Consider the following 54,689-nt stretch of genomic DNA (forward strand, 5'->3'; position numbering starts at 1 on the left):
CGAGCCGGTCGGTGATGTCGGCGAGGCGGCGCTCGAGCTCGGTGACCGTGCGTGCCGCGGTGGCCTTGGTCTCGACGATCGCGAGCTTGCAGAACTCGATGCCGGTGCACGCCATGGTGTTGCGGCGGAACGGGCTCGGCGCCGTGGCGAGACCCAGTGCCTCGAGCCGGCTCACCGCACCACGGACTCGCCGCCCGGGGACGTCGAGGACGACGACCTTCTGGTGCGGGGTGAAGCGGAGCCGGTCCGAGCCGACCGACTCGAGCAGGTCGGCGAGCCCGGCGAGGACATCGCCGCTGATCCGACCGGCGACCGGTGAGGCGCCGATGTAGCGGGTGCCGTCCTTCTGCAGGTGCACGCCGACGTGGTCGCCGGGGCCCGTCGCGGGGGCCGGCGGGACGCCGTCGGGCAGCGGGTGCCCGAGGTACTCGTCCTCGAGGACCTGGCGGAACTTCGCCGGACCCCACTCGGCGAGGAGGAACTTGAGGCGCGCCTTGTTGCGGAGCCGCCGATAGCCGTAGTCACGGAAGACCTGGATGACGCCGTGCCACACGTCGGCGGCCTGGTCGGGCCGGACGAACACCCCGACCCGCTCGGCGAGGCGGGGGGCGGTGGACAGGCCGCCCCCGACCCAGAGGTCGTAACCGACGCCGAGGTCGGGGTGGACGACGCCGACGAGCGAGACGTCGTTGATCTCGTGGACGACGTCGAGGCTGGGGTGGCCGGTGACGGCCGTCTTGAACTTGCGCGGGAGGTTCGCCAGGGACGGGTCACCGATGAAGCGGCTCCGGATCTCGTCGATCACCGGCGTCGGGTCGAGGATCTCGTCGGCCGCGATGCCGGCGAGGGGGCTGCCGAGGATGACGCGCGGCGTGTCCCCGCAGGCCTCGGTCGTCTGCAGCCCGACGGCCTCGAGGCGGCGCCAGATCTCCGGGACGTCCTCGACGCGGATCCAGTGGTACTGGATGTTCTGCCGGTCGCTGATGTCGGCGGTGCCGCGGGCGAACTCGGTGGAGATCTCGGCGAGCGTGCGCAGCTGGGCGAGGTTGACGGCGCCGCCGTCGAGCCGGACCCGGAGCATGAAGTACCGGTCGGACAGCTCGGTGTCGTCGAGCTGGGCGGTGCGGCCGCCGTCGATGCCGGGCTTGCGCTGGGTGTAGAGCCCCCACCAGCGGAAACGTCCGCTGAGATCCTGTGGTGGGATGGAGTCGAAGCCCTGCTGTGCGTAGATCGTCTCGATGCGCTCGCGAACGCCGAGGCCGCCCTCCTCCTGCTTCCACGTCTCGTTCGCGTTGAGCGGTGTGGTGCCGTCGACCTTCCACTGGCCGTTCGAGCGGTCGGCGCGCGGCGGCCTGGCTGCCGGCCGCGCGCCGGGAGTCCCGGACGGCACTGACGGCGAGGAGGTCTCGGTGACGGTCATGTAATCGAATGTATAACCGTCGCTTATCCACGATCACCTCGGGTCCGCCATCCGGCCCTTTCCCACCGATCTGGTGGGAGAAGGATGTGCCTCAGGACCAGACCAGTCGCACCTCGTCCCCAGGTCTGAGCTGTGCGGCTCGGTCGATGGCCTTCGACGTCAGCACCGCAACGACGGGGTACCCACCGGTCACCGGGTGGTCGGCGAGGAACACGACGGGCTCGCCGCCCGACGGCACCTGGATGGCCCCGGGCACGAGTCCCTCGCTCGGCAGCTCTTGCCCCTCCATGCCGCGTCGTCGCGCGACCTGCATGCCCTGAAGGCGGATTCCGACGCGGCTGCTTCGGGGTGACACCGTCCACGTCGTCCTCGTCAGGGCCGTGAGGTCGCACCAGTCGGCACGCGGTCCGAGCGTCATCCCGAGCACGACGGCTGTCCCCGGGTCCGACCGGGCCAGGGGCGCCAGGTCCGTGACCGGGAACCGCGGCGGCGGCTCGCCGATCGGCAGCACGTCACCCACCGCGACCGCCGGCGGGCCGAGCCCGGAGAGCGTGTCGCTCGATCGCGAGCCCAGCACGGGTGGCACGGCCAGCCCGCCTCGAGCGGCGACGTACGTCCGCAGCCCTGACGTGGCGCGGTCGAGCCTGAGCACCTGGCCGTCCCGGAGAGCGAACGGGGCCCCAAGAGGCACCGGCCGACCGTCCACCGATGCTGGACATGGCGCGCCGGTGATCGCGAGGAGGAGATCTCCGCGCGCCCGGGCGACGAGGCCGCCGAGCACCACCTCGAGGGCTGCCGGCGCCGCCGCGTCGGGGCCGGCAGCCCTCGAGGTGGTGCCGAGCAGGTGACCGACCAGGCGGAGTCCCAGCAGGTATGCCGCCTGGTCGGCTGCCCCGGATCGCGGCACTCCCGCGTCGGCGAGCCCGCGCCGCCCCAGGTCCTCGACGAGCACGAGGGGCCCGGTTGCGAGCACCTCGAGCGCGAGGCCGGGGACCAGGGGTGCCCGCTGTTCGTCGGACGGCCAGGGCGTCGGGTCGACGGAGGGCACCGTCATCGCGCTGATCGCCCGGAAGCGCACCGTCGTGCCCGGCTCGAGGAGGGCCGGCGGGTTCCGCGCGGCGTCCCAGAGCACCAGGTCGGTCGACCCGAGGATCTGCCAGCCGCCGGGCGAGTCCTGGGGGTAGATGCCGCTGAACTCGCCTGCGAGAGCGACGGACCCGGCCGGCACGCGCTCACGCGGGTCGTCACGGCGCGGGACCCACAAACGCGTGTCGCCACCGACGAGATAGGCGAAGCCAGGCGCGAACCCGCCGAAGCCCACCTTCCACTCGGTGCCGGTGTGGGCCTGCACGACCTCCTCTCGTGAAAGTCCGGTCAGCCGGGCGACCTCGTCGAGGTCGGGTCCGTCGTAGACCACTGGGACCTCGACCTGTCGCACAGACGCTGCGGCTGGAAGAGTCGAAGAGGTCGCCCCTGCGATCCCCAGCGCCGCCTCGACGACGGCCGCCAGGCGGGCAGGATCCGACACCCTGACGAGCACACTGCGGGCCCCGACCACCAGCTCGTCCACCGCCTCCAGTGCGCTCTCGCTCGCCGCCCGGATCGCTGAGCGCAGCGCGGCTCGCAGGGCCAGCGCGGCGTCGGTGTCGTCGACCTCGACGAGCGCTGCCGTTGCGCCCATCGGATGCAGGCGCGCCTCCACCGGACCTCCTCAGCGCACGAACGGGCGGACGGTGACGCCCTCGGCCTCGAGGGCGGACCGGACGGCTCGGGCCATCCGGACGGCTCCGGGGGTGTCACCGTGGATGCACACCGACTCGGCCTGGACCGCAACGTCTCGCCCGTCGACGGAGGTGACCACCCGATCCCGGACCAGGCGCACCACGCGCGCCGCGACCTCGTCGACGTCGCGCAGGACGGCACCAGGCTCGGTGCGCGGGACGAGGTGGCCGTCACTGGTGTAGGCGCGGTCTGCGAAGGCTTCGGTCACAGTCCGAAGCCCGGCCGCCGCCGCGAGCTCGAGCACGGCGCTGCCCGGAAGTCCCATGACCGGGAGCGACGCGTCCACCGCGACGACCGCCTCGACGACGGCCCGGGCCTGCGCCTCGTGCGTCACGATCGCGTTGTAGAGGGCGCCGTGCGGCTTGACGTACGCCACCCGGGTGCCGGCCACGCGCGCCATCGCCGCGAGCGCCCCGATCTGGTAGATCACATCTGCGGCGAGCTCGTCGGGCGGCACGTCGACGAACCGCCGCCCGAAGCCGGCGAGGTCGTGGTAGCCCACCTGTGCGCCGACCACGACACCGCGCTCGGCGGCATACCGGCACGTCGTGCGCAGGGTCAGCGGGTCTCCCGCGTGGAAGCCGCACGCGACGTTCGCGCTCGTGACGACACCCAGCATCGCGTCGTCGTCACCGAGGGTCCATGCCCCGAACGACTCTCCCACGTCGGCGTTGAGGTCGATGCGCATGCCACGATCCTGCCGCACGGACTGGAGGCGAAGCCCGGGAGCGGCTATCCCCGTTGACATTGGATACTCACACTATCCACTATTGGAAAGTGCCACTATCCAACGGGGCACACAACAACCTAGGAGCCTGACATGGAAGCAGTGACCATCTCCGACGCATCCCGGGTGCTGGCGGGGATCCTGTTCCTCTCCCTCGTCACCGTCGAGACCGGCGGCCTCTACATGGTCAACATCGTCAGGGGCCGGGCCGCCGTGACCCCGTTCCAGGAGAAGTTCGCCCGGGCGGGCCACGCCCACGCTGGGGTGCTGCTCGTCCTCGCTCTGCTGTGTCAGCTCTTCGTCGACCACACCGCCCTGACCGGCTTGTGGGAGTGGCTCGCCCGCGCGGGCGTCGCCGTAGCGGCGCTGCTCATGCCGGGCGGCTTCTTCTTCTCGTCGATGGGTGCCGGTCGCGACCGGCCGAACCGCCTCATCGTCATGGTCTTCGCCGGTGCCGCGCTGCTCGCGGTCAGCCTCGCCACGCTGGGGGTTGGCCTCATCGTGGCGTGAGGCGGGCGACGCGGCCCGGCCGACTAGCGAAACCGGTCGTAGAAGTCGGGCAGGCTGCGACGGTATCCGGCCATGAGGTCACGGGCGACGGTGACGCTGTCGACGAGCGGGTGGAGCGCAAAGGCTTGCACCGCAAGGGATTCCGAACCTTCGCGGACCGCCTCGAGGACCAGCTCGTCGACCGCCTTGGCCTGCTGGGCGAGGCCCAGCGGGTGTCCGGCCAGCGGCGTGACCAGCAGCGGCGCCGGGCCGTCCGCCGACACCCGGCAGGGCACCTCCACGACGGCGTCGTCTGGCAGGCCCGGGAGCGTGCCGCCGTTGCGGACGTTGAGGATGAGCCGTGCGGGCTCGTCGCGGGCGATCGCCGCCATCAGTGACAGCGCCACCCCTTCGTAGCCGCCACCCTCGACGTCGGCCTCGGAGCGGTCCTGGCCGTCCGCGTCGCGGGTCTCCTGCATGTACGTCGCGTTGCGCTCGCGCCGCACCGCATCCCACCGGTCCCACGCGCTCGCCGGTGAGTCCGCCACAGCCGCATAGAAGCTCGCCTGCTGGGTGACGAGGTACTCGCCCCGCGTCCGGGGCGCAGAGGTGATCTGCGCGACCGCCTCACGGGTGAAGTAGTAGTAGAAGAGGTACTCGTTGGGGATGCAGCGGATCGACCGGAGCCAGTCGATACCGAACAGCGCCCCCTCCTCCAGGCTGGCGAGAGCGGGCGCGTCGTCGAGCAGCGTGGGCAGCAGGTCGACGCCGTCGCGCCGGAGGCCGGCGAGCCAGCCCAGGTGGTTGAGGCCCGCGTAGTCGATGTCGAGGTCGTCGAGCGACTCGCCCAGCGCGCCAGCGGCCCGCTTCGCGAGCCCGAGCGGCGAGTCACAGATGCCGACGACGTGGTCCCCGAGGGTCGCCTGCATCGCCTGGGTGACCATGCCCGCGGGGTTGGTGAAGTTGATGACCCACGCGCCGGGGGCCCACCGGGCGACCCGTTCGGCGACATCCACAGCGACCGGGACGGTCCGCAGGCCGTAGCCCACGCCCCCCGCGCCCGTCGTCTCCTGCCCGAGGAGGCCGAGGTCCAGCGCCAACCGCTCGTCCACCGTGCGGCCGGGCAGGCCGGCGACCCGGATCGCGGAGAAGACGAAGTCCGCACCGTCGAGCGCGCGGTCGAGGTCCGTGGTCGTCACCACGCTGGGAGGAGGGTATGCCGTGGGGTCGGCGCCGGCATACCGCGTGGCCTGGGCGCCGAGCACCCTGGCGATCACCGCCAGCCGGGACGCGTCGGTGTCGTGGAGCACGACCTGCGTGACGCGCGGCTGCGCGTGGTCGCCCAGGAGGGCGCCGTAGACGAGCGGCACGCGGAAACCACCACCACCGAGGACGACCAGCTTCATGGATGCACCACGTCCTGGACGCTACCAAGCGGGCGCTACCGGCCCCGGCCAGACAACACCGATGCGGAAAGTATGAGACCAGCGTCGGTGGCGTGGGGGACCATGGAGCCGTGCCCAGCAACCACACGTTCGACCCGCTCGCGGCTCGGCGCTCTGCCGCCGACCCCGACCTCGACGTGTTCGTGTGGGGCACCGTCTTCCTCGACATGATCTTCGCCGGGCTGCCGTCCGCGCCCCAGCCGGGCACCGAGGTCTGGGCCGAGGGCCTCGCGTCCTGCCCCGGCGGCATCGCCAACCTCGCCGTGGCGGCGCGCCGGCTCGGGCTGCACACCTCGCTCGCCGCGGCCTTCAGCGACGACGACTACGGCGACTTCTGCTGGCGCACGCTCGAGGAGCAGGAGGGGATCGACCTGTCGCGCAGCCGCCGGTTCGCCGACTGGCACAGCCCGGTCACCGTGTCGATGTCCGTCGAGCGCGACCGCAGCATGGTCTCCCACGGCCATCCGTCGCCGCTTCCAGCGAGCGAGCTCATCGGCACCCCACCGCGCTCGCGGGCCGTCATGGTCGACCTGGCTGAGGACGAGGCGTTCGGGTCCGCGGCCACGAGCGGCGCGACCTGGGTCGACGAGGCCCGGGCCAACGGCGCTCTGGTCTTCGCCGACGTGGGCTGGGATCCCAAGGAGCAGTGGTCGCCTCACGTGCTCGAGCGCCTCGACCGGTGTGACGTGTTCATGCCCAACGCCGTCGAGGCGATGGCCTACACCGGCACCCGGTCGCCGGTCGAGGCGGTCTACGCTCTCGCCGACCGCGTGCCCGTCGCCATCGTGACCGACGGCGCTGACGGCGCGCTCGGGATCGACCAGCGCACGGGCGAGGAGGTCCGCGTGCCGTCGCTGCGCGTCCACGAGGTCGACCCGACGGGCGCGGGCGACGTGTTCGGAGCAGCCCTGCTCGTCGGCACCCTCGCCGAGTGGCCCTTGGAGCAACGGTTGGCGTTCGCCAGCCTGTGCGCCGGGCTCGCGATGCAGCAGTACGGCGGGTCGCTCGCCGCGCCGGGGTGGGGTGACCTCGCCGACTGGTGGACGGCGCTGACCGCCGACACGTGCGAGGACGCCTATCACCGCTCGCTTCGTCGCCGCTACGCCTTCCTCGGCGAGATCGTGCCCACGGTGCCGGTCATGGCCTGCCGGCGCGCGACGGCGACGATCGCCCGCCGCGCCGACGTCGAGCCGTTCTGAGCCCGGGCCCTCAGCCCTGCGTCGACGGGGTCTCGCGGGCAACCAGTCGGGCAACCCGCCGCCGACCGGTGCCCGACTGCCTGCGCTCGGCGCGCCACTGTGCACGCTTGCGGCTCAGCTCGGCGTTGCGGATCCGGTCCTGCGCCGTCGCCAGGTACATCTCGGGATACGTGTGGTTCAGGTCGTACATGATCTCGTCCTCTCTCGTGGTTCGTCCGTGAGAGACGACGGAGCCGACGGGCCGATCTCGACAACGGGGCTCAGACCAGGTGCACGTCGACGCCCGCGTCGCGCAGCGCGTCGACCTCGGACTGGGCCGCGCCCGCCGTGGTGACGAGATGGTCGAGGCGCGTGGCGGGGCAGATCGAGGCGAACGTGCGCACCCCGAGCTTGTCGCCGGTGGCCACGCAGATGATCTGTTTGGAGCGCTCGATCATCGTCCGGATGATCGCCGCCTCCTCCTCGTGCCGGCAGGTTGCGCCCTCGCGGGCGGTCAGGCCGTTGACGCCGACGATGGCGACGTCGAGCCAGAGCTGCTGGAGCACGAGTGTGGCGAGCGGGCCGGTCACCTCGTAGGACTCGGGTCGGGCGACGCCGCCGAGTGACACGCACTGCACGTGCGGGCGCAGCACCGCCTCGGTGGCGATGTTGAGCGCGTTGGTGACGATCGTGATCTCGCCGCCGTCGGCCGCGAGGTCCTCCCGTCCGGTGATCGCTCGGGCCGTCGCCGTCGTCGTCGTGCCACCGTTGAGCCCGATCACCTGGCCCACCTCGACGAGTGCCGCTGCAGCCTCGGCGACGCGCGACAGGTCGTCGTCGGTGCGGCTGCTCCGGTAGCGGTACGGCAGCTCGTAGGCGACCGAGGTCGCGACGACGCCGCCATGGTTGCGGGCCACGAGCTGCCGACGCGCGAGCTCGGAGAAGTCGCGCCGGATCGTCGCCTCGCTCACCCCGAGCAGCTCGGCCGCCTCGCCGACGCCGAGTCGGCCGGACGTGGCCAGTCGGTCCAGCATGACGGACCAGCGACTGGCCCGGTTCCGCGCAAGGTCGCTGTCGTCCGTCACGCGCCGACCATACCGCGCAGATTCAGCATTAGACATGACCATCTATGCGCGTTTAGGCTGTGATTCGCGCAGACACAAGCAAGGAAGTTCCCGCCCGCCCCCCACGTCCCGGAGCCGCCTCATGTCGCAGACCACGCACCTTGCCAGCGAGATCGCCACGCAGCCCGACGACTGGGCGCGCACCATCGGGCGCCTCGACGAGCTCGCGGGCGTGCTCCCGCAGCCCGGTGAGAGGGTGGCGACGATCGGCTGCGGCACCTCATGGTTCATGGGCCAGGCGTATGCCGCGCGCCGCGAGTCCCTGGGGCAGGGCGCCACCGATGCGTTCGCCGCGTCCGAGCACCGCCTGGCCCGCGGATACGACCGGGTCGTGGTCATCAGCCGGTCCGGCACGACCACCGAGGTGGTCGCCGTCATCGACGAGCTGCGTGCCTCGGGCGTGCCGCACGTCTCGATCGTCGCGACCCCGGGAACCCCGGTGGCGCAAGAGTCCTGGTCGACCATCCTGCTCGACGACGTCGACGAGAAGTCGGTCGTGCAGACGCGGTTCGCCACGACGACGCTCGCCCTGTTGCGCGCGTCGCTCGGCGAGGACCTCAGGCCCGTCGTCGAGCAGGCGCGCGCCGTGCTCGCGGAGGACCCGACGTCAGCGCTCGGCTCGCTGCTCTCCGTCGAGCAGGTGACCTTCCTCGGGCGCGACTGGAGCAACGGCATCGCCAACGAGGCGGCCCTCAAGCTCCGCGAGTCCTCCCAGTTCTGGGCCGAGGCGTATCCCGCCATGGAGTACCGGCACGGCCCCATCAGCATCGCCGCTCCCGGGCGGGCGGTGTGGGCCTTCGGCGAGGTGCCGGAGGGCCTGGCCGACGAGGTCCGCTCGACCGGCGCCCACTTCGAGCACCGAGACGTCGACCCGCTCGCCGACCTCGTGCGGCTGCACCGTCTGTGCCTCGCGCGGGCCGACGCCGCGGGTCTGGACCCGGACGCTCCGCGCAACCTGACCCGCAGCATCGTCCTGACCTGAGGTGCCGCGGCCACTCGACCGGCCCAACCCCGTCGAGTGGCCCCCCAACCACACCCGCGGGCTGAGACGCCGAGGCCACTCGACCGCCCAACCCCTCGAGTGGCCCCCCAGCCACATTGGGGTCGCTCTCGGCCCAGCGTGGAGGTCAGGGTCGGGCCAGGAGGCGTAACAGCCGGGCGGCCTCGTCGGCGACCGCGTCGCGGGCCGCTCCGAGGTACTTCCGGGTGTCGACCGTCGGTGACTCGTCGAGCCGCCTCAGCATCGCCCTGGTGAAGACCTGGTTGAGGTGCGTGGCGATGTTCACCTTCGTCATCCCGGCTCGCACCGCGGCCACAAGGCCGTCGTCGGGCACTCCGGACGAGCCGTGCAGCACGAGTGGCACCGGGACCGAGTCCCTCAGTGCAGCAATGAGATCCGTGTCGAGCGACGCAGTGCGGTCGGTCATCGCATGGGAGCTGCCGACGGCGACAGCCAGCGCGTCCACCCCGGTCTCGTCGACGAACCGCACCGCGTCGGCCGGGTCGGTGCGCACGCCGGGTGCATGCACACCATCCTTGCCGCCCACCTCGCCGAGCTCCGCCTCGACGCTCACTCCCTCGGCGTGACACAGCTCGACGACCCGCCGGGTCTGCGCGCGGTTGTCGTCGTCGGGCAGGGTGGAGCCGTCGTACATGACGGACGTGAGGCCGAGCCGCACCGCCTCTTCCACCAGGGCGACGTCCTCGGCGTGGTCGAGGTGGACGACGACCGGCTGTGCGCAGGCGCGCGCGACGGCGAGCGTGGCCGCGGCGACCGGGGCCAGCGAACCGTGGTAGCGCACGCAGTTCTCGGAGATCTGCATGACGACGGGCAGCCCGGCCCGCTCGGCAGCAGCGGCATACGCCTCGGCGTGCTCGAGCTGGATGACGTTGAAGGCGGCCAGGCCGCGACCGGCCGTCCGCGCGTCGGCGAGCACACTCGCGAGGTTGACGAGGGTCATCGGACACTCTCCTCGATCTCGACCGACGGCAGGAGCCGCTCCACGTCGGCAGGGTCGATGACCCCCGCGACCGGCTGGAGCACCGCCGCTGCCGACCACGCGACTCCTCGACGAAGCACGCCGGCCCAGGCGTCGCGTCCGTCGGGCAGGCCGCCGAGTGCGTCGACATCAGCGGCGAGCGACGCCGTGAGGGCATCCCCAGCCCCGGTTGCGTTGCCGCGCAACGGTTCCCGCAACCAGGCGCGCAGCCCGATCCCATCGTGGACGAGGTGTATGCCGTCTGCGCCGTCGGTGACTATCGCGGCCTCTGCGCCCCCGTCGACGAGCGCGACGGCGAGCTCCGCGGGTGTCGAGGACGGGCCGCCCTCGGCGCCCACGGCAGACTGCGCCTCCGCCCGGTTCGGCTTCACGAGTGTCGGGTGCGCCGCGAGGGCCCGGGCGAGAGCCGGCCCGCCGACGTCGAGGACGACGCGCAACCCGGCGCGAACGGCCTCGCGGGTGAGGGACTGGACCAGGTCGTCGGGTGCGCCGGACGGCAGGCTGCCGGAGATGGTCAGCACCGAGGCCCGGTCGGCGAGCGCGGCCAGGGCGCCCGACACGTGGGCCCACACGGCCGGCGGCTGGTCGGGCCCGGCCTCGTTGAAGAGCGTCGCCGTGCCGTCGTCGTCGACGACCGCCACGGATCGCCTGGTGCGGCAAGGTGACTCGACGAGCCGGAGGCTGACGCCTCGATCGGTCAGGTCGGTGGCGAAGGCTGCGAGCTCGTCCGCGCCGACCGGCGCCACGGCGATGACATGTGCACCCATCGCGGTCAGCACCGAGGCGACGTTGAGGCCCTTTCCGCCGGCGCGCTCGCGCACGTCATCGACGCGGTGGGACTCTCCGAGCGCCACGGTCGGGACGGCATAGGTGATGTCGACCGCAGGGTTGGGCGTGAGCGTGACGATCATCGGCCGACGAGGTCGAGCGCGATCGTCGCGGCGCCGAGCGACCCGGCCCGGTCGCCCAGGGCAGCCGCCTCGACGGCGACGTCCTCGCGCCCGCCCAACCGCATCGTCAGGGCAGCCCGCAGCGGGTCGAGCAGCGTGTCACCCGCGTGCACGAGACCGCCGCCGATGAGGACGAGCTCCGTGCCGGCAGCGGCGACCACGGGCGCGACCATGATCGCGAGCGCTTCGATGGCCTCCCGCCAGACGCGTCCGGCGATCTCCTCACCGGCGTCTGCGCGGCGTGCGACCTCCTGTGCGTCGCCGACGAGGCCGGTGGCCTCGGACCAGCGACGGCCGATGGCTCCGGCGCTCGACAGTGCCTCGAGGCAGCCACGCTGGCCGCAGCCGCACTGCGGGCCGTCGGGAACCACGATGATGTGGCCGATCTCGCCGGTCCAGAGCCCGCCGGTCACGAGCCGGCCGCGGCAGAGGATCGCGCTGGCCAGGCCGGTGCCGAGCGGCACGAACAGGACATTGTCGGCGGCGCGGGCGGCGCCGAGACGGTGCTCGGCCAGCAGGCCCGAGCGGACGTCGTGGCCGATGGCGACGGGCACGTCGACGTGGGCGGCCACGCTGCCGCGCAGGTCGAGGTCGCGCCAGCCGAGGTTGGCCGACCAGACGCCGATGCCGGCGGCCTCGTCGACCAGGCCCGGCACGGCCACGCCCATCGCGAGGAGGTCCACGGCCTCGCCCGAGGCTGCGACGAGCTCCACTGCGACTTTGGCCGCCACTTCGCCGAGCTGGCTGCCGACGTCCTCGGGCGTCGGGGCGACGGTCTCGGCGAGCACGGTGCCACCGGGGGTCACCAGGGCGGCCTTGACCCGGGTGCCGCCGACGTCGATCCCGACCACTGCCTCACGCATCACGATGCGCAGTCTATGAGCATTAGTGCACGGATGGACAGCCAGCCGATCACATTTGGACAATCGGCGCCACTCAGTGGCGATAGAGGGCCCTGGCCGGGCAGAGGCGGATGGCCGTGGCGGCCTCGTCGGCCGAGGCCGAGGCATCGTGCACCACGGGGTAGCCCCACTCGTCGAGCGTGACACCGCGCAGCAGCTGCGCACAGACACCGTGACCGGTGCAGGCGACCCGGTCGACCGCGATGCCACGGGGCTCGACCAGACCCAGCCGGGCGGCCGTCTCACGCGTGCCACCTGCCGGCTCAGTGAGCGAAGACATGGTGATTCCTCCGGTCCGAGGACAGGTGTCGGGCAGCACACCGGCCATCGTGGTGCTGCTCGACATGGGCGGCGAAGACGTTCAGGGCCGACCAGGCGAAGCCCGCCACCCCGTCCGGGAAGTGGCACGCCCCACGCCCCGGCAGCAGCGCGACCCGCGAGGACACCCGGCCGTATGCCGTGGGGTCAGCCCCCGTGGCGAGCGCTCGCCAGTCGGCGGCCAGGGCGGGCAGGCCGAACATGCACGGACCGCACTGACCGGCCGACTCGCCGGAGGCCCAGGTCAGCCAGCGGTCCACGACATCGAGTGGGCACTCGCGCGGGTCGAGGACCTCGACGACGCCCGGCCCGAGGGACGCACCGAACGGCGCGAGGTCGGCACCGGTCCAGCGCAGGCGCATCGCCGCCTCGAGCGGCACGAACCGGCCCCCGAGGCCGCCGACGAGCAGCGCCTCCGCGCCCTGCGGAGCACCGCCCGCCGCCGCCAGAAGGTCCGCGAGCTGGGCGCCCGCCTCGACCTCCAGCACCAAACCGCGCACGTCCGGCGTGTTCACCGTGACCAGGCGCGGGCCGGGCTCGGTGTCGGTGCCGAACGACCGGAACCAGTCGGCGCCGTTCCGGGCCACCTGGCCGATCCGCCAGACCGTCTCGGCGTTGAGCACGACCGTCGCAGAGATCCGCCGGCCGGCGGAGTCGTGACCGCCACGGACGAAGGGCCGGCGCTTGGTCATCGGTCGGGCAAGGCCGCCGTGCACGAGGGAGATGAGCGACGACTCTTCCGACGAGACATAGCGCGCCGGGACCTCGACGGTCTTCAGGCCCGCCGCCCGCAGCCGCGCGATGGTCGCAGAGCCGCGGTGGGCGGCATACGTCACGGGCTTGCCCGCCGCCACCGCCGTCGCGCCCTCGACGAGCGCGGCGAGCCGGTGCTCGACGACCCAGGCGTCCTTGGCCGCTCCCAGCTCTCCGTCGCACGCGTTGACGACGAGGTGGGCGCCATGCGCAAGCGCCGCCTCCACCTTCAGCGCGGTGCTGAACGCTGCACCTCCGCGCCCGGTGAGGCCTGAGTCCCGCAGCAGTGCGACGAGGTTCATGACCACTCCTGTCCTGCGACGACCTCTCGGCGCTGCCGGTCGAGGTGGGTCGTGGTGAACCGCCATCCGATGGCGAGGAGCCCGATGACGCCGCAGGCGATCGTGGTGGCGCGAAGCAGGCTCTGGTCGCCCGTGCCGAGGGCGACACCGTGGACGACTGCGAGCGGCCACAACACGAAGGACAGGGCGTGCACGCGCCGCCATGTCCGCTCCGCCAGCCGGTGCCGGAGCACCGACGTGACGACGACCGCGACGAGGATGTCGAACGCGAGCGTGCCGAGGCCCACCCACAGAGGCTCGTATCCGGAGGTGAAGGGCAGCACCGCGGACACGAGGTCGATCGAGACGTAGGTCTCCACGACGGCGGTGAGGATATGGGCCGCGAGGAACACGGTCATGCCCAGCGACAGCGAGCGATGCAGGGCCACGACGACCGTTGCCGACTCACCGTGCGGTCGGCGACGCCCGGAAGTGAGCACGCCGAGCACGAGGACGGCCGTCAGCAGGACGATGCTCACCACCCCGGTCGCGCGGGATGTGTACCAGAGGATCTCGTTCATCAGGCGGCCCTCCTCATCGGCTCCGGCCACCCAGGCGTCACTAGGACCGCACCGTCCGCCCGATCGAGCCGTGACGGGATGCCTTGTGTGGCAAGCCATTCCGCTGCGTCCTCGCCCAGCACGATCGCGGCCGTGGATGCGGCGTTGGCCTCCAGGCAGGTCGCGCCCGCGCAGGTCACCTGCTGCCAGGTGCAGGTGGCCGTGCGGCCGGTGCGCGGGTCGATGATGTGGTGACGGGGGCCGTCGACCGTCTGCCACACCCGCAACCGGGTCGAGGACGTCGCGAACGCCTGACCGGTGCTCGTGACCACCTGCCGGGTCCTGCCGTCGGCGTCGTCGACACCCACCGACCATCCTCCACGCGGCAGCTCGCCGGACACGGCGACGTCGCCACCGAGGTTGACGAGGAAGCCGCCGGGCAGGGACTCGGCGAGCGCCGCCGCGATGGTGTCGGCAGCGTGGGCCTTGGCCGTCGCACCGAGGTCGAGCAGCGTTCCGGCAGCCACGGACACGCGACGCGCCGACACGTTGAGGTGCACCGAGTGCCAGTGCGGCACTCGCCCGATGCTCACCTGCCGGAACTCGCCGCGCGCCCGCACCCGGTCGAGGTCGTCGTCGTAGCCGGCCGCTACGAGGGCCGCCCCGATCGTCGGGTCGACGAGCCCGCCCGTCAGACGTGCGGCCCGCAGTCCCGCGTCGAGGTATGCCGCACACGTCGGCGATAGGAACGCCTCCGCGGGTGCCCGGCGAGCCCGACCGGCCAGGCGCATCAGCTCCGAGTCCGTGCGGAACCGGCTCACGGCACGGTCGACCTCGCGAAGATGCGACTGGGCGAGATCCACCGCGCGGTCCAGCAGGTCGGGCCGGGTGCAGAGGATCTGGTTCGTGGTCCCGATGGCGCGGAAGGTTCCGCCGGCTGCACCGTCGACGTCGGCGCGGGAGTAGGCGATCGGCGCGGACATCAGGACCCGCTCGAGCTCGACTGGGCCTGGCGGTCGCTCCCACCGACGGGAGAGACGGCCGTGAAGCCGCTGGTCGTGTCGGTCGTGCTGCTCGTGCTGCTGCTGCTGGTCGTGCTGCTGCTGGTCGTGCTGGTCGAGGTGCCGGACGTCTTCGCGGCTGTCGACTGCGCGTGGGCCTCGCCGAGATGGACGGCGATACCGCCGACGACCAGGGTCGAGGCGGCCAGCAGACTGGCCGACCAAACCCTCGCTCGCTTCAGGGGTCGGGGAGTGGGGCTCATGGGCGTCTCCTTCGGGGGGTTCACACCACCGTCGCGGGCGCCTCTGTGTGCCTGCTGTGGTCGGGCGGTGCATGCGGCATGACTCCCGACCCGGCGGCATACGGAAGGGCCGACCGGGCAGGACCCCACCGCAGCGCTCATTGCTTTCGAGCAATTCGCTTGCGGTGGAAGGCGACTCCCGCAACGCTCAGCCACATGGCACTTCACATCCACAGCATCACGTTCGACTGCGGGGACGCTCGCGCCCTTGCCACGTTCTGGTCCGGACTGCTCGGCTGGAACGTCTACTACGACGACGACCCCGAAGTCGTCGTCGCCCCGTCGTTCCCGAACCAGGGACTGGGCCTGCTGTTCATCCCGGTGCCCGAGGGCAAGACGGCCAAGAACCGCGTCCACCTCGACATCGCCCCAGAGGACGGCACGCGAGATGAGGCCGTCGAGCGGGCCCTCGCCGCCGGTGGAACCGTCGTGGGCGACCACCGCAACGAGGACGGCACGGGCTGGGTCACGATGGCCGACCCTGAGGGCAACGAGTTCTGCATCGAGCGTGGCCCGGCCGAGAAGGGCGATCCGGGGCCACGCGAGTTCCGGATCGGGTGAGCACGGCGGGAGCCGGCCCGCGCCCGGTCAGGCGTCGGGTCCGGCGCCGTGCCTGGCCAGGAACGCCGCCGCCGCGTCGGCGACCTCGCGCCATCCGCTGTCGACGACGAGCGAGTGGCCTCGGCCGGGGATCTCGATGATCTCGGTCGGGCCGGGGTTGCGCAGCTGCTTCTTGTACGACGCGTGCGAGATCGCCCACGGCACGGTGTTGTCCTTCTCGCCGCTGATCACCAGCAGCGGTCCACGGTCCGGGCGCAAGGTGTCCACGCTCGCCTCGGTGCGTGGGTTGAAGTTCGCCGTCGCGGCCTGGAAGAGCGGGCGACCCGGCGCCGCAACGGGATACGTCCGGTACAGCTCGGCCGCCTCCTCCGCGCTCACGGCGTTGGCGAAGGCGAAGCGGTACTGGTCGAAGGTGAGGGAGACTGCCCGGTTGTAGTTGGCCGGGTTCGTCAGCACGGGAGAGCTGGCCCGCAGCGCCGAGATCGGCAGCGGCAGCACGCCGCGGAACGGGGCGGGATCGATCGCGACCGCGGCCTTCGCCAAGCCCATCCCGGCGAGCTTCTGCGTGATGAGGCCGCCGAAGGAGTGCCCGATGATCACCGGCTTGCGGTCGAGCAGTCCGATGACGTCGGCGATGTGGTTCGTCACCTGGCCGACCGACTTGCCCGCGAGGACCTCGGGCTTGGCGCGAGCCTCGTCGACCGTCTCCGGGTCGTCGGGCCAGCTCGGTGCGAGCGTCGCGTAGCCGAGCTCCTCGAAGTGGGCGCGCCAGGCGGCCCAGCTGCTCGGCAGCAGCCACAGGCCGTGGACGAAGACGACGGGCTGTCTGGCACTGGCATTGGCGCCCTCGATCTGGCCACGCTCGGAGGCCGTGATGGAGGGGGCGCTGGCGGGACTGGTCATGGGGTCTCCTGGAGGGTCAGGTGATGCGCGTACTGACCGGTCGTCCCGGTGTGGCCATCGTGGTGCCCGGATGCCCTGGCCGTCGAGCGTTCTGACGCGCGATCCCGCCCCGCGGACGCGCTGGTATGGATTTGACGTAGCCAATGCAAGGACCGGGCGCGTTGGGAGCTGGCGCTAAGATCTTGATGAGAGCCCGAGAGAAGGTGGGGATGGTGGCAGCTCGTTCAGAGGTCAGTCAGGCCGTGAAGCGTTACGCGACCCAGTCCACCAAGGCGTCTGCCCGTCTCGAGCAGCGCACCGTCCCGCCGGGTTATAAGCGTTCGAAGGACGTGGAGCGCTTTCTCGCCCAACGGCTGCCCCGCAGCGAATGACGCTCTCGCCTCGGTACGGAGAAACACCCGTTCCCGGAGACGAGCTTGACGCGCTGCTGCCAAAGGTACGCATGCTGCTGGGCGACCCCGTGAGCCGGGCCGCCGTGTACGACCTCGAGCAGGCCTTCCAGCAGGAAGCCGCTGAAGACCTGCTCACCGCGGTCCTGGAGGGTCCCGGCGTCCTCTCGGCCTCAGGCGTCTACTTCATCGATGACACCTATGCTTTCGCCGGACCGAAAGTCACACTGCCCTGCAAGAGTACGACTGGGACCTGGACAAAGCCCGATACATCGAACTGCTGCGCGAGTACGACAGACACCGCGACCCGCGCGAGCTCGCGGCCTTCGTTCCCGTCCGGACACTTGGCACATTTGATGGGCCCCCGGACGATTCGGACCGGATGCTTTCATCTGAGTGACGCCCGGGCGCCACTTCCCGGACGCGCCGGCCTCAAGGCTCGGGGTCGGCCCGTAGGCTCCTCCTAGTCGACGACAGACAGGGCCACCTTGCGCGGCACGACCATCCGCCATGCGTCGACGACGATCTCGCGCATCCGCTCCTCGTCGATGGCGTCGAGCCGCACCTCGACCCAGTTGAACCGCAGGTCTGAGTGCCGCGGCATGATGAACACGTCCGGCTCGCTCGCGACGAGCACGTCACGCTCCTCCTTGGGGAAGGCGAAGCCCATCTGGGTCTCGTCGGCGGAGAACGCGAGCCACACGATCTTGCCGACCCGGAACTTCACGCGGTCTCGCACGAGCACTTCGTACGAACGCGGGAGTCCTTGCGCCACCCGCCGGATGTCGTCGATGGTCACGGGCACCCTTCCACCCTCCCATGGGACGGCGACATTGGGCACCGGCCGCGTCCCGGGTCCTGCCGGCTGGTGTCTTCCGGGGACGGCACCGGACGGCATACCCTCGGCGGTGTCGCGACCTCGACGGCACCATGGCCGGGCGGGCTGAAACGTCGACCTGACCGAAGGAGCGACGGATGTCGACGACCCCACCCTCTGCCGTGCCCACGATGCCCGAGCGACTGCTCGCCTTCCTCGACCGCCTCGCGCAGGTCCTGGCCGAGCGCGGCGATGCGGTCGCGCTCTTGGGCCTCGGCTCCGTGGGCCGAGACCTGCACCGGCTGGACGAGCACTCTGACGCCGACTTCTTCGTCTTCGTCGACGATGACGCTGCTCGCGACCGCTACCTGGCCGACATCGACTGGCTGGAGGGCGCTCACCCCGTGGTGTGGTCGTTCGAGAACAGCCTGGCCGGGCGGAAGGCACTGCTCGCCGACGGGCTGTTCGCCGAGTATGCCGTGCTCTCGCTCGCTGAGCTCGACACGGCCGGCTACCCACCGGGGCGCATTCACTGGCAGCGCGCCGACGCGCCCGAGGGCCTCGACATCCCCCGGATGCCACTGCCGATGACACCGACTCTCGAACACCAGGTGGGCGAGGCGATCACGAACCTCTACGTCGGGCTGCACCGCGACCTGCGCGGCGAGCGGCTGACGGCGACGCGCTTCGTCCAGGGGTATGCCGTCGACCGCTGGATCACGATCCTCGGCCTGCTCGGGCTGGGGAACGGCCCACAGCAGGACCTCTTCGTCATCGACCGGAGCGCGGAGCGACGGTTCCCGCCGGAGCTGCTCCCGCTCGGCGACCTCGTGCCCGGCTATGACCGCAACTCGCACGCGGCGGCGACCCTGCTCCGGCTGCTCGAGGCGCACGTCGAGCTCGACCCGTCCATCGTCTCCGCGGTGCGCGACCTGGTCGCGCGGACGGCTCAGGAGAGGGTCAGCTCGAGCGTGTAGACGATGAGCGCGGTGCCCGGCACCGGCGACCAGTCTCGGTGCGGCTGGCGGACGAAGCCTGCGCGCTCGTAGATGCGGTGGGCGGCGCGCATCGTCGGCTGGGTGGACAGGACCAGCCTGCGCCGGCCGAGCTGTCGCGCTCGGTCGACGCAGTGCTGGACGAGCGCGGCACCCACCCCTTGCCCGCGACCCAGCGGTGCGACGGCGAGGGTGCGGAACTCTGCCTCGTCGCTCTGGGCGATGTCGGCGTAGGCCCCCGGCGCGCCGACGAAGGTCACGCCGCCGAGGACGGTCCCGGCGTCGTCGACAGCGACGAGCACGTCGGCGTGCTGGGCGCGCGACCGCACGTCACGCAACAGGACGAGATATGGGTCGTCCGCGCCGAAGTCGAGCAGGCCGTCGTCGAGATACGCCGCCGCGGTGATGTCACCGAGCCGGTCGAACTCGTCCGGCCGCGCCGCCCGGATGGTGAAGGCCATGGCCGGCGGTCGTCAGGCGGCGAGGCGCCAGGCGATGACGCCGAACAGGACGCCGAGGGAGTTGGTCGCCCAGTGCATGCCGACGCTCGCGAAGATGCTGCCGCTGCGCCGCCGGAGCTCGCCGGCGAGCAGGCCGCCGAGCGCGGTGAACAGGACCGTCCCGCCGATGACGGCGATCTTGGCGAAGGCGCCGAGGTCACCGACGGCCGATGCGATCGCCTCGTTGCCGGTCGCCGAGGCCATGGCAGGCAGGACGTGCCAGAGCCCGAACAGCACCGAGGAGGCGACCAGGACCTGCCAGACGCGAGCGTGCCGCGACAGGAAGCCCCAGAGCACGGACCGGAAGGCCACCTCTTCCAGCAGGATCGTGCCGACCGGGATCATGACGAACGCGGTCAGCAGGGCTCCGGCGGGCGGGAGGTGGTAGCGCGCGTCGAGGAACGCCGAGCGCGTCGCCGGGAGCAGCACTCCGGCGAGGTAGACCAGGCCGACGACGGCGATGACCCCCAGGCCCCAGCGGATGCCACGGGCGTGCGTGCGCCGCGCCAGGCCGAGCTGGTGCCAGCTGAGCCCCTGCCAGCGAGCGAAGGCCAGCAGCACCACGGCACCGGCCGGACCGAGCCACATGGTGTCCCAGCCGAAGAGGTGGTTCGCGATGTTGACCCCGGCCAGGGTGAAGACCACGACCACAGTGGAAGCGAGGCGAGCACGCTTGGCCCGGGCGATGAGCGCGAGCCGGCGGCGCCGGACGGCCTCGTGAGGCCCGTCGTGGAAGCCCACGATCTCACCGGAGGTCGGGGTGTCGACGGCGGCGGGGACGGTCGCGAGCAGGGTGGTCATCCCGGCCAGTCTCCCATGCGAGCCTGTGTCCCGCTGACGCGTCCACACACGGTACGCACAGGTTCTCCACAGGGTTGGGCCCCTGAAGCCGCGGAGGAGGCGGCACGTCAGCTGCCGCGCGGGGCTCAGGCGGGACGGAACGCGATCATCGGGAGCTGCTCGGCCAGACGTCGGCGCGCCCGCGGCGTGCCGTCGTAGCGCCAGCCCAGCAGCGAGGTCAGCGTCGCGCGCACGCCGGGCCGGATGAACGGGTGGCGCCGCTCGTAGTCGGCGAACGTCTCGACCGCCTCGTCCACGCCGAGCACCCGGTATGCCGCCGGGCGCGGGCCGCGCCCGAAGTCGAGTCGCGCGCCGCCGGCCGCCTCGGTGTTGCGCACCCAGTCCGCACCCGGACCGTAGCCGGCCATCACGACCGCCTCGCCGGTGACCGGCTCGTAGTGCAGCACCTCGACGACGGCGTGGTACGTCCGGCCGCTACGACGGCCGACGTGCTCGATCTGGACGAATCGGTGACCGAACACGCGCCCGAGCCTGTGGTCGTAGAGGCGGCTCGGTGCGGCATACAACCGCTTGAGCCACGGCGGCATCGGCGCCGGCTCCCCCTCGGCCCGGGTCATCGACGCCGCGTGACGAGCCCGCGGACATACTCGGCCTGGCCGAGATGCTTCACGGCGTCGTCGAGGACCGAGACGACGCGGACGGCCAGCGTGACGGGTGGGTCCCAGCGCTCGTCGACGACCCGGGAGTAGTCGTCCGCGTCGAGGCCTTGCACGAGCTCGATCGTGCGCGCGTGGACAGCGCCGTGATACCCGGCGAAGAGCTCCGGGTCGCCCACGGTGAACCGCCCCACGTCGCGCGACGACATGCCCCAGCCGTGCGTGTGCCGGGGGTAGGGCAGCGCGAAGCGGTCGACCCAGCCGTCGTCGAGCCACGCCGACCCGTCACCGCTGAGATCGGCGACCTGGTCGTCCTGCTGACGGGCCAGGTGCCAGACGAGCCACGCGATGTGGTTGGCGTCGGCGTCCGGGCGCCAGAGCAGCTCGTCCACAGTCAGGCCGCGGACGACGTCGGGCACGCCGTCACGGATGCGCTCGAAGCCGTCGACGAGAACATCGCGGGCCAGATCTGTCGTCACGTCAGCCATGTCCCAAGCATGCACCCCGGCACCGACGCGCCACGCGCCGCAGCGAAGCGAGGCGCCAGAAGCACGCCGCGGCGCCGGCGTTGTCTGGACGCAGCGCAGCGAGCGAGGCACGAGCGAGCGCAGCGGAGGAAGTCAACGCCTCAAAGGCGACGCGGCACGCGCCGCAGCGAAGCGAGGCGCCAAAAGCACGCGGCGGCGTCACAGCGACCACCTCCGCGCGTCTCACCAGTGGGCAGTCGGCCGGCGTGCCCGTTGGCCTTCAGGAGGGAGCAAGGGTGCGTCGGGTTGTCGTCGCTCCACACATGGATGACGAGTCGCTCGGGTGCGGCGGGCTCCTCGCGAAGTACCCGGACGAGTGTCTTGTCGTCACCATGACGGACAGCGGACCGGTCCGAGCGAAGGAGCAGGGCCGCGCGATGGCCGCCCTCGGCGTCTCGAACGTGCTCAACCTCGGCTTCGAGGACGGCCTGCTGCCCCAGCGGATGACCGACACGGTCGGCGCACTCGACGCCGCCATGGCCGACTACCGGCCGGACGAGCTCTACCTGCCGTTCCCGTCATTGCACCAGGACCACATCGCGACCTACGAGGCGGGCATGCGTGCCGCGCGGATCTCGATGGACGCCAGCCACTGGTACCCGGCCTCCGTGTTCGTCTACGACATCGCGGTCTACGACGTGAGCCTCTACCCGACCGACCTGCGCTGGAACGTCTTCGAGCCGCTCGACGAGGGCCAGGTCACGGCCAAGCAGGAAGCGTGCCTGGCCTACCAGTCGGAGATCCCCAGCGAGATCCACCCGATCCGGAGCGTCGGCGCCATTGCGGCCGCGGTGGGCCGGCCGCGACTGCTGGAGTATGCCGAGCAGTTCGCTCTCGTCAGGAGCGTCCGTCCGTGATCGTCGCGATCCATCAGCCCGACCTGCTGCCCTACTCCGGCTTCTGGTTCAAGATGGTCAACAGCGACGTGTTCGTGCTGGCTGTCCACGACCAGTTCCAGAAGCACGGCTACCAGCGGCGCGTGCGGATGCGCGACTCGTGGGTCTCCCACCAGCTCGTCGGCAAGCCCGCCCTGGTGCCGATCCGCACCATTGCGGTGCAGCCGGGATGGCAGGGCCGGATCGCCGCCTCGATCCGGGGGCGCTACACGGGGTCGAGGCACTGGAAGGACCGGGGGGTCGAGCTGTGCGCCCGAATCGAGGGGGCGCGCGGGTCCACGCTGGTGGACGCCAACCGGGCGCTGATCGACATCGTCCGCGACCTGCTCGACATCCACACCCCGCTCGTGATCACCGACCAGCCCACCCGCAGCGGCACCGAGCGGCTGATCGAGCAGGTGAAGCTCGTCGGCGGGACGGCATACCTGTCCGGCTCCGGCGGGGCCGCCTACATGGGCGACCACGCCTGCCAACGCTTCGCGGACGAGGGCATCCAGCTGACCTGGAGCCCTCACGAGCACCTCACGGGCGACTCCATCGTCACCGTGCTGATGGATCACGACGACCCCAGGGGTGCCATCGCCAACACGGCGCCCACGTCGGCGCCCACGTCGGCGCCCACGTCGGCGCCCGCGTCGGCGCCCGCTGCGCCCCTGCGGGAATCGACCCGATGACCGCCGTCGCCGTCACGTTCCAGGGCGACGCACGGGACGCGACCGCGTGGTCGGGCACGCCCGCCGGGATCGTGCGCGGCCTGGAGGAGCTCGGTGTCGAGGTGCGCACGATCAGGGCCGCCCCTCCGGCCCGCTGGGACGCCCGGGTCCGGCAGGCCCTGGGTCTGCCCAGATGGGACCCGCGACGCGCTCGGAGCGAGGGCTGGCGGGCCGAGCTCGCGCGCACGACGTCGGCCTCGCTCAACGGACTTCCGTACAACGCGCTCTGCTCGCGCCTCGCCCAGCGCGACCTCGCCGCGGCCGGACACGTGGACGCCGTCGTCCAGATCGGGACGTCCTACCGGGTCGAGCACCCGAACCTCGTGACCTTCGAGGACCTGACGATCAGGCAGGCACTCGGCAACCCCTACTTTCATTGGCAGCACCTCGACCCGCGGACGGTGGACGCCCGAATCGTGCGCCAGACGGACGCCTATCGCCGGGCGCGCGCCGTGTGCTGTGCGACGCCCTGGACCGCCGCGTCGGTCGTCGGCGACTACGACATCCCGAGCCGGAAGGTGCATGCCGTCGGCGTCGGGACCACCCACGAGATGTCGGCGCCGGACCGCGACTGGAGCCGCCCCCGCTTCCTGTTCGTCGGCAAGGACTGGGAGGACAAGAACGGGCCGGTCCTGCTGCGCGCGTTCGCCGATCTGCTCACCACGGTGCCCACCGCCACCCTCGACCTCGTCGGGCACCACCCGCCGGTCGACCAGTCGGGCGTGACCGGGCACGGCTTCCTCAGCCTGAGCGACCCCGTCGCCCAGGAGAAGCTGTCCGAGCTGTATGCCGCAGCCACCTGCCTCGTCGTGCCGACGAGCTTCGAGCCGGCCGGGATCGTGTTCCTCGAGGCCGCCGCTGCCGGCATCCCCTGCATCGGGACGAGTCGTGGAGGAGCCGCCGACCTCATCGGCCCCGGCGGTGTGACCGTAGACCCGGCCGACCCGCTGACGCTGGTCGCCGCGATGCGACACCTGTGCGACCCCGCCACTGCTGCCGCGGCCGGCACGGCCGCCGCGGCACGGGTCCGACTCTTCACCTGGCCGAAGGTCGCCGAGCGGATCCTGGCCGCAGCGGGACTGCGTTCCTGGCCGCTCGACCAGGGCCCGTTCGACGGTTCTGCTCGGTAGCCGCAGGGGCGGGATCGGGACTCAGAAGTCCAGCACCGGCTCGGGCCACCGCGCCTGCAGGTGCCTTCGGAGGGCCTTTCGCGCCCGGTACGACATCGAGCGCACCGCGTCGGGCGTCGTCCCGAGGTGTCTGGCGCACTGCTGGACGCTCATGTAGTCGACCAGCTGCAGGAGCAGGACCTGCCGTGCGCTCGGGTGCAAGGCTGCCATCGCGACGGAAAGGGCCCGGCTGGCCTCGGCCCGGAGCATGGCCTGCTCGGGGTCTTGGGCGTGCCCGGGGCTCGACGTCAGGTGGTGCAGGGTCTCGGGCGGCACGGACTGCGGGTGGGCGGCATGGGCTCGGCGCCGCGCCGCGCTCGCGGCGAGGTTGCGGATGGTGACCGCCAGGTACGCACGGACAGAGCCTCTCGGGCCCTCCCCTCGGGCGAGAGCGCGCAGCAGACGCATGACGGCGTCCGCGGCGAGGTCCTGTGCCGGATAGTCGAAGGTCGCGTGCCTCCCGGCGATCCGCACGGCGGCGGGGTGATGCCGTCGGCACAGCTCGTCGATCGAGGCCTGGTCGCCCGACCGGGCGGCATCGAGGAGGTCCTCGTCCTTCTCCTCGACGACGGCGTCAGGAGCCGCGGGAGCGATGTCCAGGTTGAGTGCAGTCACGGTGACCTCTCCTCGTGCCGTGATGTGTCACCAGGAGACTGGGCCGCGAGGCCCGACCCGAACATCGGCAAAAGGGCCCGACCGTAAGCAGATGGGTAGAACGGGCAGTTCTGCGGGGTTGCGTCAGCGCACCGTCACACCCGAGGTCGACCTGCGTCATGAGGGGTGACCGCGTTTCGCCGCCCGCCGGACGGCCTGTCCCGGCCCGGGAGCGCGTCTGACCTGCCGAGGAGCCGAGCATGTTCGACCAGAGCCGGGGCCGGGACGGAGGCGTTGACGAGTCGCCGGCGCCCGAGATCAGCGTGGTCGTCCCCTGCTACAACTGCGCCGACGTGCTCCCCCTGCAGCTGGAGGCGCTCGCGACCCAGACGCAGGCCCCGCCGTTCGAGGTCATCGTCGTGGACAACCGCTCCACCGATGGGCTGCGCCGGGTCGTGGAGGGCTGGCGGGCCCGGCTCCCGACACTGCGTCTCGTCGAGGCACGCACGTCGCAGGGAGCGTCGTACGCGAGGAACGTCGGCATCGGCGCGGCGCGTGCGAGGCGTCTCATGTTCTGCGATGCGGATGACGTCGTCTCGCAGTGGTGGCTGCACCACGGCCGGCTCAACTTCGAGGTCGCCGACCTCTGGAGCGGGTCGTGCATCGCCCTCGATGGCCATGCCTTCCCGCCGTCGGTCAGCGCGGCGCGGGCCGCGATCGGTGACGCGGCGCCCTGGGCACCCCCTGCCGACGACCAGACCGGAGCCTTTCCCGTGCTCATGGGAGGGAACTTCGGAGTGTCCCGGGACGTGCTGGACGTCGTGGTCGGGTTCGACCAGTCGCTGCCCAATGCCGGCGAGGACAACGACTTCGCGTTCCGGGCACGTCGGAGCGGGTATCCGGTCTTCCTGTCGTCGAGCACCAGGGTTGCCTACCGCCAGCGCACCGGCCGGCGGGCACAGCTCGGCCTCGTCTACCACGGCGCGGTGGCGCACGCGCTGACGGCCTCGAGGTACGACGCGTGGGATGCCTCCCCACAGCCACCGTGGCTGGAGGGGCTGATGCGAGTCACCGTGGCCGGCGTGCTCATGTGTGTGGTCAGCCGACGTCGTGACTGGGCCGCCCTGGCCGAGCGGGCCTGCAGCGCGGTGGGTATCGCGCACGGCGTCCTTCGGTACGGCCGCGGGCGACGCCTGCCGCCCACCCAGATCGGACGTGGCGTCGACGACGGGGTGGCGTGAGGGGTGCACCGGACGACACTGGGCGACCCCATCCCCTCCGCGAGACGAGACCGGTCCATCGACCTCGCCAAGGGGGTCGCCATCGTCATGATCGTCGCGAGCCACGCCCTTCGGGGGCTGGTGGCCTCCGGCCTGCTCGCCCCGGAGTCGTCGACCTACCGCGTGCTCGACCGCGCTCTCTATCTGGTCCACGTCGCCGTGTTCGCGTTCCTCGCCGGCCTGTTCGTGCGGTCAGGTGTGCAGCGGCGTGGGGCAGCGGCATACCTGTTGTCCAGGAACGCCATGGTCGTGTGGCTCTACCTGCTCTGGACGCTGCTGCAGGGCAGTGCCAAGGTGCTGGCCGCGTCCCAGGTGAACACGCCCATGTCGTGGGGCGATGTCCTCCGGATCTGGCTTCCCGACGGCCAGCTGTGGTTCTTCCCCTGGCTTGCGCTCGCCACGACGCTCACGGTGCTCGTGGCACCGTGGCACTCGCGGGCCCGGGCCCTCGTGCTGCTGGCCGCCACCTCGGCCGTCGCCGTCGCGACCTGGGGACTCGGCTTCTCCGTGATCGTCCTCAACGGTGTCCAGATCACCCCGTTCTTCGTCCTCGGCGCAGCCGTGGGCGATCGGGGGTATGCGGCGTGGTGGCGTCACCGGGGCCGCACCACGTTCGTCGCGGTCGTGGGCATCGCCTCCTGGCTTCTCGTGAGCGTCGTGACGGAGGCGACCGTCCCGACCGGGGAGGGTTTCGGGCGGACGGCGACGACCGTCGCTCTCGGCATCGTCGGCGCTCTGGCGGGAGCGTCCGGGTTGCTGGCCGCAGCGGCGCTCGCCGGTCGTACGGGCTGGTCCTGGCTTGACCGCTGCGGGCGCTTCAGCCTGGACATCTTCCTGCTGCACATCAGCGTCATCGCGGTCGTCCGTACCGTCCTGCTGCGGGCGGGCGTCGACCAGGTGGCGGTCCAGCTCGTGGTCGCGACGGTGTGCGGCGTCGCGTTGTCCCTGCTGCTCGCCGAGGCGCTTCGGCGCATCGGGCTGCCGTGGCTGTTCGGGCTGCCGTCACCGGTCGCCGCGCTGGTCCGTAGGGTCGGGCCGCGAGCTGGTGACCACGCGCGTCGGGGCCGAACCGTTTGAGACAGACGCAAAAACCCGGCCAGAGCGAAAGTTGATTCATTTTCGCTCAAAGAGAAGCGAATAGGCGGTTCGCCCGAATCCATTCGTGCTCGGAGCACCCGGCGGGCCAGGGCGATACCACGGTTCTCGGCTGTTCCCGGCTTGACTTGCCCAGCCTGGGCTGCAAACACTTCCGCTAGCGAGAAGCGGGTCAGCCTTTTGTCACAGTCGGTGCGAAGCCACGTTTGTCGCTTCAAATGCACACGTGTGAACGTAACGACGAGAAAGCTGGGCGGGAGCTTTGACGATCATCGACGAGACGCCGACGGACTCCGACCTGGTGGCCCGCGTGCGGGCCGGCGACAACGAGGCGTACGGCGAGCTGTGGTCTCGCCACGTCGACGTCGCCCGTGGTCTGGCGCGCCGGATCACCTCCCGCGACCCCGAGGACCTCATCGGCGAGAGCTACGCGCGCATCCTGACGGCCATCCAGGCGGGCCGAGGCCCCGACACGGCGTTCCGGCCTTACCTCATGAGCACGATTCGCCGCGTCAACATCGACAACGCGCGGCGGTACCAGACGCGGGTCGTGCCGACCGACAGTCCCGAGGTCCTCGACCCGCACAGCAGCGAGTCGTCCGAGGACATCGCCATGCGACGCGCGGACGGGTCGTCCGCCATCGCCGCCTGGCAGTCCCTGCCGGCCGAGACGCGCGACCTGTTGTGGGATCTCGTGGTCATGGACGAGACGCCGGCCAGGCTGTCCGGAAAGCTGGGGATGTCGCCCAACGCCGTGGCCTCGCGAGCACGACGGGCCCGAGAGCGGCTCCGCCAGGCGTACCTGAGCCAGCTCGTCACCTCCAAAGCCGACGACGAGTGCCAGCTCATCCGGTCAGACCTCGGCGCCTACGTGCGCGGCAGCCTGGGCGCGACCCGGCGAGAGACCATCGACGAGCACCTGGAGACCTGCGGGCCGTGCCGCAACGCTGTGGCGGACCTCCGTTCGGTGGACGACATGATCAGGCTCCGCGTCGCGCCGTTCCTTCCGATCGTGGCCCTCGGAGCCGCGCATGAGCTGAGCAGCGGTGCCGGCGCCCTCTCGGCGGTGACCCAGAAGGCCCTGGCCGTCGTGAGACCACCGCTCGCGCGCGTCACCGCCGTGAACGGGCCGACCGGGTTCGTCGCCGCCGCCTCCAGCCTCGCCGCCGCTGTCGGGATCACGGCCGTCATGCTCGCGGGCGGTCACGAGGTGCCCACCACGGCGGCGAAGCACCCGGCACGGGTGGAGTCATCGGTCTCGACCGCCGACCGCGCGAGGGCTGCAACCCCGGTCGCCAGCTCAGTCGCCTTGGTGTCGGCGGGGCCTGTGGGCGCGCCGATCGCGAAGCCGCACCCGGCGGGCGCGCCGGCGGTGCACGCGGTGCCACGGAGACCGTCAGCACCGTCGACCCAGACCGCGTCAGTCGCGCAGACCCGTCCCGCGCAGACCCGTCCCGCGCCGACCCGTCCCGCGCCGAGCCCGGCGCCGCCCCGTCCCGCGCCGAGCATCGCGCCGAGCCCCACACCGACAGTCACCGAGCCTCCGAAGCACAGCCCGGGCCCGCCTGCGACCCAGCCGATACCGGCGGCTTCGGACCAGCACGACCATGACGACGGTGACGATCAGAGCGAGCAGAGCGGTCAGCAGGACGCGCCAGCGCCGGTCCCACCGGCTGCCCCGTCCACACCCGTCACCATCGTGCTCGCGTCGAACGCGACGTCGGCGACCCTGACCAAGCTTCGCGTGACCGAGGGCTGGATCATCACCGCGGTGAGCACCCTGAGCGACCACCCGTCCAACCGGAGCTCGCACTTCCCGACCAGGTCCTTCGTCGGCTTCGTCCGGCCCGGCCAGATCATCGTCGCGGTCTCGCGCACCTCATCGGCCGTGTCGAGCGGCAGCCTCGAATACGACCTCCTCGACCGAGGCGGACGGCTCGAGCGCGGCCGGCAGAGCCTTCCCTGACCGAGGCCCCCCGGACACGGCGGCAACCGTCGCGACATGCAAGCGCGACTCTCGCGTCTCTAGAAGAAACCGGCAAAAGAGGCGAGGGGGTCAGAGGTGCGCATGCTGGCAAGGGACCAACCCGACCCCTGGGTGCAGGACTCCACCCGCGGGACGCCCCCTCGGCGCCTCCTGACCCCACAGGAGGCCGCCGACATCATCCAGGTGAGCCCGACGACGCTGCTGCGATGGGCACGCGAGGGCGCCGTGCCCTGTGTCACGATTCCGAGCGGACGGCGCCGTTTCCGGATCTCCGACCTTCCCGGCTTCGACCGCGCAGACCTCCTGACGCCCTGACGACATGACGCCCTGACCCCGAGCCCACACCGAACCGACGGCTCGGTCCCTGCCCGCTGGGTCTCAAGCCAGCTCGCCGAGCTCGACCAGCCGCGCGAAGTCGACGTCCGTGCGACGCACCTCGGCGAAGGTTCCTTCCGCGGCGATGCGGCCCTCGTTCATGAAGACGATGCGGTCCGCATCCCGGACCGTCGACAGCCGATGGGCGACGATGACGATCGTCATGCTCCCGTGGAGGTCGCGCAGCGTCCTGGAGATCTTGTGCTCGGTCAGGTTGTCCAACGCCGAGGTCGCCTCGTCGAGCACGAGGACGCTCGGCTGACGGTAGAGCGCACGGGCGAGGCCCAGGCGCTGTCGCTGGCCGCCGGACAGACGAATGCCACGCTCGCCGACCGGCGTGTCGAGGCCTTCCGGGAGATCGGCCAGGAGCTGGTCCAGCTGGGCCATGGACACGACCCGGGCGATGCGCTCCCGGTCGACGTCCGCCTCGGACACGCCGTAGGCGATGTTCGCCGCGACGGTGTCGTTGGTGAGGAAGACGTCCTGGGGCACGACGCCGAGCCCGGCATACCACCCGGCCAGGTCATCGCCGATCGAGCGCCCGCCGCACCGGATGGAGCCATGGGTCGGCTCGAGCAGGCCCAGCACCAGGTCGATGAGCGTGCTCTTGCCCGCACCGCTGGAGCCGACGAAGGCGACGGTCGTGTTCTGTCGGATCGTCGTCGTCAGCCCGTGCAAGGTGTCGGTGTCGGCGTCCCTGAACCGGAACGCGACATCACGCACCTCGATGTCGCCGGCGAACCGGGTCGGCGAGACCGGGATCTCGACATGTAGCGGCGACGCGTCCAGGTCATCTCGCGCGTCGAGGACGAGATCCAGACCGATCCGGTTGGCCCGGATGATGGCCAGGGTGGCCGTGACACGGTTGAGCGTGGGCAGCGCACGAAGGGAGGCGGCCCCGAAGACCGCCAGGATCCCGAGCGCCTCCGCCGGCGTGTTGTGGGAGAAGAGCACGAAGCCCAGGACGCCGATGGCGGCAACGAAGCAGATCTCGAGCAGGTACCGCGGAAGCTCGGACAGGATGAGGAGCTGTCGCTGTGCGCGTGCCTGGCGCTGCCTGACAACCCGGAACCGGTGGGCCAGCGCTCCTGCGGTCGAGGTCAGGCGCGCTTCACGGAACCCGTTCAGCGCCGGGATGAGCAGGGACCACGCCTGGAGCCCGGTCTCTGCGACTGTGTCCCCGATCCGGGCGTGGAACGGTCGCATCGCGCGTTGCGTCACCCAGACGACGACGCCGAACATCGCCCCCGCCAGCAGCATGACGCCGGGTGACGCGACCGCGAGCACGACGACGATCGCGGCGAGCAGCAGCAGGTCGGACATCATGCCGACCACCCCGAGCAGCACGCCCGAGGACTGCAGCGTCGCCTCGTTGATCACCCGGTAGATCTCCGGGAGGTTGCGCATCCGGTGGGCAGCGAACGGACTCAGGACATATCTGCGCAGCAGCGCCGACGACGCGTCGGCCGACACGCGGGTCGTCCTGCCCAGGAGCCACCATCGGAAGCCGATGGTGGCGACGCTCTTGCCGACGAAGGCGACCACGATGAGACCGGCCACGACCGGGATCAGGGTCTGCGGGTCGTGGGACCCGATCACGTTGCCGACGGCCGTGACCGCCGCGCCCTGTTCGCCACCGTTCGTGGTGAACAGCTGCATCAGGGGCAGCATGGCGGCGACCCCGAGGGTGTCGAGCAGGGCCAAGGCCACCGAGCCGACGACGACCGAGACGAGCCACCTGCGCGAGGTGACGCCTGCGAGCTCCAGGTAGGCCTCGAGCTGCGGCCGGAGCGACCGGTGGGTGCCTGCCTGCGTCATCGTCGGCTCCGTTCGTAGGCATCGGCGATCGCATGGCACATCGCAGAGACGGTCCAGTCGGGCAGGCCTGGGTCGAGGGAGACAGCGCGCACGATGGCGTCCGCGACCGAGACGGTGTCGTTCGGGTCCACCAACGACTCAGCCGTGAGGATCTCTGGGTTGCCGCCGACGTCGGCTGCCACGACGCCGAGGCCGGCAGCAGCGGCGTCCAGGAGGGCGTACGAGCAGTTCTCCCACATCGACAGCTGCACGAGGACGTCGGCATCACGCATGGCGAGCTCCGGGTCGAGGAACCCTGGCATCGACACCGCATCACCCACACCGAGCCGCACCGACAGCGCGCGAAGCGCATCATGGAGGGGACCTTCGCCCCCGATGGTGAGCCTTGCGCCAGGCCGGTCCGCCCGCAGGAGCGCGAAGGCCTCGACGAGCCGGTCGATCCGTTTCTCCGGGGCGAGACGGGACAGGGACAGCACCCGGGGACCGGCTCCTGCGCCGCCCCGCACGCGGCGGCCGTTCGGAACGTCGACGCCGTTGCGGATCACCTCGATGTGGCTGGTCGCGTGCCACCTGTCGACCATCGCTCGACGCGTCGCCTCGGACACGGCGATGGCGCCGTCGAAGCCGCGCAGCCGGAGCCGGTGAGCCCGCGCCATCAGGACCGAGTGCAGCCGCGAGCGGTGGTAGAGGCCGTCGTCGCCCGCGATGCCGTGCTCGGTCGTGAACCGCCGCACCTGCCCGGGCAGCGGCGTCGCCGCCAGCACGATGTCGGCGTAGGCGAGGTGCGAGTGGACGACCGCCGGTCGCTGGGCCAGCACCGTGTGCCGCAGCGTGCGCACCGACCTGACCAGCCCTGCCGTGGGTCCGATCGGACCCGTCGTGACCCGGGCCCCGACGGCGCGAAGCCGCTGGGCGAGAGGACCTTCGGGACACAGCACGCTGAGCCGGTGCCGGGGTATGCCGTGGGTGGCCACGTCGAGAACGTGCCGAGCCACGCCGCCGAGCTCGGCCACGGGAACCACCCAGAGCGCCTCGCCGGCATACGTCGTGCGCGTCACAGCCATTGCTCCAGCCGGTCGAGGGCCACCCAGAAGCCCTCGCCGTTGTTGACATGGCCCTGCCAGATCTCCGGGATGAACGGCACGTCGGGAGCGAGGCGGTCGAGCTGGGCGGCGAACGCCGGCCAGTCGATCTCGCCGTCGCCGACCTGCACACCCTCGCCGTCGACGCCTCGCGCGTCGACGAGGTGCAGGTGTGCGGTGTGCGGGGCCAGGAGCTCGACCGCCTCGGAGAAGGACTGCCCCAGGAAGGTCGTTGCGAGCTTGGTGTGCGAGGCGTCGAGGCACAGCATCGTGGCTGTCGCCGCGGCGAACTCGGCGGTGTCGCGCGGGTCGAGGAAGAGGTTGTGGAACTGCTGCCCGCCCATGAGCCACGGGTAGGGCGGAAGGGTCTGCGCCGCGATGCGCACCCCGCTGGTGTCCAGACGACTGAGAGCCTCGGCGATGCGGTCGTACTTTGCGGCCCGAAAGGCCGGGTCCACATGGCCGGTGCGGGTGAACCCGCCCATCGTCACGACCATGATGGGGTCGTCGTTGGGGCTGAACCACGGCGTCAGCGACCGGGTGATCCCGATCGTGCGCTGCACCTCGGCGATCGAGCGCTCCCAGACCGCGTCGTCGTGGGACGCGAGGTCGACGATGAAGTCGCCGGCGAAGAGGTCGGGCAGGTGGGTCGTGAAGTTGCAGTCGAGCTTACGGTCGAAGACGTCTTCGACATCGAGGTCAAGGTCCTTGTAGGAGAAGTGGAACTCGAGGAAGTCCGGGTTGGTGCCCTCGGCGAGGGAGGCGTAGTCGTGGTAGCGCACCGGCAGTCCCCAGGGCCGCCGGAACACGAAGTCGCGGCCTGACGGCGTGACCTCACGGAGGTCGCCGTCGAAGAAGAAGTCGCCCTCCGCCAGGTCGCGGCGCAGCGTCCGGCCCAGGAGTGCTGGGAGAGCGTTCGGCTGCAGGCCACGTCCGGGGCTCTTGACCGCCACATCGTCCGCGCCCAGCACGACCCCGGCCGCGAGCGGCCGGGCCGCCACGAGCGACTTCGCCAGCGTGACGCGGTTCATCAGCTCACCAGTGGAGACCCCGCGGCTCTCGGCCGTGCCCATCGCCGACTCGACGTCGCGGATCTCGTCGACCATGCGCCGGAACTCCGCGGGCAGCAGCGACACCGTGTGGTCGTTGCCCTCCATCGTCCGGTCGACGGTGAAGTGCTTCTCGATGATCAGGGCCCCCTGCGCCACCGCGGCGACCGGCACGTGCCACCCCCGCTCGTGCCCGGAGTAGCCGACGGGGCACTGCCCGATCTCGGCGAGGCGCGTCAGGTAGGCGAGGTTGAGGTCCTTGTACGGGGCGGGGTACGTCGACTGGCAGTGGAGCAGCGCGAAGGTGGCGGCTCGCTCCCGCAGGAGCCCCACCGTCTCGACGATCTCGCTCTCCCGCGACATGCCGGTGCTGAGGATGAGCGGCAGGCCCCGCCCAGCGGCATACGCGACGAGCGCGTGGTTCGTCAGGTCGGCGGACGCGATCTTCAGGGCGGGTATGCCGTACGCGGCGAGGGCGTCGACGCTCGGCTCGTCCCAGGGCGTGCAGAGCACGTCGATGTCCATGGCGCGGCAGTGGTCGAACACCTCGAACAGCCGCTCGGCCGGCAGCGCGAAGCGACGCAGGAGGTCGAGGGTGTACTGGGCGCCGAGGTCTTCGCCGAGGGTCGCCGCGCCGCGCTGACGGTACAGCGCGTCGAGGTCCCGCAGCTGGAACTTCACCGCGTCGGCGCCGGCCTGGACGGCGAGGTCCACGAGGTGCTTGGCGAGCTCGACGGAGCCGTTGTGGTTGTTGCCGATCTCCGCGATGACCAGGGCCGGCCGGCCCTCGCCGACCTCATGACGCCCGATGCGCATCGTCGCGGCCCGGTTGACGGCGACCGCGAGCAGGTGACCTCGCTCGTCGACGAGTGGCACGTGGCTCACCCCGTCGGCACCGAACTCTGCCGTGATCTCCGCGGGGCTCGCGGTGCTGGCCGCCGTGCGGGGGTAAGGGTTCGCGACCTCGATGCACGACACGTCGAGAGTGGCGGTCGGGTTCGCGACGATCCAGCGACGGAAGTCGCCGTCGGACAGGGCTCCTCGAAGGACGCCGTGCTCGTCGACGCAGAAGACGACGCGCTGCTGGTTGGCCGTGATCTTGCCCAGGCCGACGATGATCGGGTCCTCGGCGAAGACGATGAACGGCGTGACGTTGCGCTCGATGATCATGACCTGGCTGCTCCGTGTTCTGCTCCGTGTTCTGCTCCGTGTTCGGTGGCGGGCTGCGGGGCATGAAGGTCGAGGTCGGCGAGGAGCTGCTCGGCGATGCGCAGGTCGACGAGCGTGTCGACGTCGACGCCTTCTACCTGGTCCATGACGAACAGCCCGGTGCGGCCGCCGATCCGGTTGTGCTCGCGCTCGTAGACCTCGGTGCGCGTCAGGTAGAGCGAGCCGGTCTCGCGGTAGACGCGGTCCTGTGGGCGCAGGTCCTGGCGGCGCGGCCGGGCGCCGACGGCATACTCGGCCGAGGCGGGGTCGGCGGGGCGGTCACCCAGCCGCCACAGGAACGGCGTCTCGGGCACCACGCCGACCAGGGAGTCCACCCCGGTCTCCGAGAACTGGGCCAGGGCACGGTCGATGGTCCCCGAGAGACGCACCGGCGAGGTCGCCTGCAGCAGCAGCACGGCGTCGGGCCATCGGCCCCGGGCAGCCAGCTCGGCGATCGTGTGGAGCACGACCGGCTCAGTCGGTGTGTCGTCGCGGGCGAGCTCCGCGGGCCGCAGGAACGGCACGTCGGCACCGGCCGCGCGGGCGAGGACGGCCAGATCGGGGTCGTCGGTGGACACCACGACATCGAGGCCGGCTCGCGCGGCACACGCCTGCTCGACCGTCCACGCGAGCAGCGGCTTGCCGGCCACGATGCGGGCGTTCTTGCGGGGCACGCCCTTCGACCCGCCGCGCACCGGGATCACGCACAGGACGTTCAACTTCTTCCCTCCACGATGGCAGAGACGCGCCGAGCGACCGCCTGTGACGGACACCCGGCCGGGACCGGCGGCGGCGCGGTCGGCGCGCCGCCCCAGAGAGCGAGGCCATAGCGCTCCCAGAAGTCGCGGACCCAGTGCGGCGGCGCGGCGCAGGTGACCCACGCGGGCAGGCCCATGGCCGCTGCCTCGAGGACACCCGTCGAAAAGATCGACACGACCGGGTGCCACTGGTCGCGAAGGGAGCCGGGCGGGGCGAGCCGGATCCCGGCGCGGCGCCACCGCTCGTGCTGGAGCCGAGAGCGGACATCGGTCTCGGCGGGGTGTGGTCGGTAGGCGGCCCCGGTCTCGCGGCAGAACCGCGCCGCGGTGACGGCCGAGATGCGGCGGGAGAGCTCGGCGCCGTGAAGCTGCCCGAGGAACACCGGACGTGCGCCGGCCTCCACCTGCGCGCCCACCTGGGCGGCGTCCCACAGCAGCTGGCTGCCGACGGGCTCCAGGTGCACGTCGGAGCGACCGGAAGCCCAGAACCGGCCGTCGGCGTCGCTGAACGCCAGCAGGTGAGAGTCACGTGGAAGCGGTGGCGCGTAGGGCGTGAGCAGCCCGTGCTGCACGACGACGAACGTCGCGCCCAGCTGCCGGGACCAGTCATGGGCAGCGGCTCCCGCAGGAAGGAAGTGGCCCGTGGCCACCACCGCACGGACGCCGCGGAGCTGAGTCGGAAGGGTGCGCGACGGGTCCAGCCGGTGGACCACCCACCGGCCCGGGAGCACCGGTGAGACGTCGCCCACCGCGAGGACGGCGACTGGCGCCGCGCCGAGGTGCTGGATCGGCGCCGCGAGCGAGGCCACGGCAGTCGGCGTGGTCGCGTCGATCGCGAACAGCGCGGCCGGCTCGTGCCCCTGGGTCAGCAGGACGAGCTCGGGCGGAGGGGTCCGGCGGATCGCGGCCCTGGCGGCACGGATCCGGGTGCGGCTGCGCTGCCAGCGCCGCCACTCGTCCAGATCCGCGGGGATCGTCAGGCCCATCGCCGCGCGACCTCCGCCATCCGGTGCACGAGGGTGTGCTGGGCGAGCGTTCGCCTCCGGCCGGCTTCACGAACCGCTGTGGCCCAGGCCGGCTCCCGCTGAGCGCGACCGAGGTGCTCGACGAGCTCGTCGTCGCTGGTGAAGACGAGGGTCTCGCTCCCGATGTCGTAGTGCTCCGCGACATCAGGACGGTCGACGAGCGACAAGGCGCCGACGCCGGGGGCCTCGAACGTCCGCATCGACAAGCCGTCGTGTCCCTGGCCATGGATGTTCAGCGTTGCCAGGCCGCCGGCCATGACGCCGTAGTAGTCGGGTCGCGACAGGTCACGGTGGGCCGCCAGACCGGAGCCCTGGTACTTCCCAGTGCGCACGACGTCCCAGGGGTGCCGGGACCACTCACGCCCGTATGCCGCCACCGGAAGCCCTCTGGACGCGACCTGTCGCAGGACGCGCTCGCGCTCCGGATAGCGGGCGCCGACAAAGGTCACGGCAGGACTGGGGTGGAGCGTGAAGGAGGTGAGCGAGTCGAACCCATCCGGGAGGAAGCCTGCGTCCACACCGGCGTCCCGGAGGGTGGCGACATCGCGCCTGCTGTAGCTGACCGTCGAGCCGAGATCGCGAAGCCGGTCGATGCGGTAGGTCATACGGCTGAGCTCGTCGTAGAGCCACACGACGACGCGAGCTCCCGAGTCCTGCACTGCCTCCCACCACTGGTCGCCGAGCCGGTCGCCCTTGACCACGAGGACGGCGGTGGGGCGGGCGTCCCGGAGTGCGGCGACGGCGCGCTCGGTGAGCCGGCTCTGCACCCCGGCGCGCATGCTGCGCCCAGGGAGCCGGTGTGCCAAGGCGTTCCGCGCGTCGGCAACGAGCCCCCCTCCTGTGTCGTAGCAGTGCGCGACGACCTCGTGACCGAGCGCCTCGAGGGCGGCCGTCATCGCCGCCCAGTACCCGTGGAACGCGGGGCTGACGACAAGGACCCGGTGCTTAGCCTGAGCCGTCACCGGGCAGCGCTGCCGTTCGGCCAGAGGTAGCCGAGCTCCTGTGCGAGCACGCCGCGGGCGTCGACGTCGCGACCGGCGAGCTGGCGCGCGCCGTTGACGACCGCGTTGACCAGCGATGCCGCGGTCAGCGATGCGCGCAGCCGGCGTGGGTGCTCGTGCCACTTCTGGGCGTACCGGAGGCGCGAGGCCACGAGCCAGGGCCGCCGGTGGTCATCACCGGACGAGCCGCCGCCGGCATGCGTGGCCGCGACGGTGCCGACGAACACCGAAGGGATGCCGTGGCGCCGGAGCCGGCGTTGGAGATCGACCTCCTCGCAGTTCATGTGAAAGCCCTCGTCGAACCCGCCGATGTCGCGGAAGGCTGCGGTCGGCAGCAGCAGCGCTGCCCCGACGAGCCAGTCCACGGGCCGGACCGCTCCGACGACGCACCGCGTGTCATGGCCGACCGCCTCGTGCATGAGCCGGGCCGACCGGAACCGGGCCAGAGGGGTGAGCCACTCGACGACCTGGTGATGGGTCCTCGGGTCGTGCCGGCCAGCCCACTGGGTCTGCCCGCCGAGGCCGACGAGGGCCGGGCCCACGACAGCGGGCTGCCATGCGAAAGCGGCTCGGCACAGGTCGGCGACGAAGGTCGGTTGGATCGACACGTCGCTGTTGAGGATGAGCATCAGCGAGTGGCGCGCAGCAGCGGCACCGGCGTTGACCGCGGCACCGAACCCACCGTTGGCCTGGCGACGCACGAGGACGACGCGTTCGTCGTCGGGGTACGGCATCGGGGAGGCGTCGTCGACGATGACGATCTCGAGGTCGGCCACATCGCGCTGGGCGGCCAGCTGCGCCACGAGGGCGAGCGCGTGGGCCGGGTCGCCGTAGTGCGGCACGACCACCGAGACGGCTTCGGTGTGGCTCACGAGGCCAGCTCCTCGGCGAGCCGCGAGCGCGACCGTTCGTCGGCCGCACCCAGCGCCGGCAGGATCACGCACAACAAGTCCTCGATCTCCCCGGCCGCCCGGCGGGCGGCCCCCAGGCCGTGGCCGTACGGGTCCGGGAAGTCGTCGTCGGGGCCGTACGCCGCCCGGTCGTGAGCGAGGAAGCCGAGCGGCTCGCCGTGCCTCGGGCGGTCGGCGAGGATGCGAGCGGCACGGCGGACCGTGAAGGTGGAACGGACTGCGGCCGGGTGCTGCGCCAGCACCCAGGCGCGCTGGGCAGCCTCGAACGTGAGGATGAGATCGGCCTCCTGGACCAGGTGCGCCGAGAGCTGGCGCGCCCGATGAGCGGAAGCATCCACGCTGCGGTGGCTGAGAGCCTCGGCCATGACCGGGTCGATCGGATGGTCGACGAGGGCCGACACGCCCGCGCTGTCGACGGTCCAGGCGGTCGTCGCGGGTGCCATCGCCCGGGCGAGCGCCGCCGCACCGGCCGACCGGGCGATGTTGGCCTGGCACACGAACAGGAGCCTCACGAGACCGCCGCTCGCTCGCGGCGCTCGGCACGAGCCGATGGGGCACGGCGGCGGCCTTTGGGCTTGGTCAGGTCGGGCTGTCGGGTGTAGTAGCTCCGGCTCTTGCGGTAGTAGTAGCCGGCTTCACCCTCGCGCGGCGACACGAGGTTCATCACGACACCGAGGACTCGGGAGCTGACCTGGTCGAGGATGCGCCGGGCGGCCTGGAGCTCCGGCTTCCTGGTGCGACCGCTGGCGGCGACGAGCACGACGCCGTCAACGACGACACTGATGAGCGCCGCGTCCGTCACCGGCAGCAACGGCGGTGCGTCGACGATCACGCAGTAGTCCTGGCTCAGCTCCTTGACCAGGGCGCGCATGGCCTCGGAGCCGAGCATCTCGGACGGGTTCGGCGGAATGCGCCCGGAGGGCAGGGCGAACAGTCCGGGCCAGTCGGTGCCCTGGATCGCATCGGTGACCGCGACCTGAGAGCTGAGCACCTCGCTGAGTCCCACGGTGCTGTCGATGCCGAGCATCGAGGTCACCGAGGGGCGACGCAGGTCCCCGTCGACCAGCAGCGTCGGCTGCCCGGACTCCGCCATCGCCTTGGCGAGAGCGGCAGAGATCGTCGACTTCCCCTCGCTCTGGTTGGCGCTGGTGACGGCGATGCTCTGCACCTCCTTGTCCACGCTCGAGAAGCGGAGCCCGGTGCGCACCTGACGGATGGCCTCCTGGGCCAGCACGTCCGTCGTCGTGATGCCCCTGGAGCTTCCTCTTCGCTTGCCGAGCTTCGGCACCCGTCCGAGGATTCCTGAGCCGACGAGCAGGTTGAGGTCGTCGTCAGGCCGGAGGCGGACGTCGAGAGCGCGACGCAGGAAGACCCACAGATAGCCCGCAACCAGGCCGGCGGCGGCGCCGGCGAGCAGGTTGCGCTTCCACTTCGGGCTGCTGGGCGACGTCGGCTCGCCGGCGTTCTCGAGTGGCACGACCCGGATCGTCTCCGCGGTCGCCCTGGAGCCCTTCGACTCGATGTCGTCGATGACCGCGGCCAGCGCCTCGAGAGCGCCGTTGGACAGTGCGACGGCCGCTGCCGGCGTCGAGGCCGAGGCGCTCACCTCGATGAGCGTGCTCCCGGGCACGAGGGCAGCGCTCAGACGCCCCGCCAGCGGTTGGCCCCCGCTGTCGACCTTCGGGTTCTCGCGGATCTTGTCCAGCACGGGCCGGCTCGAGATGAGGGGAAGGTAGGAGTTGGCCCGGGCGATGGCGGAGTCGGAGCCGCCGATCACCCCGGCCTGGTCCGGCGCGATGAACCCGGTGGACTGGGCCTCGTAGGTCGGTGGCGTCGCTGCCGAGACCCCGGCCATGGCCGCGATCCCGAGCACGACGGCGACCACGAGGGCTCGCCAGCTTCTCCGGGTGAGCGTGACGAAGTCGATGACGGTCACGGTGACTGTGCCTCTCCTTGCTGTGACATCGGGCGTGCAACTCCAGGCCGACCCGTCACATCCCGCGCGATCAATCCGTGGTCACACGTGTGACAACTCTGCGAGAATAGTAGCCGTGCCTGCGACCGATGTCAGCCGACTCAGGACTGATCCGCCGCCGAGCGACGCCCCGACCCGCGTCGCCGGGCGGCTGGTCCCCGCCCAGCACTCGGCGCGGATCAGCGATGCGCTGCTGATGGGGCTGCTCGTGGTGCGCGTCGGGGCCGCGGGGCTGCCGGTCCCGACGGGGCAGGCCGCCGTCATCGCTCTCATCTGTCTTGCTCTGTGCCGCCGGCCGACCCGGTCGCTGCGGCCCGTCCAGTGGTTTCCGGTGATCACCGCGGCGCTGCTGTGCTTCGCCGCCGCGGAGTCGTGGTCCAACGGAGCCGACTTCACGCGCCGGCTGACCAACGTCGCGGTGCTGCTCGTCATGGCGGGGTTCCTCGCGAGCGGACGCATCGACATCGGGTCCGCCCTCAAGGGGCTGCTCGTCGCGGCCGGTCTGAACGTCGTCCTCTTCTATGCCGGCGTCGCCCCGGACGAGTACGCCGGCAAGCTGACCGGCTTCCTCCAGGACAAGAACGCCAGCGGACTCTTCTATGCCGTCGTGCCGCTGCTCGCGACCATGGTCGCCCGCCGCCCGTGGCAGCGAGTCGCAATCCTGCTGGGCGGTGCCGCCTGCCTGGTCGGCACCGACTCGCGGACGAGCATGGCGGCATACCTCGTCGGGATCGTGTGGCTCGCCATCGCTCCCTGGCTGCGCCGGCCGGGGCGCATCGTGCTCGGCGTCGCGCTCGCGCTCGCCTTCGGCTATGCGAACAGCAACCTCGCTGAGGTCGGCCACTACGCCGACGACCGGTCGGGCTCTGACGCCCTGCGCTCACGAATCGACCTCGCCGCCTCGCTGAAGGCGGCCGGTGCACCCTGGTACGGCCGCGGGCTCGGCCAGGCGGTCGTCGAGCTCGAGGGCAGCCAGTGGTTCTTCCACAACTCGTACGACGCCCTGCGAGTCGAGGGGGGCGTCGTGATGCTGGTCGCCGTCATCGCGATCTACGCCTTCAGCTCCCTCGGCCTCTCACGACGCGACGCCGGCAGGATCGACAGGGACGGGGCCCTGGTCGGCGCGGCGGCCCTGGTCGTCTTCTGCTGTGCGACCCGGCTCGGCGAGGTCTTCTTCGCCCCGACCAGCCTCGTCGTGGTCGGCATCGGGCTCGCTCGCCTCGCCGGCCAGACTCCCTGGAGACCGCCATGGGCGGCACCCCGACCACGAAAGGGCGGGTGACCGACTGGCCACCCGCCCTGCCCGAAACGTGCTTCCGCTAGGCAGGCACGGCCTGCTGCCGCAGTCGCGCTCGGGACGGCATACCCAGCTCGCGCAGGACGGTCGCCACACGGTCCACGCCCGCGTCGGGTGAGTAGCGCGCCGCCCATCGCTCGAACCGCTGCTCCGTGGCAGTGCTCAAGCGTCCTTCCTGGACGCCTGCGAGCACGGAGGCGAGGCTCGTCGCATCACCGGCCGGGACGACAAGCGAGCGATCTCCCACCACCTCCGGCAGGGCACCGGCGTCGCTGACGACCACAGGGACTCGCGCCGCCATCGCCTCGGCCGCGACAAGCCCGAAGGACTCCTTGACCAGCGACGGGACCACGAGCACGTCGACCCTGCTGAGGAAATCGCCCGGATCGACCCAGCCCAGCCGCTCGACGAGGTGAGCGACCGGCACGAGCGAACGCTCGACGGCGTCGCGCTCGACGGCGTCGACGAACCGCGGCGCGCCGCCGAGCACGAGGCGGAACCGTCCAGGGGCACGCCGATCGAGGAGCGACATCGCCTCCGCCAGGACCTGCACGCCCTTGTCGAGGGACAGCCGACCGAGGAAGCCCACCTTGAGCTGCTCGGACGGCGGTCGCACTCCACGAGTGGCGGCGATGGGGCCCGTCCAGTTGGGCAGGACCCTCGCGCCTGGCACCGAGCCGAGCATCGACTCCGATGGCACGAGCGTGTCGAGAGCACCCCAGCGAGCAGCGGCGGTGGCCAGTCGGCGGACGGTGCTGCCTGGCTCCTGGTGCAGGTGGACGATCCGGCCCGGGTGGCCACTCGTGGCCACCGCGGGCACGAGGCCGTTGCACCACAGGACGCCCTGTCGCTCGCGTCGGTCCCACCGCCGCAGCGCGCGCATCCACGCGCGCCGGCCCGATGCGGGCAGCCGCACCGTGCGCAGGCCCTTCGCCTCCGCGGCGCGAGCCACGTCGTCCGGGCCGGTCGGCGCCACGACGGTCACATCGACCGCGAGCCGATCGAGCGCGTCAGCGATCTGGAGCAGCATGACCTCGCCGCCGCCGATGTCGCCGTTGTTCGTCGCGAGGGTCACCTTGGGTGCCTGGGTCCGGGGCCGGACGCCACGATGGATGGCTGGGTCGGCGTGCATGCCGTGCCTCCTGCTGGCTTGATCACACGTGTGACAGCATTCGTCACACGTGTGGGTAGACGCAGGACTGGGCCGGTTGTGACGCGAGTGGGACTGCGATCAGTCCGTCGTTGGCCGCCGGCGTGGCGGCGGGAGGGCGGACTCAGGCCCGGTCGTCCTCGGAGTCGAGCTCGCGGGGACCCTTGCGCCGCCGCTGAACCCGCTCGGCAACGGCATCGAAGGACTCGGTCCGCGCCGGATGGCCCGTCGCGTCCTCCAGGGTGCCGACCGCATCGGTGTGCGTCGCACCGGCACCTGAGCCGACACGGCGGGCCGCGCCCGCCGCCGTCCTGCGAGTATGCCGACGAGTCGGGGCCCGGCCGGCGGTCCCGGTGGCATCCGGCACGCGCATCGCGCTCGCCGCTGCATCGTCGTCGAGCTCGGTGCCTGGGAGGAGGACATAGTCGGGCCGCGGCATGGCGACGGACCGGCCCGCGACGATGTCGACCGCAGCGGCGACGATCTGGCGACCGAGCGTGGCCGGGTCGTAGCCGACCATGCTGTACGGCAGGGCGGCCGCGCCGGGCGAGGGCCTGGGGCCGACGGCCACCAGCGCCGGCTGGGGAGCCACGCCCGCCTCCATCACAGCGAGCCGGATCGCGCACGAGAGCTGTTCGTCGAGGGCGAAGATGCCGGCACGCCCCTCCCGGCCCGACCGCGACCGCGTCCAATCACGCAGGGCCGCCCCGTCGGGTGTGGCTGCAACGACCCGGACGGGCCGAGGCGAAACGGCCTCACGGAAGGCGTCGACGAGGCCCAGCTCCGGACCTGGCAGCCGGTCTGTTCGAGTCACGACCACCACCTCGTCGGCTCCCAGAGTGGTCAGGCGTTCAGCCGCGAGTCGCGCGACGAGTCGGGGGCGGTAGTCGACGCCATGGGCGCCCCAACCGTCCTCGGCACCGAGGCGGACCACCGCCTTGACCCCGGCAGTGAGCAGAATCTGGATCGCATCCTTCGGCAGCGAGTCTGCCGTCGCGATGAGGACCTCGGGGCGAAGCCGTGCCCAGGCCCGCGCGGCGCCTGTCCCACTGGTCGACCGCGAGCCGTGGATGAGCACCTGCCGGCCGTGCAGGTCGGCGCCCTCGATCACCCCGCCGAGGAACGCGTCGGATGTCGGGTCGAAGGGAACGGACGACAGGGGGAGCAGGATCGTCTTCGATGCGCCGGCGCGGAGCTGGCTCGCCGCGGCGTTGGGCGCGTAGCCGAGCTCCGCGGCGGCGTCCAGGACGCGTTGCTTCGTCGCCGCAGTGATGCGGCTCGTCTGGGGGTCGTTGAGCACGATGGACACCGTCGACCGGTCCACGCCGGCCAGACGCGCCACGTCGTGGCTCGTCGGCGAGCTCCGCTGCCCCATCGCGCCCCTTTCCGGTCCGGACTCTATGGCATCACGACCGCGACCGGCTCGACGCGGAGGAGGACGTTGCTGGCGACGGCTTCACGCACGAACTCGCCCACGAGGTCGCCGGCGTCCGGGTGTGGCCCGTGAGCCCGCACGGCCGCCGCGACCAGCTCTTCGAGAGTCGCGGCCTCCCTTGCCGCGAGCCAGACGGACGCTCCGAGCCCCGTGAGACGGACCGGCTGCGGCCCGAGGAGGAGCAGCACCTCCCCGTTGACCTCGACAGCGTCCGACCATGGTGCCCGGACGAAGCGGTCCGCAGCATCGGCCTCGGTGAAGGTGGGGGACGCACCGTGCGTGGTCGGACGCCACGCAGTGTCGTCGGTGGGCGGGTGCGTGAGGTATTCCGGAGGGATCCGTCGCTCGTCGTCCTCCCCGTCACTGGTGTCCAGAAGGCCGGCGACGACGTCGCGGCACGAGGCGATCTCGGAGTAGCCGAGCTCGAACGGTCCGCCACCGCGGACGGCCGCTTGGGCGAGGCGCTCGAGCGGCCGGTCGAGCAGCCAGATCGACGAGGACTGCTGCACGAGGTCGAGCAGCGCGTCGACCAGCCCGGGTCGGCGCAGCGTCGGCGCCGACACGGCGGCATCCCGGCGGAGCAGGAGCACGGCTGCGAGACCGGGGCGACGTGCCGGGGTCGGTGCAAGTCCCAGCTCGTCGGGAGCCCACTCGTCCTTGTCGCCGGGTCGGTCGCCGGCCACGACAGAGATCGGCTTCGGGTAGGAGCTGAGCCGTAGGTCGGGCTCGATGACGACAAGCTCGTCGGAGAGGTAGCCGAAATGCCTCCCGAGCGTGCGCGCAGCCGTGGACTTCCCGGTCCCCGACGGCGCCGCGAGCACGACAGCCCGATCGCCATCGGCCGAGGCCACACCAGCGGCGTGCAGCAGCACCGCCGAGCCGGCACGACGCAGGATGGTCAGCCGAGTCAGCGCGCGGGAGAACGCATAGGGAAAGGCGGCGCGGTCGGTGGGGGCCACGATGCGCTCCATCCCGGGCGGGACGGCATACGCCCAGTCGCCTGGCACCACCTGGACCACCGGCTCGTCGCCGACCGGGACGACGCAGGAGCGGCACCAGAGGTGGACGACCATGCCGGCCAGCGCGGACCCCGTCTCGTCGCCGTAGGCGGACAGGTCGACCAGCCAGCGAAGGCCGGCGACGTCCAGCGCGACCGCGGTCGTGCCAGGACTCAGGTGGGTTGACATGTACGGGGCTCCATGAGGGGCGGCGCGGGCGAAACGGGATCCGCAAAGGCTGAGACGCAGCCAAGCGGCGCCTACACTGTGTTTGCGGCTCTTCACACGAGTGACTGCTCATGGAGATGCTACGCCCTCGCGATCGCAGCCGACCCGATATCGACCCGAGAACAGGCCCGTCATGAGCTCGACTCCAGTCCCCCTGTGGGCCACGGTTCGGCTGACGCACGCCCAGCTCCAGGCCGTCGCCGACGAGGTGGGCGTCGACCTGATCCATCTCAAAGGCCCGGCGCAGAGCGAGGAACTCGGGCTGGCGCCGCGCGACTCCACCGACGCCGACGTGCTGGTGCGGCCGGCTCATCTGGAGCGCTTCCTGGCCGGTCTGACACGACACGGCTGGAGCCTCTACACCGGTTTCGCGGAGGGATCCAGCTTCGAGCACGCGGCCAACTACCGCCACCCCGTCTGGACCTTCGCCGACGTGCACCGCCGCCTTCCCGGTCCGACCCGGGGGGCCGACGAGGTGTTCCAGCGGCTGTGGGCTGACCGGCAGCCATTGCTGATCGCGGCGCGTCGGTGCTGGGTCCCCGATCTGACGGGCCAGGTGCTCGTGCTCACCCTCCACGCTGCGCGGTCACACGGTCGCGAGGTGCCGGCGGCCTGGGCGGCCTCGCCGGCTGTGCGCCAACGGGCAGTGCGGGTCCTGGCCCGCGATCTCGGAGCAGAGGTCGCGCTCGCTGCCGCCGTCGGTGAGCTCGAGCGGTTCGCCGGCAACCCCGAGCACGATCTGTGGCAGTGGTGGTCTGGCACGACGACCGCGGACGAACGGCTCGCCGAATGGGCGGCGCGATGGAGGTCAGCCCGCTCCCTCCGGGAGCGCGGGACGGTCCTGCGCCGGATCGTCGTCGTCAACCGCACCCATCTCGAGCTTCGGCTCGGACACGCGCCCAGCAGCCGCGAGCTGGCCGCTGCGTATGCCGTCCGCACCCGCAGCGGTGCGCGTGCCCTGTTCAGCCGCTTGGTCGTCCGCCGCGCCGGCCGTCTGCCTCGAGGAGATGGCGATGCCTGAGCGGTACCGGTGCGCGCCCGACGTCGCCTGGGTCGACGGCTCCGAGGTCGGTGACCAGCTGGCGGTGGCCTGGCTGACGCTCGTTCCGGACGGTTCGCCGGTGGCGCTCGAAGGGTCGGCCTGGCTGGTGTGGGTCGCCCTCACCGAGTCGGCGCAGAGCTCTACCGCCCAGGACATCGTCGAGCGAGTCCAGCGGCTGCGTGGCACGGGCGAGACGACCGACGGCTCGGGCGGCTCGGGCGGCTCGGGCGGCTCGGACGGCTCGGACGGCTCGGGCGTCGTGACCCACGCGGTCGGTGCCGAGGACCTAGTGGCCTTCCTGGACCAGCTGGCCGGGGCCGGCCTCGTCGAGCGCCGGTAGCTCCGGCTGTCCCGGCTGCTCGCCTCGCGTGAATGCACGCCCGCGTCATTTGCAGACCGGCCGTGCGTCTCATTCACACGTGTGAGTCATCGCGGTCTCCCAGGTGACATCGGCTGGTGCGAGCGGCCACACAGTCCGTTCAGGCGCCCTCGGGGGAGGGCCGGTCACGAGAGCAGTGAGATGACGATCGACACGGGACGGGCGGGACCGAGCGCGGCGGGGGCCGCCGAGCAGGCCTCGGCAGGCACGGTCCCGCCCCATCCCGGGAACCCCGAGTGGCGGACCCGGCTCACGCGCCGCATCCGGTTCACGGACTCCCTCGTGGTGGGCGGGGCCGTCTTCGCCGTGCAGCTGGGCTGGCTCGGCTCGTTCGGCGCCCCGGTCTCGATGCGCGAGGACAGCCACATCCGGGGGCTCTCGTACACGCTCGTGTCGGTGGTGCTTGCGCTGACGTGGCTCTGGACCCTGGGACTCGCCGAGTCGCGCGGCGACCGGGTCGTCGGCGCCGGCTCGACGGAGTACCGCAAGGTTGTCGACGCGAGCTTCCGCGTCTTCGGCGGGGTCGCCATCATCGCCTTCCTGCTCCATGTCGACGTCGCGCGCGGCTACCTGCTCAGCTCGTTGCCCCTGGGCCTCGCGCTCCTGCTCTCGTCCCGTTGGATGTGGCGCCGGTGGCTCGTCCGGCAACGCCGAGCTGGGCGCTACAGCGCCCGCGTCGTCCTCGTGGGGTCCGCACGCTCGGTCGCGCAGATCGCGAGCGAGCTGGGCCGGGCTCCCGAGTCGGGCTATGTCGTCGTGGCCGCCTGCCTCACCTCAAATACCCGCGAACGTCGCGTGCCGGGGACGGCGATCCCGGTGCTCGGCACCGTGGACGACGTCGACGTGGTCATGGCCGTCAGCGGCGCCGATACGGTGGCCGTCACGAGTACCGACGAGCTGCCACCGCTGAAGGTCAAGCAGATCTCCTGGGCGCTCGAGTCCGGGCAGCAGCACCTCGTCCTCGCCCCGAGCATCGTCGACATCGCCGGTCCCCGGATCCACACGCGTCCGGTGGCCGGGCTGCCACTGATCCACGTCGAGACACCGCGCATGACCTATGGCCAGCGTTTCGCCAAGCGGACCACCGACATCGTCTGCAGCGCGGTCGGCCTCCTCGCGATCAGCCCGCTGCTGCTCACGCTCGCCGTCCTCGTCAGGCGGTCGGGGCCGGGACCGATCCTCTTCCGGCAGACCCGGGTCGGCCTCGACGGCGAGACCTTCCAGATGCTCAAGTTCCGGTCCATGGTCGACAAGGCCGAGGACCTGCTGCCCTCGCTGCTCGATGTCGAGCGCGACTCGGGCAACGTCGTCCTCTTCAAGATGAGGGACGACCCTCGGGTCACTGGGATCGGACGGGTCATGCGCCGCTTCAGCCTCGACGAGCTGCCGCAGCTGCTCAACGTCCTTGCGGGCACCATGTCCCTCGTCGGGCCTCGTCCACCGCTGCAGTCCGAGGTAGACACCTACGACGACCACGTCCACCGGCGTTTCCTCGTCAAGCCCGGCATGACCGGGCTGTGGCAGGTCAGTGGACGATCGTCCCTTTCGTGGGACGAGTCCGTGCGCCTGGACCTGTCCTACGTCGAGAACTACTCCCTCGTCGGCGACCTGCTCATCCTGGGCCGGACCGTCAGGGCCGTCGCCGCCCCGGGCGAGACCGCCCACTGACCGACGGCTGCGCGTCAGGACCCGCACCGCGGTGACGCCGTCCACGGACGAAGACGGTGGCGCGTCCAGCGACATCCTCGCCGGGTTCCCACGTCATCCCCACCGACAGGTGGCTTGGTGGCTCGTGCGGGCGGACTGCTCGAGCCGAGCCACGGGTGAACGCTGCTGACGACGTCATGCCCGGCCCAGGCCGGTCCCCGAGGGTCGCAGCCATCGATGTGGAGGACTCATGCGCGACCAGTCGTCGCACGGACCAGCCAACGGACCGGACCATGGAACAGGAGGACCGAGGGGTTACAAGCTCGGGCCCGCGAAGATCTCACGACGCACGGTCGCAGCAGGTGTGGCCTGGACGGTGCCCGCATTGGTCATGGCACCGGCCGCCCAGGCGGCCACCTGCAGCGGCGTGCCCACGCAGAAGAGCATCTCGGGAAGCGGCGCGAGCCGCGGGGTCTTGACGTTCGACATTCCCGCCGGGGTGCACTGCGTCACCTACACGATCTCCGGCGGCGGGGGGCGAGGAGCGGACTCGAGCGCCAATGGCGGCTCAGGGTCCAGCTTCTCCGGTAGCTTCAATCTCTACGGATGCAGCGGCGCTCAGACCATCACGCTCATCGCGGCTGGTGGAGGGACAAGCACGAGCGGCGGGGCTGGCTTTGGCAACGGCGGCAACCCCATGATCAGCACCGTTCCGCCGGGGTACACGACCGTCCAGTCCAGGCGCGGCGGGGCCGGCGGAGGCGGGAGCGCGATCCTGCTGGGCGGCGTGACCGGGTCGCCCATTGTCGTAGCCGGAGGAGGCGGCGGCTCCGGCGCAATGGTCTGGGCCAGTGACGGGTCTGACTCCTGGACATCCTCAGGAGGGCAGGGCGGGACTGCTCCGGGCGGCGCTGGCACGAACAGACTGTTGACGAACAACTTCAACAGCAACTACTGGGTCAGAGCATCGGGCGGCGGCGGCGCTGTCGGCGCGAGCGGGGGCGCCGGCGGGGGCTCCGGCCAGAACGTCCCCTCCTTCGGCGGCCAGCAGCACTACTGGGTGACCGGCAACGCTGGCACCAACGCATACCCCGGCAACGGCGGAGATGCCGTCGGCGGGACTGCGGATGGCATCTGGATCGACAGCACCTCCCGATCGTGGTACCTCTCGGTTGCCGGTGGTGCCGGTGGCGGTGGCTACGCCGGCGGCGGTGCCGGTGGAGCGAACATCATCGACACGATCATCAACGGCAACTACGAAATCGCCGGGGCGGGCGGCCCAGGCGGGGCGGGTAGCGACTACTACGGTGGGGCGGGCTGCGTCGTCGCCTCGCACGGCACCGTGACCAGCGCGGGCAACGGTGGCCTTCCGGGCAACAACGGAGGCCCGGGCATGGTCACGCTCACCTACTTCATCTGACGTCCTGACCTGGACACGACCATGAGGGGCTCCGCCGACCATCGGCGGAGCCCCTCAGACGTGTTGTCGGTGTGCTCCGGAAGATCTTCCAGGCGAGCCGGGAGTCCGACTAGTCTCCGTCCCCATCAGAGCTCGAGCCTGACGCCGACGTCGCGGACCTCGCAGACATGGTCGACGGGCCTGACTTGCCCAGAGGCCCTGGGTTGCTCTTGTCACCCTGGTTGTCGGCGCTCAGCGCCGGTGCCAGCGTTCGCATACGTTCCTCCTGTAGCTATGGGACCACCGTTGCCATTGTGGGAGACGCGCGAGCGGCCCAACTGTGACACGAGCTTGCGCATACGCGTCGGGAGAACCTTCCGGGGCCAAAGTCGGGGAGCTTGTCACGCACGGGGTGCACAGAGAACTCCCCGGACCTGGCCGTCATCCACCCCCGAGCGACGCGAACCACTACCGCGCTCGCTCGGTGGCGATCTCGAGTCGCTTCTGCGAGCGGAACCCGTCGGCGTCGTCGTGACCGTGGCGGTAGCCGGCGCGGCCGGCGGCCTCGACGGCGAGCGCGATGAGCCTGCCCCGCATCCGGCTCGGAACCCAATCCGGGGCTCGATCCAGGAGCGCGCCGAGCCGTCCGAAGCCACTCGGTGTTCTCACCAGCTCGCCCACCGCCGCGGTGGCGGCATGCCAAGCGCCCGCACGCTTGCCGTCCGGAGACCCCTCCCCCGAGCCGGACTCCGGGTGCACGGCCTCGAACAGTCGACGACTCGACCCCGAGACGAACGCTCTCGATGCCCGCGCCCGGGCACTCGTTGCTGGGCCTCGGTGACCGATCTCGAGGGCCGGGTCGATGACGATGGACACGCCGGACTGGTGCAGCCGCAGACCCAGGTCGCCGTCCTCCCGGTAGCGGAACCGGGTGTCGAAGCCGCCGACGCGCTCCCACGACTCTCGGGTCAGCGAGTTGTGCGCCGCCCAGTGCATCCAGCGCCGGTCGGGATCGCGCGCGTATGCCGCTGCGAGGTGGCGTTCGTTGGCCGGACGTCCGTAGCTCGACGCGTAGGGCGTGTCGTCGAAGAGGTCCCGCGTGAGCCCGATGACACCCACCGGGCTCGTGGTGGACTCATGCCATGCGACGTGGCGGCGCACCATGTCCGAGGCCGGCGACAGGTCGTCGTCGCAGCGGATGAGGACGTGCCCGCGGGCAGCGGCATACCCGGCGTTGAGGGTGGCGCACAGTCCCCGCGGGGCGACGGAGACGACCGTGCGCAACGGGAGGCGAGCGGCATACTCCTCGAGCAGCTCGGGGGTCTCGTCGTGGACCCCGTCGAGTGCGACGACGACCTCCCAGGAGTCGGCAAAGTCCTGCTCCGACAGGGCATCGAGCAAGGCCGGGAGGCGGTGGGCGCCGCTGTAGGTCGGGACGACGACGGAAGCGGTCGCCTCGCTCATCGGGGGTGGGGACAGGCTCGGCAGGACTCGACCCGCGCGCCCCGCACGCGGGCCGCGCGGGCCCGCCCTGTGCCGTCGCCCGTCGCCCTCAGACCGCTCGAGCGGCCCATGCACCGGAGCCCTCCGCGGTGCAGGCAGCGACAGCCTGCACGGTCTCCGGACCGGCCCCCGGTGCCGGGTGTCCCCTCGCCCATGGGACTCCTCTCTGCGACGTACCTGCAGAGAAAGACGCACCAGCTCGACAGGTGTGACGGCGCGGCGGTGGTCACGGTGCGACGATGCAGTTCTGGGCACAGCACGAACCACAGGAGGCGAACCGGCATGAGCAGCTCGAGGGCCGCCGCGGGCGGCGGAGCGCTTTACTCCCTCGGCATCTTCGGGGCGTGGGTCTACTTCTGGCAGCAGGCCGACGGATTCTGGGAGTACGTCCTCGCGATCATCCAGGGCCTGTTCTGGCCCGCGTGGATGGTCTACCACGTGTTCGCGGTGCTCCGCGCGTGAGCGGCTAGCGACGCCTCGGCGCCTGGGGCGCCGTCCTGCCGCGCTCGAGTCCCTTGCGACGATGCGTTAGTCACCACTAACGTGTTTCGGGTGGTCGACGCCCTGTCCGCTGCCGCCGAGCCGAACCGCCGGAGGATCCTGCAGATGCTCGCGTCGCAGCCACGCACCGTGAGCGAGATCGCCGCGGAGTTCACCTCGACCCGGTCGGCCATCTCGCAGCACCTGCTGCTGCTGGCCTCGGTCGGCCTGGTCGAGGCGGACAAGGTCGGCCGGACGCGCGTCTACCACGTCGTGCCGGCCGGGCTCCGCCGCCTCCAGGCTGAGATCGACCGGTTCTGGACCACCGAGCTCGACCGACTCGTCGGCGACGCCCATTCCCTCAATGCCCGAAAGGCTGCTGCACCATGAACGACCACCCAGAGACATTGACCAAGACCGTGCTGCTGCCGGTCACCCCCGACGAGGCGTTCGCCCTGGTCACCGAGCCCGAGCGGCTGCGTCGCTGGCACGCCATCTCCGCGCGCGTCGACCTGCGTGTCGGTGGCGACTATCGGTGGACGATCGTCCCGGGGCACACCGCGGTGGGGACCTTCCAGGAGATCGAGCCGGGCCGGCGAGTCGTCTTCGGCTGGGGTTGGGAGGGCCAGGAGGGCTTCGACGCGGACACGTCCACAGTGACCGTCACGCTCACGCCGGTGGAGGGCGGCACCGAGCTCACCCTGACTCACACCGGATTCCTCAACGCGGACCAGGCCGCCTCGCACGGCGACGGCTGGACGCACTACCTCGGCAGGCTCGAGACGGTGGCCGCCGGTGCCGTCGATGCCGGGGCCGACGAGTGGGCTGCGAGGCCGGACGGCTTCGACGAGCTGTCGGCTGCGGAGGCATCGCTGGCCGTCCTGCAGTCTGTAGCCCGCCGCCTCACCACCGAAGACCAGCAGAAGCAGACCCCGTGTGCGGAGTACACCTGCCATGACGTCGCGGAGCACCTCTTCGGGTCACTGACGCAGCTCGGTGGGATGGCCGGGGGCACCGTGACGACGCCGGCCTCCGGCTCCCTCGAGGCCAAGCTCGCGGTCATGGGCATGGAGGCGATCGACGCCTGGAAGGCCCGTGGGACCGACGGCACGGTCGAGTACGGCGAGGGCGAGATGCCTGCGGCCTTCTTCGCGGCCGTCCTGAACGTCGAGCTGCTCCTGCACGCGTGGGACCTCGCCCAGGGCGCAGGCACGCCGATCGTCGCCTCCGACGAGCTCGTCGCCTACGTCACCACACTCGCCGAGCAGGTCGTGCCCGGAGGTAGGGGAACCGCCTTCGGCGACGAGGTCTTCCCCGCCGCAGACGCGAACGCGCTCGACCGCCTCGCCGCCTTCGCCGGCCGGACCACGGCCGCGGCCTGACGGCGCGTCACGACCGTCCCGGCCCACCGGCATACGGGACGGACGGTCAACGGGCCCATGGGCCCACCACAGACGGTCCCTCGGACATCGAGGGGCCACCGGGGGGATCACCAAGCCGGCACCGAGGCGCCGGCGACAGCACATGAGGAGATGCCATGGCCAAGTACATGGTCTTTTACAACACGACCGCCGCGATGCGTGAGCAGATGAACCAGATCCCGCCGGAGCAGGCAGGCGCGGGCATGCAGGAGTGGATGACCTGGGGCGAGCGAGTCGGCGGCAACCTCGTCGACATGGGCTCGCCGCTGGAGAACGAGGGTGAGGCGGACGTGCAGGTGTCCGGCTACTCCGTGATCGACGCGGACTCGGCCGAGCAGCTGGCCGGGTTCCTGGACGGGCACCCGCACACGGCGGCGGGCGGGACGATCTCGACGCAGAAGTTCATGGAGATCCCCGGCATGTGAGGCGCACTGCTCGGCCACCCCGAGTCGAGTGGTCGTTTCGCTACAGCCCAGCGCGTGTCGGAACGACCACTCGACCGGATCGGGCCGAGATGTAGGCGTCCGGCCGGCCACTCCTGAGGCTGTCACATTCGCGTGGCCATCCGTGTCGAATCGTGCGTGGGCCGTTCGACGGGCAGGTGAAGGGCTCGCAAAAGCCCTTGACCTCATGCCCACTAGAGATTTCAGGATGGACGACATGCCCTCGACAACTCACACCTCGTTGGCCGCCGACGCACTACGCGGTGCAGTCCGCGGCACTGTCATCGGCCCGGACGACGCGTCCTGGTCCGACACCACCTCGATCTTCTACTCCTACGCCGGCTCCACCCCGCGCCTCGTCGTGCGTCCCTGCGACGCAGCCGATGTCGCAGCAGCGATCGGTGTCGCGCGCGACCTCGGACTCGAGGTCGCCGTGCGCAGCGGCGGACACAGCGTCGCCGGCCACAGCTCGGTCGCGGACGGCCTCGTCATCGACTTGCGTGACCTCGACTCGCTCGAGATCGACGCCGACGCGCGCCTGGCGACGGTCGGCGCGGGCGTCACCGCCGGCCGCTACACGGCAGAGGCCGGAAAGCACGGCCTCGCAACGGGATTCGGCGACACCGGTTCTGTCGGCATCGGCGGCATCACGACCGGGGGCGGCGTCGGCTTCCTCAGCCGCAAGCATGGCCTCACCGTCGACAACCTGGTCGCTGCACAGGTGGTGACCGCCGACGGCACCGTGCACGACGTCGACGACGGTCACGAGCCCGATCTCTTCTGGGCTATCCGTGGCGGCGGCGGGAACGTCGGCATCGTCACGCGGTTCACGTTCCGTCTCCACGAGGTGCGGCAGATCGTCGGTGGGATGCTTCTGCTGCCGGCCACGGCCGAGAACGTCGCCGAGTTCATGCGGCTGGCCGTCGAGGCTCCGGACGACCTGGGCGTG

57 protein-coding genes (2 of these 57 running past the window's edge) are annotated in these 54,689 nt (G+C 71.4%); 22 read left to right on the forward strand and 35 right to left on the reverse strand.

Annotation, left to right across the window (positions count from 1 at the left end; translation table 11 throughout):
- From ACYVLP_RS05200 to ACYVLP_RS05210, 3 genes are all read right to left on the reverse strand, one after another.
- A protein-coding gene (locus ACYVLP_RS05200) for a nitrite/sulfite reductase (protein ID WP_460626274.1) crosses the window boundary here: on the reverse strand, positions 1–1,420 show its 5' portion. The gene continues 338 nt to the left of window position 1, outside the view; only the first 1,420 of its 1,758 coding nucleotides appear in the window; it begins with the start codon at positions 1,418–1,420; its stop codon lies beyond the left edge, outside the window.
- Positions 1,421–1,511: 91 nt separating this feature from the next.
- Positions 1,512–3,122: a 5-oxoprolinase subunit B/C family protein gene (locus tag ACYVLP_RS05205; RefSeq protein WP_460626275.1), complete on the reverse strand. Its 1,611-nt coding sequence runs from the start codon at positions 3,120–3,122 to the stop codon at positions 1,512–1,514.
- Positions 3,123–3,131: 9 nt separating this feature from the next.
- Positions 3,132–3,890, reverse strand: a complete 759-nt coding sequence (locus ACYVLP_RS05210; protein ID WP_460626276.1) for a LamB/YcsF family protein — start codon at positions 3,888–3,890, stop codon at positions 3,132–3,134.
- Positions 3,891–4,022: 132 nt separating this feature from the next.
- Here ACYVLP_RS05210 and ACYVLP_RS05215 point away from each other — a divergent pair, with 132 nt between their 5' ends.
- Complete coding sequence (locus ACYVLP_RS05215; protein WP_460626277.1) at positions 4,023–4,439, forward strand: hypothetical protein; 417 nt, start codon at positions 4,023–4,025, stop codon at positions 4,437–4,439.
- Positions 4,440–4,462: 23 nt separating this feature from the next.
- Here ACYVLP_RS05215 and ACYVLP_RS05220 read toward each other — a convergent pair whose 3' ends face one another.
- Complete coding sequence (locus tag ACYVLP_RS05220; RefSeq protein WP_460626278.1) at positions 4,463–5,824, reverse strand: 6-phospho-beta-glucosidase; 1,362 nt, start codon at positions 5,822–5,824, stop codon at positions 4,463–4,465.
- 110 nt (positions 5,825–5,934) lie between these two features.
- Here ACYVLP_RS05220 and ACYVLP_RS05225 point away from each other — a divergent pair, with 110 nt between their 5' ends.
- Positions 5,935–7,062: a carbohydrate kinase family protein gene (locus tag ACYVLP_RS05225; RefSeq protein WP_460626279.1), complete on the forward strand. Its 1,128-nt coding sequence runs from the start codon at positions 5,935–5,937 to the stop codon at positions 7,060–7,062.
- A gap of 10 nt (positions 7,063–7,072) precedes the next feature.
- Here ACYVLP_RS05225 and ACYVLP_RS05230 read toward each other — a convergent pair whose 3' ends face one another.
- Positions 7,073–7,252 (reverse strand): hypothetical protein, encoded by a 180-nt coding sequence (locus tag ACYVLP_RS05230; protein ID WP_460626280.1) that lies wholly within the window; start codon positions 7,250–7,252, stop codon positions 7,073–7,075.
- Positions 7,253–7,322: 70 nt separating this feature from the next.
- Complete coding sequence (locus tag ACYVLP_RS05235) at positions 7,323–8,126, reverse strand: DeoR/GlpR family DNA-binding transcription regulator (RefSeq protein WP_460626281.1); 804 nt, start codon at positions 8,124–8,126, stop codon at positions 7,323–7,325.
- A gap of 121 nt (positions 8,127–8,247) precedes the next feature.
- On the opposite strand from ACYVLP_RS05235, the gene ACYVLP_RS05240 reads away from it, so the two are divergent.
- Positions 8,248–9,147, forward strand: a complete 900-nt coding sequence (locus ACYVLP_RS05240; protein ID WP_460626282.1) for an SIS domain-containing protein — start codon at positions 8,248–8,250, stop codon at positions 9,145–9,147.
- 145 nt (positions 9,148–9,292) lie between these two features.
- Here the strand turns inward: ACYVLP_RS05240 and ACYVLP_RS05245 are convergent, their stop codons facing one another.
- The 8 genes from ACYVLP_RS05245 to ACYVLP_RS05280 all read right to left on the reverse strand — a co-directional run bounded on the left by ACYVLP_RS05245 (position 9,293) and on the right by ACYVLP_RS05280 (position 15,193).
- Entirely contained in the window at positions 9,293–10,126 is an 834-nt protein-coding gene (locus ACYVLP_RS05245; RefSeq protein ID WP_460626283.1) for a class II fructose-bisphosphate aldolase, read from the reverse strand.
- On the reverse strand, positions 10,123–11,076 hold the full coding sequence (locus ACYVLP_RS05250; protein ID WP_460626284.1) for a 1-phosphofructokinase family hexose kinase: 954 nt from the start codon (positions 11,074–11,076) through the stop codon (positions 10,123–10,125). Before ACYVLP_RS05250 ends, ACYVLP_RS05245 begins: the two co-directional genes overlap by 4 nt.
- Positions 11,073–11,978, reverse strand: coding sequence for an ROK family protein (locus ACYVLP_RS05255; protein WP_460626380.1), 906 nt, complete (start codon positions 11,976–11,978; stop codon positions 11,073–11,075). Before ACYVLP_RS05255 ends, ACYVLP_RS05250 begins: the two co-directional genes overlap by 4 nt.
- Before the next feature lie 73 nt (positions 11,979–12,051).
- A complete protein-coding gene (locus ACYVLP_RS05260; protein WP_460626285.1) occupies positions 12,052–12,297 on the reverse strand; it encodes a ferredoxin in 246 nt (81 codons plus the stop codon).
- The gene (locus tag ACYVLP_RS05265) at positions 12,281–13,390 is read right to left on the reverse strand and encodes an NADH-ubiquinone oxidoreductase-F iron-sulfur binding region domain-containing protein (RefSeq protein WP_460626286.1); all 1,110 of its coding nucleotides are present in this window, start codon (positions 13,388–13,390) and stop codon (positions 12,281–12,283) included. The genes ACYVLP_RS05260 and ACYVLP_RS05265 overlap by 17 nt, the downstream gene beginning before the upstream one ends.
- Complete coding sequence (locus ACYVLP_RS05270) at positions 13,387–13,950, reverse strand: ferric reductase-like transmembrane domain-containing protein (protein WP_460626287.1); 564 nt, start codon at positions 13,948–13,950, stop codon at positions 13,387–13,389. Before ACYVLP_RS05270 ends, ACYVLP_RS05265 begins: the two co-directional genes overlap by 4 nt.
- Positions 13,950–14,912: an FAD:protein FMN transferase gene (locus ACYVLP_RS05275; protein ID WP_460626288.1), complete on the reverse strand. Its 963-nt coding sequence runs from the start codon at positions 14,910–14,912 to the stop codon at positions 13,950–13,952. The genes ACYVLP_RS05270 and ACYVLP_RS05275 overlap by 1 nt, the downstream gene beginning before the upstream one ends.
- A complete protein-coding gene (locus tag ACYVLP_RS05280; RefSeq protein ID WP_460626289.1) occupies positions 14,912–15,193 on the reverse strand; it encodes a hypothetical protein in 282 nt (93 codons plus the stop codon). The genes ACYVLP_RS05275 and ACYVLP_RS05280 overlap by 1 nt, the downstream gene beginning before the upstream one ends.
- A 195-nt stretch (positions 15,194–15,388) precedes the next feature.
- Here ACYVLP_RS05280 and ACYVLP_RS05285 point away from each other — a divergent pair, with 195 nt between their 5' ends.
- A complete protein-coding gene (locus tag ACYVLP_RS05285) occupies positions 15,389–15,793 on the forward strand; it encodes a VOC family protein (RefSeq protein ID WP_460626290.1) in 405 nt (134 codons plus the stop codon).
- Between the two features lie 27 nt (positions 15,794–15,820).
- On the opposite strand, the gene ACYVLP_RS05290 is transcribed toward ACYVLP_RS05285, so the two are convergent.
- A complete protein-coding gene (locus tag ACYVLP_RS05290; protein WP_460626291.1) occupies positions 15,821–16,696 on the reverse strand; it encodes an alpha/beta hydrolase in 876 nt (291 codons plus the stop codon).
- Between the two features lie 852 nt (positions 16,697–17,548).
- Positions 17,549–17,890, reverse strand: coding sequence for an MmcQ/YjbR family DNA-binding protein (locus tag ACYVLP_RS05295; protein ID WP_452268346.1), 342 nt, complete (start codon positions 17,888–17,890; stop codon positions 17,549–17,551).
- Positions 17,891–18,060: 170 nt separating this feature from the next.
- Between ACYVLP_RS05295 and ACYVLP_RS05300 the strand changes: the two genes are divergently transcribed.
- Entirely contained in the window at positions 18,061–18,879 is an 819-nt protein-coding gene (locus ACYVLP_RS05300) for a hypothetical protein (protein WP_460626292.1), read from the forward strand.
- On the opposite strand, the gene ACYVLP_RS05305 is transcribed toward ACYVLP_RS05300, so the two are convergent.
- The 4 genes from ACYVLP_RS05305 to ACYVLP_RS05320 all read right to left on the reverse strand — a co-directional run bounded on the left by ACYVLP_RS05305 (position 18,852) and on the right by ACYVLP_RS05320 (position 21,342).
- Complete coding sequence (locus ACYVLP_RS05305; RefSeq protein ID WP_460626293.1) at positions 18,852–19,358, reverse strand: GNAT family N-acetyltransferase; 507 nt, start codon at positions 19,356–19,358, stop codon at positions 18,852–18,854. The genes ACYVLP_RS05300 and ACYVLP_RS05305 overlap by 28 nt on opposite strands.
- A gap of 12 nt (positions 19,359–19,370) precedes the next feature.
- The gene (locus tag ACYVLP_RS05310; protein ID WP_460626294.1) at positions 19,371–20,198 is read right to left on the reverse strand and encodes a lysostaphin resistance A-like protein; all 828 of its coding nucleotides are present in this window, start codon (positions 20,196–20,198) and stop codon (positions 19,371–19,373) included.
- Positions 20,199–20,323: 125 nt separating this feature from the next.
- Entirely contained in the window at positions 20,324–20,815 is a 492-nt protein-coding gene (locus ACYVLP_RS05315) for a nitroreductase family deazaflavin-dependent oxidoreductase (RefSeq protein WP_460626295.1), read from the reverse strand.
- Entirely contained in the window at positions 20,812–21,342 is a 531-nt protein-coding gene (locus ACYVLP_RS05320) for a mycothiol transferase (protein ID WP_460626296.1), read from the reverse strand. The genes ACYVLP_RS05315 and ACYVLP_RS05320 overlap by 4 nt, the downstream gene beginning before the upstream one ends.
- 275 nt (positions 21,343–21,617) lie before the next feature.
- Here ACYVLP_RS05320 and ACYVLP_RS05325 point away from each other — a divergent pair, with 275 nt between their 5' ends.
- From ACYVLP_RS05325 to ACYVLP_RS05335, 3 genes are read left to right on the forward strand one after another with little or no spacing between them, the layout of a single operon-like run.
- On the forward strand, positions 21,618–22,238 hold the full coding sequence (locus ACYVLP_RS05325; RefSeq protein WP_460626297.1) for a PIG-L deacetylase family protein: 621 nt from the start codon (positions 21,618–21,620) through the stop codon (positions 22,236–22,238).
- On the forward strand, positions 22,235–22,951 hold the full coding sequence (locus ACYVLP_RS05330; protein ID WP_460626298.1) for a WbqC family protein: 717 nt from the start codon (positions 22,235–22,237) through the stop codon (positions 22,949–22,951). Before ACYVLP_RS05325 ends, ACYVLP_RS05330 begins: the two co-directional genes overlap by 4 nt.
- The gene (locus ACYVLP_RS05335; RefSeq protein ID WP_460626299.1) at positions 22,948–24,120 is read left to right on the forward strand and encodes a glycosyltransferase family 4 protein; all 1,173 of its coding nucleotides are present in this window, start codon (positions 22,948–22,950) and stop codon (positions 24,118–24,120) included. Before ACYVLP_RS05330 ends, ACYVLP_RS05335 begins: the two co-directional genes overlap by 4 nt.
- A gap of 21 nt (positions 24,121–24,141) precedes the next feature.
- On the opposite strand, the gene ACYVLP_RS05340 is transcribed toward ACYVLP_RS05335, so the two are convergent.
- Positions 24,142–24,774: an RNA polymerase sigma factor gene (locus ACYVLP_RS05340; RefSeq protein ID WP_460626300.1), complete on the reverse strand. Its 633-nt coding sequence runs from the start codon at positions 24,772–24,774 to the stop codon at positions 24,142–24,144.
- Positions 24,775–25,013: 239 nt separating this feature from the next.
- On the opposite strand from ACYVLP_RS05340, the gene ACYVLP_RS05345 reads away from it, so the two are divergent.
- The 4 genes from ACYVLP_RS05345 to ACYVLP_RS05360 all read left to right on the forward strand — a co-directional run bounded on the left by ACYVLP_RS05345 (position 25,014) and on the right by ACYVLP_RS05360 (position 29,430).
- Positions 25,014–25,994 carry a glycosyltransferase family 2 protein gene (locus tag ACYVLP_RS05345; RefSeq protein WP_460626301.1) on the forward strand — a complete coding sequence of 327 codons (981 nt, stop codon included), beginning with the start codon at positions 25,014–25,016 and terminating at the stop codon, positions 25,992–25,994.
- Between the two features lie 3 nt (positions 25,995–25,997).
- On the forward strand, positions 25,998–27,110 hold the full coding sequence (locus ACYVLP_RS05350) for an acyltransferase family protein (protein ID WP_460626302.1): 1,113 nt from the start codon (positions 25,998–26,000) through the stop codon (positions 27,108–27,110).
- A gap of 280 nt (positions 27,111–27,390) precedes the next feature.
- Positions 27,391–29,094, forward strand: coding sequence for a sigma-70 family RNA polymerase sigma factor (locus tag ACYVLP_RS05355; RefSeq protein WP_460626303.1), 1,704 nt, complete (start codon positions 27,391–27,393; stop codon positions 29,092–29,094).
- A gap of 102 nt (positions 29,095–29,196) precedes the next feature.
- The gene (locus ACYVLP_RS05360) at positions 29,197–29,430 is read left to right on the forward strand and encodes a MerR family transcriptional regulator (protein ID WP_460626304.1); all 234 of its coding nucleotides are present in this window, start codon (positions 29,197–29,199) and stop codon (positions 29,428–29,430) included.
- A gap of 63 nt (positions 29,431–29,493) precedes the next feature.
- Here the strand turns inward: ACYVLP_RS05360 and ACYVLP_RS05365 are convergent, their stop codons facing one another.
- From ACYVLP_RS05365 to ACYVLP_RS05405, 9 genes are read right to left on the reverse strand one after another with little or no spacing between them, the layout of a single operon-like run.
- Positions 29,494–31,308: an ABC transporter ATP-binding protein gene (locus ACYVLP_RS05365; protein WP_460626305.1), complete on the reverse strand. Its 1,815-nt coding sequence runs from the start codon at positions 31,306–31,308 to the stop codon at positions 29,494–29,496.
- Entirely contained in the window at positions 31,305–32,372 is a 1,068-nt protein-coding gene (locus ACYVLP_RS05370) for a glycosyltransferase family 4 protein (RefSeq protein ID WP_460626306.1), read from the reverse strand. The genes ACYVLP_RS05365 and ACYVLP_RS05370 overlap by 4 nt, the downstream gene beginning before the upstream one ends.
- The gene (locus tag ACYVLP_RS05375; RefSeq protein ID WP_460626307.1) at positions 32,363–34,609 is read right to left on the reverse strand and encodes an N-acetylneuraminate synthase family protein; all 2,247 of its coding nucleotides are present in this window, start codon (positions 34,607–34,609) and stop codon (positions 32,363–32,365) included. Before ACYVLP_RS05375 ends, ACYVLP_RS05370 begins: the two co-directional genes overlap by 10 nt.
- A complete protein-coding gene (locus tag ACYVLP_RS05380) occupies positions 34,606–35,352 on the reverse strand; it encodes an acylneuraminate cytidylyltransferase family protein (protein WP_460626308.1) in 747 nt (248 codons plus the stop codon). The genes ACYVLP_RS05375 and ACYVLP_RS05380 overlap by 4 nt, the downstream gene beginning before the upstream one ends.
- 11 nt (positions 35,353–35,363) lie before the next feature.
- Positions 35,364–36,392, reverse strand: a complete 1,029-nt coding sequence (locus tag ACYVLP_RS05385; protein ID WP_460626309.1) for a hypothetical protein — start codon at positions 36,390–36,392, stop codon at positions 35,364–35,366.
- Positions 36,383–37,393 carry a CgeB family protein gene (locus ACYVLP_RS05390; protein ID WP_460626310.1) on the reverse strand — a complete coding sequence of 337 codons (1,011 nt, stop codon included), beginning with the start codon at positions 37,391–37,393 and terminating at the stop codon, positions 36,383–36,385. Before ACYVLP_RS05390 ends, ACYVLP_RS05385 begins: the two co-directional genes overlap by 10 nt.
- Positions 37,390–38,304, reverse strand: coding sequence for a glycosyltransferase (locus tag ACYVLP_RS05395; RefSeq protein WP_460626311.1), 915 nt, complete (start codon positions 38,302–38,304; stop codon positions 37,390–37,392). Before ACYVLP_RS05395 ends, ACYVLP_RS05390 begins: the two co-directional genes overlap by 4 nt.
- Complete coding sequence (locus ACYVLP_RS05400) at positions 38,301–38,855, reverse strand: arsenate reductase/protein-tyrosine-phosphatase family protein (protein WP_460626312.1); 555 nt, start codon at positions 38,853–38,855, stop codon at positions 38,301–38,303. Before ACYVLP_RS05400 ends, ACYVLP_RS05395 begins: the two co-directional genes overlap by 4 nt.
- On the reverse strand, positions 38,852–40,279 hold the full coding sequence (locus ACYVLP_RS05405) for a tyrosine-protein kinase domain-containing protein (protein ID WP_460626313.1): 1,428 nt from the start codon (positions 40,277–40,279) through the stop codon (positions 38,852–38,854). Before ACYVLP_RS05405 ends, ACYVLP_RS05400 begins: the two co-directional genes overlap by 4 nt.
- A 115-nt stretch (positions 40,280–40,394) precedes the next feature.
- Here ACYVLP_RS05405 and ACYVLP_RS05410 point away from each other — a divergent pair, with 115 nt between their 5' ends.
- On the forward strand, positions 40,395–41,600 hold the full coding sequence (locus ACYVLP_RS05410; RefSeq protein ID WP_460626314.1) for a hypothetical protein: 1,206 nt from the start codon (positions 40,395–40,397) through the stop codon (positions 41,598–41,600).
- 37 nt (positions 41,601–41,637) lie between these two features.
- On the opposite strand, the gene ACYVLP_RS05415 is transcribed toward ACYVLP_RS05410, so the two are convergent.
- The 3 genes from ACYVLP_RS05415 to ACYVLP_RS05425 form a co-directional block, all read right to left on the reverse strand.
- Positions 41,638–42,747 carry a glycosyltransferase family 4 protein gene (locus tag ACYVLP_RS05415; RefSeq protein WP_460626315.1) on the reverse strand — a complete coding sequence of 370 codons (1,110 nt, stop codon included), beginning with the start codon at positions 42,745–42,747 and terminating at the stop codon, positions 41,638–41,640.
- A gap of 142 nt (positions 42,748–42,889) precedes the next feature.
- Positions 42,890–44,140: a LacI family DNA-binding transcriptional regulator gene (locus ACYVLP_RS05420; RefSeq protein WP_460626316.1), complete on the reverse strand. Its 1,251-nt coding sequence runs from the start codon at positions 44,138–44,140 to the stop codon at positions 42,890–42,892.
- 23 nt (positions 44,141–44,163) lie between these two features.
- Positions 44,164–45,387, reverse strand: coding sequence for a hypothetical protein (locus tag ACYVLP_RS05425; protein ID WP_460626317.1), 1,224 nt, complete (start codon positions 45,385–45,387; stop codon positions 44,164–44,166).
- Between the two features lie 172 nt (positions 45,388–45,559).
- Between ACYVLP_RS05425 and ACYVLP_RS05430 the strand changes: the two genes are divergently transcribed.
- The 3 genes from ACYVLP_RS05430 (at position 45,560) to ACYVLP_RS05440 (ending at position 48,515) form a co-directional block, all read left to right on the forward strand.
- Positions 45,560–46,447 (forward strand): nucleotidyltransferase family protein, encoded by an 888-nt coding sequence (locus tag ACYVLP_RS05430; protein WP_460626318.1) that lies wholly within the window; start codon positions 45,560–45,562, stop codon positions 46,445–46,447.
- Complete coding sequence (locus ACYVLP_RS05435) at positions 46,440–46,808, forward strand: hypothetical protein (protein ID WP_460626319.1); 369 nt, start codon at positions 46,440–46,442, stop codon at positions 46,806–46,808. The genes ACYVLP_RS05430 and ACYVLP_RS05435 overlap by 8 nt, the downstream gene beginning before the upstream one ends.
- 180 nt (positions 46,809–46,988) lie before the next feature.
- Positions 46,989–48,515, forward strand: coding sequence for a sugar transferase (locus ACYVLP_RS05440; RefSeq protein ID WP_460626320.1), 1,527 nt, complete (start codon positions 46,989–46,991; stop codon positions 48,513–48,515).
- 294 nt (positions 48,516–48,809) lie between these two features.
- Here ACYVLP_RS05440 and ACYVLP_RS05445 read toward each other — a convergent pair whose 3' ends face one another.
- Positions 48,810–48,983: a hypothetical protein gene (locus tag ACYVLP_RS05445; RefSeq protein WP_460626321.1), complete on the reverse strand. Its 174-nt coding sequence runs from the start codon at positions 48,981–48,983 to the stop codon at positions 48,810–48,812.
- Here ACYVLP_RS05445 and ACYVLP_RS05450 point away from each other — a divergent pair.
- Positions 48,970–49,914, forward strand: coding sequence for a hypothetical protein (locus ACYVLP_RS05450; RefSeq protein WP_460626322.1), 945 nt, complete (start codon positions 48,970–48,972; stop codon positions 49,912–49,914). The two genes, ACYVLP_RS05445 and ACYVLP_RS05450, sit on opposite strands and share 14 nt — an antisense overlap.
- Positions 49,915–50,361: 447 nt before the next feature.
- Here the strand turns inward: ACYVLP_RS05450 and ACYVLP_RS05455 are convergent, their stop codons facing one another.
- Positions 50,362–51,357 carry a glycosyltransferase family 2 protein gene (locus ACYVLP_RS05455; protein ID WP_460626323.1) on the reverse strand — a complete coding sequence of 332 codons (996 nt, stop codon included), beginning with the start codon at positions 51,355–51,357 and terminating at the stop codon, positions 50,362–50,364.
- Between the two features lie 321 nt (positions 51,358–51,678).
- On the opposite strand from ACYVLP_RS05455, the gene ACYVLP_RS05460 reads away from it, so the two are divergent.
- The 5 genes from ACYVLP_RS05460 to ACYVLP_RS05480 all read left to right on the forward strand — a co-directional run.
- Positions 51,679–51,858 carry a hypothetical protein gene (locus tag ACYVLP_RS05460; RefSeq protein ID WP_452268379.1) on the forward strand — a complete coding sequence of 60 codons (180 nt, stop codon included), beginning with the start codon at positions 51,679–51,681 and terminating at the stop codon, positions 51,856–51,858.
- Between the two features lie 90 nt (positions 51,859–51,948).
- The gene (locus ACYVLP_RS05465) at positions 51,949–52,266 is read left to right on the forward strand and encodes an ArsR/SmtB family transcription factor (RefSeq protein WP_452268380.1); all 318 of its coding nucleotides are present in this window, start codon (positions 51,949–51,951) and stop codon (positions 52,264–52,266) included.
- Positions 52,263–53,258, forward strand: a complete 996-nt coding sequence (locus ACYVLP_RS05470; RefSeq protein WP_460626324.1) for a TIGR03086 family metal-binding protein — start codon at positions 52,263–52,265, stop codon at positions 53,256–53,258. The genes ACYVLP_RS05465 and ACYVLP_RS05470 overlap by 4 nt, the downstream gene beginning before the upstream one ends.
- Before the next feature lie 155 nt (positions 53,259–53,413).
- Positions 53,414–53,722, forward strand: coding sequence for a hypothetical protein (locus ACYVLP_RS05475; RefSeq protein ID WP_460626325.1), 309 nt, complete (start codon positions 53,414–53,416; stop codon positions 53,720–53,722).
- Between the two features lie 235 nt (positions 53,723–53,957).
- Positions 53,958–54,689, forward strand: partial view of an FAD-binding oxidoreductase gene (locus tag ACYVLP_RS05480; protein ID WP_460626326.1) — the 5' portion only. It continues 663 nt past the right edge of the window; the window shows 732 of its 1,395 coding nt (coding positions 1–732); its start codon is at positions 53,958–53,960; the stop codon falls past the right edge of the window.

It is taken from the genome of Intrasporangium mesophilum (assembly GCF_054783095.1).

What these genes read in the sequence shown, in the direction of transcription:
- ACYVLP_RS05210 (WP_460626276.1), bottom strand. Translation starts at nt 3,890, where the DNA reads ATGCGCATCGACCTCAACGCCGACGTGGGAGAGTCGTTCGGGGCATGG.
- ACYVLP_RS05215 (WP_460626277.1), top strand. Translation starts at nt 4,023, where the DNA reads ATGGAAGCAGTGACCATCTCCGACGCATCCCGGGTGCTGGCGGGGATC.
- ACYVLP_RS05220 (WP_460626278.1), bottom strand. Translation starts at nt 5,824, where the DNA reads ATGAAGCTGGTCGTCCTCGGTGGTGGTGGTTTCCGCGTGCCGCTCGTC.
- ACYVLP_RS05230 (WP_460626280.1), bottom strand. Translation starts at nt 7,252, where the DNA reads ATGTACGACCTGAACCACACGTATCCCGAGATGTACCTGGCGACGGCG.
- ACYVLP_RS05240 (WP_460626282.1), top strand. Translation starts at nt 8,248, where the DNA reads ATGTCGCAGACCACGCACCTTGCCAGCGAGATCGCCACGCAGCCCGAC.
- ACYVLP_RS05245 (WP_460626283.1), bottom strand. Translation starts at nt 10,126, where the DNA reads ATGACCCTCGTCAACCTCGCGAGTGTGCTCGCCGACGCGCGGACGGCC.
- ACYVLP_RS05250 (WP_460626284.1), bottom strand. Translation starts at nt 11,076, where the DNA reads ATGATCGTCACGCTCACGCCCAACCCTGCGGTCGACATCACCTATGCC.
- ACYVLP_RS05255 (WP_460626380.1), bottom strand. Translation starts at nt 11,978, where the DNA reads ATGCGTGAGGCAGTGGTCGGGATCGACGTCGGCGGCACCCGGGTCAAG.
- ACYVLP_RS05260 (WP_460626285.1), bottom strand. Translation starts at nt 12,297, where the DNA reads ATGTCTTCGCTCACTGAGCCGGCAGGTGGCACGCGTGAGACGGCCGCC.
- ACYVLP_RS05265 (WP_460626286.1), bottom strand. Translation starts at nt 13,390, where the DNA reads ATGAACCTCGTCGCACTGCTGCGGGACTCAGGCCTCACCGGGCGCGGA.
- ACYVLP_RS05270 (WP_460626287.1), bottom strand. Translation starts at nt 13,950, where the DNA reads ATGAACGAGATCCTCTGGTACACATCCCGCGCGACCGGGGTGGTGAGC.
- ACYVLP_RS05275 (WP_460626288.1), bottom strand. Translation starts at nt 14,912, where the DNA reads ATGTCCGCGCCGATCGCCTACTCCCGCGCCGACGTCGACGGTGCAGCC.
- ACYVLP_RS05280 (WP_460626289.1), bottom strand. Translation starts at nt 15,193, where the DNA reads ATGAGCCCCACTCCCCGACCCCTGAAGCGAGCGAGGGTTTGGTCGGCC.
- ACYVLP_RS05285 (WP_460626290.1), top strand. Translation starts at nt 15,389, where the DNA reads ATGGCACTTCACATCCACAGCATCACGTTCGACTGCGGGGACGCTCGC.
- ACYVLP_RS05290 (WP_460626291.1), bottom strand. Translation starts at nt 16,696, where the DNA reads ATGACCAGTCCCGCCAGCGCCCCCTCCATCACGGCCTCCGAGCGTGGC.
- ACYVLP_RS05300 (WP_460626292.1), top strand. Translation starts at nt 18,061, where the DNA reads ATGTCGACGACCCCACCCTCTGCCGTGCCCACGATGCCCGAGCGACTG.
- ACYVLP_RS05305 (WP_460626293.1), bottom strand. Translation starts at nt 19,358, where the DNA reads ATGGCCTTCACCATCCGGGCGGCGCGGCCGGACGAGTTCGACCGGCTC.
- ACYVLP_RS05310 (WP_460626294.1), bottom strand. Translation starts at nt 20,198, where the DNA reads ATGACCACCCTGCTCGCGACCGTCCCCGCCGCCGTCGACACCCCGACC.
- ACYVLP_RS05315 (WP_460626295.1), bottom strand. Translation starts at nt 20,815, where the DNA reads ATGACCCGGGCCGAGGGGGAGCCGGCGCCGATGCCGCCGTGGCTCAAG.
- ACYVLP_RS05320 (WP_460626296.1), bottom strand. Translation starts at nt 21,342, where the DNA reads ATGGCTGACGTGACGACAGATCTGGCCCGCGATGTTCTCGTCGACGGC.
- ACYVLP_RS05335 (WP_460626299.1), top strand. Translation starts at nt 22,948, where the DNA reads ATGACCGCCGTCGCCGTCACGTTCCAGGGCGACGCACGGGACGCGACC.
- ACYVLP_RS05345 (WP_460626301.1), top strand. Translation starts at nt 25,014, where the DNA reads ATGTTCGACCAGAGCCGGGGCCGGGACGGAGGCGTTGACGAGTCGCCG.
- ACYVLP_RS05360 (WP_460626304.1), top strand. Translation starts at nt 29,197, where the DNA reads ATGCTGGCAAGGGACCAACCCGACCCCTGGGTGCAGGACTCCACCCGC.
- ACYVLP_RS05365 (WP_460626305.1), bottom strand. Translation starts at nt 31,308, where the DNA reads ATGACGCAGGCAGGCACCCACCGGTCGCTCCGGCCGCAGCTCGAGGCC.
- ACYVLP_RS05370 (WP_460626306.1), bottom strand. Translation starts at nt 32,372, where the DNA reads ATGGCTGTGACGCGCACGACGTATGCCGGCGAGGCGCTCTGGGTGGTT.
- ACYVLP_RS05375 (WP_460626307.1), bottom strand. Translation starts at nt 34,609, where the DNA reads ATGATCATCGAGCGCAACGTCACGCCGTTCATCGTCTTCGCCGAGGAC.
- ACYVLP_RS05385 (WP_460626309.1), bottom strand. Translation starts at nt 36,392, where the DNA reads ATGGGCCTGACGATCCCCGCGGATCTGGACGAGTGGCGGCGCTGGCAG.
- ACYVLP_RS05415 (WP_460626315.1), bottom strand. Translation starts at nt 42,747, where the DNA reads ATGCACGCCGACCCAGCCATCCATCGTGGCGTCCGGCCCCGGACCCAG.
- ACYVLP_RS05420 (WP_460626316.1), bottom strand. Translation starts at nt 44,140, where the DNA reads ATGGGGCAGCGGAGCTCGCCGACGAGCCACGACGTGGCGCGTCTGGCC.
- ACYVLP_RS05425 (WP_460626317.1), bottom strand. Translation starts at nt 45,387, where the DNA reads ATGTCAACCCACCTGAGTCCTGGCACGACCGCGGTCGCGCTGGACGTC.
- ACYVLP_RS05430 (WP_460626318.1), top strand. Translation starts at nt 45,560, where the DNA reads ATGAGCTCGACTCCAGTCCCCCTGTGGGCCACGGTTCGGCTGACGCAC.
- ACYVLP_RS05435 (WP_460626319.1), top strand. Translation starts at nt 46,440, where the DNA reads ATGCCTGAGCGGTACCGGTGCGCGCCCGACGTCGCCTGGGTCGACGGC.
- ACYVLP_RS05440 (WP_460626320.1), top strand. Translation starts at nt 46,989, where the DNA reads ATGACGATCGACACGGGACGGGCGGGACCGAGCGCGGCGGGGGCCGCC.
- ACYVLP_RS05445 (WP_460626321.1), bottom strand. Translation starts at nt 48,983, where the DNA reads ATGTCGAACGTCAAGACCCCGCGGCTCGCGCCGCTTCCCGAGATGCTC.
- ACYVLP_RS05455 (WP_460626323.1), bottom strand. Translation starts at nt 51,357, where the DNA reads ATGAGCGAGGCGACCGCTTCCGTCGTCGTCCCGACCTACAGCGGCGCC.
- ACYVLP_RS05460 (WP_452268379.1), top strand. Translation starts at nt 51,679, where the DNA reads ATGAGCAGCTCGAGGGCCGCCGCGGGCGGCGGAGCGCTTTACTCCCTC.
- ACYVLP_RS05470 (WP_460626324.1), top strand. Translation starts at nt 52,263, where the DNA reads ATGAACGACCACCCAGAGACATTGACCAAGACCGTGCTGCTGCCGGTC.
- ACYVLP_RS05475 (WP_460626325.1), top strand. Translation starts at nt 53,414, where the DNA reads ATGGCCAAGTACATGGTCTTTTACAACACGACCGCCGCGATGCGTGAG.